A 57,671-nucleotide genomic window follows, 5' to 3' on the forward strand; every position below is an offset into this window, starting at 1 on the left:
CTCTTTACGACTAAATCCTTCAGGTCGCATTGCTTGTTCCCGCATTCTAGTTGTCAATGAACCAACTCGCTTTGGTCCTAATATTTTGGGGCTAATTCCTAATTTGTTTAGTGCTTCTATTGGTGATGCTCCTGTATTGAGTAAACCTGTAAATTCATTCTTAAAATCATCTGTAAATCGTACATTTGCTTCACTGATTTTCTTTACATACTTGCTTTTTCTTAATTCTTCTATTTGTTCTTTACTAAAATAATTTCTTCCCATATTTTCTTTCCTCTTCTAAAGTATACTGAAACCCCGTAAGGTAGTCACTTTTTATCTAGTGTCTTCCTTACGGGGTATAGTTTACAAATTAAATTTGAATATCTTTTTTCTATTTAACACGAACAAATTTGTTTTTTATAGCAGTAAAACTTGAATATAATCCAATAAGAATAATGAAGATTTCTAATCGTCCAAATAACATACCAAGCATTTCTACAATAAGTGTAGCATTGTTTGTTGTCATTGTTGTGATACCAATTGAAAGTCCTACTGTACCAAGTGCTGATGCAAATTCAAACATACCTTCGATTAAGGATGTATTTGCAGTCAATGTGACTAGAAGCGAGCCAACAACATAAATAACTGTATACCAAAAGAAGAAGGAAACTGTATCCATTATTGTTGTTTGATCAATTTGACTCTTTCCTTGAGGTTTGATATATGTTTCAACGTTAATTGTTCTCGATGGAACGATTTTTCTTTTTAGATTCATCCAACTAATTCTTATCATCAAATAAAACCGAGATATTTTTAGTCCTCCTGCAGTAGAGCCAATGCCACCTCCAATAAACATTAGAAGTATTAAAATTGTGATTGAGAATTGTGGCCAAGTTGCAAAGTTCATTGTGGCATAACCTGTTGTGGATAAGGCTGATACCGCATTAAATGCAGCATGTCTTAGTGCGTCTAGCCAACTTAGGTTCATTTGTAGGGCTAGTGAAATAGCAATTAATGGTATAGAAACTAAGAAAATAATGAACATAAATTTTACTTCGCTAATGCTTAAAAACTGTTTCCACTTTCTTTTTGTAAGTATCAGTAGGGCTGCAAAGTTAGTAGTACCTATTATCATAAGCAAAATTGTGATCCATTCAATAGAAAGACTATTGTATTCACCAATACTATTTAGTTTTGTTGAAAATCCACCAGTTGATAATGAGCACATAGAATGATTGATTGCATCAAAGAAACTCATTCCAGCAAACCAATAAAGAAGTGTACCTACAATCATAAATGACATATACATTGTAAATATGACACGAGCTGTTTTCTTGAGATTGGGATAAATTTTATCTGGATGTCCCTCAGCACTATATAGATTCATGGTTTGTTTACCATGAACAAGTAAAATCATCATCATCACAAATCCTAAGCCACCACAAAATTGCATAAAACTACGATGAAACAAATAAATTTGGGCAGTGTTTGTGACATCTAGAACAGATAAACCTGTCGTAGTCCAACCGCTTACAGCTTCAAATAGCGCTTGTGTAAAGCGAAGTTGTCCTGAGATGATAAAGGGTAGAGCACCCATAAGAACACCAAAAGCCCAAATGAAGATAATCGTGATACTACCATATTGTAAATTTGATTGTACATGAGTACAGTCTTCGTTTTTCTTATAGAATAAACAAACAATAAATCCACTAAAAATAGCGATAGTACCAGGAAGTAAAAAGTCAAATAAGTATTTCGCATCTTGAGGATAGAAAGGAATTACAATAATTGGAATTAAAATTAAGACACCAATTAATATCATTAGTTTTCCAACATAATTTCCTTCTTTAAAACGGAGTTTTAAATCTGTCATTTACCCGTCAACTCCTTAACTGCAAGTGCTTGTTGTTGATCAGATGCGATCATAACAAGAATATCTCCTTCATGAATTCTAACATCACCACGAGGGACGATGTTTGTATCTCCACGCAGAATACAACCGATGACTACTTCTTGTGGTAAGTTTAATTCCCATAATTTTTTATTTACTACAGGTGCAGTTTTAGGGATCGCAAGTTGAGTTATTTTTACTTTTCCTCCATTTAATTCGAAAATAGAAGACATTTGATCCATTAGTGCTTGTTGTTCAATTAAATTTGTTACCGTTGTAATGGAGCACACAACAGAATCGATACCCATCTTATAAAAGAAATCAACTTTTTCTGGATCATTTACTAATGCAACAGTTCGTTTTACGTTGAATTTCTTTTTACATAATTCACAAATTACAAGATTATCATCATCACGTCTTGTTAGTGCAATGGCTAAATCAAAATCATAAATACCTGCATCATCTAAAATGTAAGGGCGAGTACCATCACCATGTAAAATATGAATATCTTCTATTTGTGCAAATTCAATGCAGTGTTGGTAGTTAAGGTTAATGATCGTAATTTCATAACCTTTAGTTCTTAAGGATTTTGCAAGTGCATAGGTTTTTTGATAGCCACCAACTAAGACTACTTTCTTTTTCATAGAATACCTCTTTTCTTATCTAATCTTTTTGTGATTTCTGCGGTGGATAAGATTGCGGGAAGTATTGTTTCAAAGCCCATATCTTGATATGTACAAGCTCTTTCAGGATCGTAGAGACGTATAATAACATTTTCAACATGATACATGGATTTAGCGATTTGGGCTGTCATAATGTTAGTACTATCATTATCTGTTACACAAATAATCGTCGTTACTTTATCAATTTGTGCTTCCTTTAACACATTAAAATCAATTGCATTGCCTACAATAGTTAAACCAGTAAAAGAAGGTGATAACTTGCGAAAGGAATCTTTGCTATTATCGATAATTAATACATTTTCTTCTTTCTCAGAGAAGATATTTGCAAGGCTTGCTCCAAGTCTTCCACATCCAACAATAAGAGTAGACTCATCTATTTTTCCATTAAATATACTCATGTCTTTCACCTTAAATTAAACTGTATTTTTTTCTAATACGTTTATTTTCAATGCAGTCATTTTCATCAAATGCACGAGTATGACATTTTGAGAATGTACCATAGATTTCAAGATTTACTCTTGCAGGTAAATAAGAAGGATCAAGAGCCCATGCAGCTCTAAAATGTTTCATTGCGATTGGATGTTCACCACTATCTTCTAAAAGTAACCCTAATAAGTTATGAGGTTGTGGAGCATGTGGGTAAGATTGCATAGCATTGCGTATGATTGCTTCACATTCACTGTATTTTTTCTCATTTAGAAATTGTTTAACTTGTTGACATAATTGTCCAAGTGCTTCGTTTGTATTGATTGTTTCCATATTCTTTCTCCCTATCAAGCTTTTCTTGATAGTCTTATCTTAAGTTATATCGTGTGAGTGGGATGTGAGAAAGGGGAAGATCGTGTGAGAAACTTGTGAGAAAGAAAAAATGGAATGTTTTCCATTCCATTCATGATTCTATTCATCAATTAGGCGATAACCTACACCGATTTCGGTCAGTAAGTAAATAGGTTTAGCAGGATTTTGCTCAATTTTTCTTCTTAATCCAGCCATTAAAGCACGAAGTGCTTGTGTATCTTCACCATAGCCTACACCCCAAACTTCTTTAATTATATAACTTGTGGTTAATACTTTCCCCACATTTTTAAAGAAGAGCGAAAGTAAACTATATTCAAGAGGTGTTAGATGTATTTCTTTATCAGCTAAATAAACAAGTCTTTTCTCAAAGTTAATCTCTAAGTTTTTCACTTTTATTGTATTTTGTATCTTTTGATTGTTTTGGCGATAAAAGTGACGTAGTGCAACTCTTACCCGTGCAAGCAACTCTGTAACAGAGAATGGTTTTGTAAGATAATCATCAGCACCTGCATCAAGAGCCATTGCCTTTTCTTTATCTTGGTCACGAGCTGAAACGATGATAACAGGAATTTCAGACCATTCACGGATTTTTCTTAAAACTTCCATTCCATCAAAATCAGGTAATCCTAAATCAAGTAACATGATATCAATTTGCTCTGATACAAGGAGTGAAAGAGCGGTTTGACCATTTTTTGCTGCAAGAGTAATAAAACCTTCTTGTTGTAGTGCAAAACTAATGAAGTTACTAATTTTATTATCATCTTCTACAATAAGTATTCTTGTTTTAACTGTCATGATTCTTTCTCCTTCATTGGAAGTGTGAATATAAACTCAGCACCTTTTCCAGCAGTGCAGTTTCTTGCTTGAATTGTACCATGATGTGCTCTAATAATTTCATCACAAATTGCAAGACCGATACCGATGCCATGTTGTGCATCAACCCGTTGTTTACTGCCAATAAAAAACATTGTAAATAAGTGAGGTAAGTCATCTTCGTTAATCCCATTTCCATAATCACGGATAGTGAATTCAATTTCACTTGTTGTTTCTAATTTTTTAATGGTAATATCAATTGGCTTATGTGATTTGTTATGCTTTGCAGCATTATCTAATAGATTAGTAAGTACTTGTGCAATGAGTTTAGCATCCATTGGAATAAGTACCGCCTCATTTGGCATAGCTACATTGATTTCCATTTTTGGATAACGCCGATTTATATTTTGAATCGCAACACTCAATACTTCTTCAACAACCTCATATTCATGTTTAAGTTGAAATTTAGAATCTTGAAGTTTTGTTAGGCTAAGAATATTCTCGACAAGTCCATAAAGCCAGTCTGCTTCTTTGTTGATATCATTGGATATATCGTGAATAACATCTTTCTTTTTACTTAGTGAAACAAGAAGTTCAGAATTACCCATAATTGTTGCAAGGGGAGTTCTTAAGTCATGTGAAATTGCTCGAAGTAAGTTACTGCGATATCTTTCTTGAGAAGCTTCTTCTTTTAGTCGTAGATGCTCTTGAATTCCATAGAAACGATCCATTGCCAAAGCTACATTTTCGGTCATTGTATGAACAAGTTTTACTTGATAGTCAGTTAATTTTTTGGCATGGGATGTAGGAACTCGTATTAGCCCAAGAATATTTTCTCTTCCGTAAATTGGGAAGTCATAAAATTCTTCGTTGATATCAACAATTGCATGCAAGTTTTCTATTCGTTTTCGTATTTCTTCAATATTTTCTGTTGCTTTTATGATTTGTTGACTACCATCTTCTTGTTGAATGTAAGTTTCTTCAGGATTACCATGAAAATCAAAGCAAAGGCAAGCAACATTACATGCAAGAAAGCCACTAATAGCACTTGTTGCAACAGAGGCAATTTCTTTAATGTCAACGGCATCAGTTAAATAGTTTGTTAAGTGATATAACGTATTTGATTCTACTTCTTTCTCTTTTGCTTCTTTTTCACTTTGTAGTGTTTTTGATGTTAAGGTACCGGTAATAATCGCAGTAATTGTCATAATAACAAAAGTGATTAAATAGTTTGGGTCATAAACTGAAAGTGAGAAATAAGGAGCAGTAAAAAAGTAATTGTAGGTTAGTGTTGCAATAATGGATGAAAGTACACCCATAAGGTAACCTTGTGAGAATCTTGCGGTAATTAAAACTGCAAGAATATAAACGATAACAATGTTTGTCTCAGGTATTTTTATGCTTTCAAAGAAATAACCAATAAGTGTAGCAGTCGCAATTGAAAAAATCATAATGATTAATCCAACAACTATTTTCTTTTGAGTTCCAGGTATTCTATTCATATTGTTTTCCTTCATATATAGGAAAATTATAGCGATTATTACTAATAAGAGCAAATAGTAAAAAAATCTTCTCTCGTCTTTTAAAAAAGAGTATACTATCTAAGTAAGTGGCTTTCGGAGTGGTTATGTTTTGAGGAGACTGAAATGAATAAAATTAAAGATCGTATTTGGAAGAAAATATTTATCTTGTCCAAAGAAGAAAAACAGGAATTTATTAATTATTTTCCAAACAAAGTGTATTTAACTGAAAGAAATATTTCGGTTGTAGTTGCACTAACACAAGTCGCAATGATTATTCTGTTTTTATCCAATAAACATTTGGATTTGAGCAATTTCCGTACAATAGCTTACTTATCACTTTATATTTATTTATTGATTGTTACGATAGTGGCAGTATTTTTGTATAGCTATGCTTATCGTACAAAACAATATAAACTATTAAATTGGTTAAGAAGAGTGTGTTGCTTCCTTATTTGTATTTGGTTAATGGGGATTACCTTTCTAGGGCAAATGAAGGGGAATGATTTATCCGTATTTAGTTATTTACTACCTACAATGGCAGCGGTACTTCTTCTATCACCTCTTGAGAGTTTAATTATTTTCTCATCGACTTGGGTGATGTTGGTCACGATGATTTTAGTATTTGGTAGTCATGAGGGCTTATTTGGAGTAGTCATCAATAGTATTTTTGTTACTGTACTTTCAATTTATATTTCGTTTCGATATTATCGCAGTATCGCCATCGAGTTTTTAGATCGTAAAATCATTGAAAACCAATATGAGGAAATCAAACAAACAAATCAAAAACTTGAAGAAATGGCACATGTTGATCAATTGACAGGATTGTATAATCGCCACTATTTGCATCAAAAAGTATACCCAATGTTCAATGAATACATATGTGAAGAAAATTACTCGATGTGTCTTTTACTAGATATTGATTTCTTTAAACAATACAATGATACATATGGTCATCTTCAAGGTGATGAATGTATAAAAAGTATTACAAGAGTAATTAAAGATTTTTGTGATAAATATGACGCTAATGCAGTTCGTTATGGTGGTGAAGAATTCCTTATTGTGAAGGTAGGGAAAGAGAAATTTGATGCAAATCAAATTGCAAATGAGTTACTACAATCTATTCGCGATTTACAAATACCACGCAATGATAGTGATTTAGGTTATGTAACCGTTAGTATTGGTTTGTGGCATAATGGTTTATTTTGTGTTAGTAGTTTGGAAAATGCTATCTTGTATGCAGATAATGCAGTATATTATGCAAAAGACAATGGTAAGAATTGTATTTATGAAGCAAAGCAGAAGTGATGTGAAATCGAACATCACTTTTCTTTTTTGTATCTAATTTGATATTTAGTGAAAGAAGCGTAAAATAAAAGAGTTCAAGGGGGTTTATATGAGTCAGAAAAGTGTAAGTGAAATTTATTCAGATTTAAATAAACTAAAATGGAATGTGACATTTAAAGGAATAATTGTAGGATTATTTGCAGGGTTTATTGTTGCGCTCTATCGAATGGGAATAGAGTATGCAACAGAGAAATCCATTGATATTTATCGTTTTCTTAAAGTGAATCCAATTTACATTGTAGGTTGGATACTGATTATAGTTTGTATTGGTGTTTTTATTTCCTATTTAGTAAAAGTATCACCGGATTCGAAAGGTAGTGGAATTCCACAAGTTGAAAGTGTTTTATTATATGGCAGGAAAATGAAGAGTTTTCTCATTATTCCTGTACGTTTTTTAGCAGGTATACTGAGTGCATTCTTTGGAGTATCTTTAGGAAGAGAGGGACCCTCTATTCAGATAGGGGCTTGTGGAGGAGATATAATTGCAAGTAAACTGAGCAAGAATAAGTTGGAAGAAAACTATTTGATTACTGCGGGGGCATCTGCGGGATTATCAGCTGCTTTTAATGCACCACTATCAGGAATTATCTTTTCTTTAGAAGAGGTACATCGCTCATTCTCTCCAAATATCTTAATTGCAGCAACAACAGCGGCCTTAACGGCAGATGTTGTATCAAAAGTTATATTTGGTTTAAAACCTGTTTTAAGTTATGTGGATGTATCACAATTTCCTCTTACCCAGTATTTTTGGTTAATACCACTAGGAATAATTTCGGGGTTAGTTGGTGTCTTGGTTCAAAAACTATTGCTTGGATCAGGGAGAGTATATGCAAAATTACCACCAGTTTTTAGACCCATCATAGCATTGCTTATTGCATTACCATTTGGACTATTCTTACCACAAGTTTTGGGTGGAGGACAAAATTTAGTTCAATTATCAGAAACAGCACAAATGAGTATTGGGGTATTATGTTTGATGCTTGTTTGCAAGATGATATTTACAACAACAAGTTTTGGTAGTGGGATACCAGGTGGGATATTCATGCCGATTTTATCAATGGGTGCACTACTTGGCAGTCTAATAGCACAGCTGGGATTTCATTTCGGTGTATCGCCAGATATGGTATCGGTCTTCTGTATTTGTACTATGGCAGGGGTAATGGCAGCTTCGGTTAAAGCTCCGATAACAAGTATTCTTTTAATGGTTGAGATGACTGGATCACTTGTGCATTTATTACCTGTTGCATCAGTTGCATTTATTGCACTACTTACATCTGATTTACTTAAGACATCACCTATCTATGAGATGTTATTGGAACGATTAATTGATCCGATTTTATCCCATACTAAAAAGAAGGACAAAGTGATTCTTGAAATGGTGGTGGAATTAGGGAGTGAAGTTGCAGGTAATCAAATTAAGGATATTCAGTGGCCAGAGGGGTTACTCATTGTAGGCATACGACGTGGTGACAAGGAATTTGTACCCAATGGTGATTTTAAGATTCTTCAAGGTGATTATTTAATCATTTTATCTTCTGAACATGAGTATCAAATAATAAATACGCAAATTAATCAATTGTGTAAACCAACAATGTGATTTATATCTTTGATGATATTACTTTGATATAATGGGGAAAGAAGGAGTAATGAAAAAATGAAACTTAAAACGTATTTCATATATATAGGTTTGTTTATTTTGGAGTTCTTTGGTTTCCAATTTTTAATCGAAGATACTGGCTCAGCGATGTTCATTTTGTTGATTGCTACACCTCTATGTGTTTTAATAGAATCCATCATGTTTGGTTATGCTCATGGCAAATTCGATATATTTTTTCTACTTATTTTAGAAATTGTATTTATTCCAAGTGTCTTTGTTTTTATGAATGAAAGTGCACTTATCTATGCCTTTGTTTATGGTGTCTTGGGTGCAGTTGGTGAAGCTATCGGTATTTTTATAGGTAAGACAAAGAAAAATGAAGATTAAAGAGAGATTAAATCAACTTCGTAAGGATGTTGAACTTGTTTTTGTTATATTAAAAGATTCAAATACACCTTTGTATACTAAAGTATTGGCTTATGTCACAATAGGATATGCTTTATCACCCATTGATTTAGTGCCTGATTTTATTCCTTTTTTTGGATATCTTGATGATTTACTAGTTCTGCCCTTATTGGTGTATTTAACCATTAAAAGTGTACCAAAAACAGTATTGGAAGAGTGTAAGAAAAAAACATTAGTTGAGAGACCTAAAAAGGAATGGTATTATGCTCTACCTATTTTTGCAATATGGGTATTGATTCTTATTTGGATTTTAAAAGGTTTTAGAATGATATGAATTGCTTTCGTTATCTAAAATCGCTATGATGAATCTAGAAAGCAGAGGGCAAATGAATGGGTGTTATTGATGATTATATAAAAAGTTGTCCTAAATCACATCAAGAAAAATTGATTGAAATTTATGGCATTATAAAGAAGGCGGCTCCGATGGCAGATGAAAAAATAAGCTGGGCAATGCCTACCTTTTATTTAAATGGAAATCTAGTGCATTTTGCGATGGGAAAACATCATATTGGACTTTATCCAGGTGCAAGTGGAGTGGAGCACTTTTTAGACCGTTTAGATGATTATAAGCATTCTAAGGGAGCAATTCAATTTCCTTTGGATAAACCACTACCTAAAAAGTTAATCACTGATATAGTAAAATTTAGAGTTAAAGAGAATAAGTAGAATATCTACTTATTTTTATTGGAAATGGGCAATTATACTGCTTTATGCTATAATTAGACGGGAGATTTTAATATGAAGCAAAGAACGATAAAGACAACTGTATCACGTTTAAATCTGGTTGAAGAAAATGGTGCTTTAATAGAACTAAATTTTGTTGATGCAACCGTTTCTTATCATGATAATACTCCGCTCTTGTTACAAGCTGAAAAAGAAATATTAGAATACATGAATGGTTCAAGAAAAGAATTTACAATTCCATTACAAGTAGAAGGAACAAGCTTTCAAAAAGATGTTTGGAATGCAATGTTACAAATTCCCTATGGAGAGGTAAGAAGTTATGGTGAGATTGCCAAAATGATTCAGCGTCCCAAGTCATGTCGGGCTGTTGGTAATGCATGCAATAAAAATCCAATTGCAATTCTTATCCCATGTCATCGTGTTATTGCATCCAATCATAAATTAGGTGGTTTTGGATGTGGAGCAGATAATAAGATTCGCTTGCATGAAATTGAAAATATAAAGTTATGAGGTAAAGCATGTTTAAAAAATATTGTATTTTGATCATCGTATTCGTTTTAGGACTTCTTCCTATTCAAGTGAATGCACTTTCTACAAGTGATTTCGTTGTTTCGGAAGATTTTTCGATTGTTTCAATTGAAAAAGATGTTGTAAATATATTGCAAACAGCAAAAAATTACAAAAGTGCTTTAGCTATTTATAATCGAGAAGCATCCAACTACAACAATGTTGCAATTGTTCAAAATGGAAAGGTTCTCCAAGCAGAATATGGTCTTATCAGCATTAAGAGTACACCTGCGTGCGATTATAATGTTGAATTTAGAAATGTCATTGATAATGGTTCTAACTATGTTAATGGTTGCTATGGTGCAGATGCAGCATACTTAGGCACAAATGAATCTGGTACTAAAGTCATGATGATGATTTCTGGAGTTGCAGGATGGGTAAATATCGATGATGTAACAATTTATCCACTAGAAATGCTTCCTTCAAGAAGTTCAACTTATGTTGTTAAAGAAGGGTACTTATATCATCAAATAAAACAATCATTTTCTTCTGATTTTTATTCAGCTCTAATTAATAATGGACCTGCGCCAAGTTATTTAGAAAGTGATGTTGAATACTATAGCTATGATGGACATTATTTCTACAATAATGACTCCTTGTGGGTGATGTTGGATGATTTAAAAGCTTCATCACGTGCATCAAGTGTAAATCCAAATGAACCTTACTATAACTATTACCAGTTTGTTAGTCATCGTACTCTAACTAATGTTACCTATGAAGAGGTATTAGATTACTTTAGAAATACATTGCAAGTTTCTCATCAAATCACAAGTTATTTGGACATGGATAAAGATTCAGCAGATGATACATTAAATCGTTCACAATTCTATGATGAAGAAGATTCTTTCTTTCAATATCAATATCAATATGGTGCCAATGCATTAATGATGATTGGATTATCTATGAATGAAACAGCGATAGGTAGAAGTTCTTTAGCATTTACAAGAAATAATTTATTTGGACATGCTGCATATGATTCTGATGTAGAGAAAAATGCATCACGCTATTTTGGTGTGAATTCATCAATTTATAGCCATGCCAAATATTACATCTCTGGAAGTTATGCAAATCCATTTCGTTTTCAATTCCATGGTAGTTTCTTTGGTAATAAAGCAAATGGGATGAATGTCTCTTATGCCTCTGATCCATATTGGGGAGAAAAGGCGGCACAGTTTTATTTGAACATTGATGAAGCATTTGGATTTAAGGATTATAATTCTGTTGCTTTAGGTATAAAGACGAGTCAAGAGGATGTTAAGGTATATCAATATGATTCAACAACGTCTACAATTCTCTATTCAACAGGTAAAAATCCAGATTTTGCATTTGTGATTTTAGATGAAATAACAAATGCTGAAGGTACATGGTATAAAATACAATCTGAGGCAACATTAAATGAAGAATCAAAAGTAGATATGATGTATTACTATGATTATTTAAATAATATTGCTTATATTAAACAAAGTGATGTTCAACTTTTACTTAATATGGATAAACTTGGACAAAAGGAATTAGTGGGTGTAACATTTGATGCAAATGGTGGAGTATTTCAAGATGATTCTACAAGTATTCACTATGCTTTAGAAATGGGTAGAACACCTGTAATTGAAGTACCTACAAAAGAGAATGCTTACTTTGTTGGTTGGGATAAGGAAATAGCGCCAATTAGTGAAGAAACAACATATGTAGCACAATACAAGGATGTAGCTTCTATTGAGATGAAACAGTTACCAATACAAGACTTTGAATGGAATGATAGAATCAATATTGATAAAGGTATTGTTCAAATTAATTTTACTGATCAAACAACAGAAGAGGTAGAGCTCTCTACGTCAATGGTATCAAATTTTGATTTGAAAACTGAAGGAGATCAAGAAGTAATTGTCAGTGTTGCGGGTAAAACTATATCTTATCCAATAACAGTGAATAAAGAATTGGATACAATAAGACAAGAATTAAAAGAAGAAATCACCCTGGTTTTAGAGGAAATGAGTGAATTAGAAGAATTAAGTCCTGAGCAAGTTGAACGTGTCTTAGCGCTTAAACAACGTATGGATGAGTATATGGTACCTTATCTTACACAACCTCAACTAAGGGCACTTGATGGCATTATATACAAAGCAATTAATCATCGAATTCATTATGTCATTTATAAGAATGATTTGGATGCATCCATTTCAGGATTATCTCTTTCAATTGATTTAGGAGATTCTTTGGATAAAAAATATTTAAAAGATACAATCAAATTAATTGTGAAAAATTCCATCAACAAGGAACATGAAAAACTAATGGAAGCTGTTGCGGTTGGAAATGGGTATAAAGTAGTAGATTCATTTGCAATAAAAACACAAAAGAATTTGGATAACTTTGAACTAAATACACCAGTATTGATTTCGATAAAGAAGCCAGAGGGTGCTAAAGACAATGAGTTGTTTACAGTATTATTGTATGTTGATGGTGAAGTTGTGAAGTGCTATACAAAACAAACAAATAATTACATACAATTTATGACTCCTGCAATTGGTGAGTTTATGCTTGTATCGAGAACAACTACCAATGAATACATCATAGATGATGTTATAGAAACTGTTCGCGTTGATAATAGTGATGCAGATATTCCAGCGTTAATTGCTGCAGGATTATTTGGATTAGCAATCCTATTAGGAGCTATTGTTGGTGTGGATGCATTGCTTAGAAAAAGAAGAAGGAAGAAAATTCATGATCAACAAAAAGATACCGTTGAAGATGATTCAATACAATAAAGTAGAAATCACAGAAGATTTAATTGAAAGTATTGAAGAAAGAGGAATTATTATTCCAGTAAAAGTAGCGGCATTGGAGAATGGGGTTTATCGTTGCGTTGATGGACATAAACGCTGCAGTGCATGTGAAGAAATTGAAAGAAAATTAAATAAAGAGATTGAGGTGTTCTGTATGTTGACCAATGATTTTTCCAAATCAGGGTCAACATATTGGGGTGCACGAAATCATCATTAAGGAGTGTGTCATGGAAAGATTACAAAAAATTATAGCTGCAAGCGGAATTACATCAAGAAGAAAAGCAGAAGAATTAATTGTTCAAGGACGAGTAAAAGTTGATGGACAAGTTATTACACAATTGGGATATCAAGCGAGAAAAGGTGCAACAATTGAAGTTGATGGCAAACAAATAAATAAAGAAAATAAAGTATATTATGTAATGAATAAGCCAAAGAATACTTTATGTACGCTGCATGATGAGCATGGTAGACCAACTGTTTTGGACTATATTAGAGTAGAACAAAGAATATTTACTGTAGGCAGACTTGATTTTGATACGACAGGTGTTTTGGTATTAACCAATGATGGTGAATTTGCGAATGAAATTATTCATCCAAGAAGTCATTTGGAGAAAACGTATGAAGTATCATTTAATGGTATTCTTACAGGAGAACAACTTAAACAACTTGAAAGAGGAATTGAATTAGAAGATGGCATGACGTTACCTGCAAAAGTTGCGGTAATCAACAAGAACATAGAAAAAGGTTCCATGCTTCTAGAATTAACAATTCAAGAAGGTAGGAACCGCCAAGTAAAACGAATGATTGAATATTTTGGGTTTGAAGTAAAACGATTAAATCGTAAACGTCTAGGGAATTTAATGGTAAATGATTTAAAACCAGGACAAGTTCGTTTACTTAAACCATTTGAAGTTAAACAATTAAGACAACTGGCAAACGAAGGAAAATAATTATTTTTCTAAGTTCAAGATAAACTCTTCATTTGGATCAATGTAAATTGTCTTATAAGTTGATAATGAAGCCATACCAGGTTTAGCACCTGGTATTTTTTTTAGGTTTTTTACTTGGCAATAATTTACAGGAACACTACTAGACTCTCTGCCTTTTGAATAATAACTTGCAAGCATAGCTGCAGTACGCAAGGTATCTTCATCTAAATCAGTTGCATGAACAACGACATGGGCACCATGGAAATCTTTGGTGTGAAACCACATGTCATTTTTATTTGCGATTTTGAAAGTAAGGGCTTCATTTTGAAGATTATTTTTACCATAACTAATCTGGATACCATTTGCTAGAGTAATTTTTTTAATTTTTGGAAGTGTATCTTTTTTCTTTTGTTTACGTATTTTAGAATCCTTCTTCTTTAAATATCCAAGTTCGACAAGTTCTTGATTAATTTCTTTGGCATCTTCAAATGTACTCAAATCGAGTTGTTCTTGAATACCTTCAAAATAATCGATTTCTTTTTCACATAAATCAATTTGCTCTTGAATATAGATTTGACCTTTTTTTGCTTTTGTATATTTTTGGAAGCATTTTTTTGCATTGCCTTTGATATCTAATTTAGGATCAAGTGGTATTTCGATAAGAGAATTATCATCAAAAGAAGGTAATTGTATTTTGTTTTCTCCCTTTGTATTTAAGTGGAGATGTGCATAGAGTAAATCCCCATAGGTATGCCATTTTTCGCAATCTAAGGATTCTACAAGAGATGATTCGAGTTTTGGTAGTTTTTGTTTTAGATGTTTTAACTCTTTATTTACAAAGCGATAAATATCGCCAGATAAATCTTTTATACGATCGCGTTCTTCTTTGTGATAATAAACTGTATCTAAGCCTTCGAGTAAAGGGTAACTCTTAGATTTTTGTTCAAGATGTGTTAAAGGAATACAATGAAATACGGTTTCATTATTTACAGTTGCAAGATAGAGTGAGTTTGAATCTTCAATTTCTTTCATGATATTTGAAAATGATTCATCATGTCCAAGGCGATACTCAACTTCCTTACTTAAGAAGGGAGAGAATCCATGAAATTGTTTTGTGAGTGTTAATTCATGATCGTAGGTGGAAGAAGTAAATGGATCTTTCTTACCATCTTGTATTTCAGTTTCTTTAAACATTGCACCAGGTTGAATGGTTCTTCGGTTATTTTCAAAAGGAGGAATACGTTTTAAAGCATCCATAATCTTACCGCTAGCATCAACAAAGATTAAGTTTGCATACTTACCCATAAGCTCTACATAGAGATAAAGTGTTACTTTATCACCAATGTCATTGCGTGATGAACATTCAAGTTTTACATAACGATCCAATCCACCTTGAATGATGCTTTGAATTACAGCTCCTTCTAAATGTTTTCTTAAAAGCATAACAAAAGAAGATGGCTCCTCTGGTGTTGGATAATTTCTCTGGGTTAAGTTAAGTCGATTGTAGATTGTATGACATGAAATAATCAGGTTCTTACGACCTGATTGACACTTTAATTGAAACAATATTTCTGAGTTTGAAACTTGATAAATCTTATTAATCTTTGCTGGAAATTCTTCTTTTATTTCACTTACGATTTTATGTAATAATATTCCATCTAATGCCATATTTGAAACCCCACAATTCTAGATGACTTTCGCTTGCTTTAAGCGGTCAATCTTTGTACAATTAATTACATACAAACAAGGAGGGAAGTTAAAGTGAAAAGAGGTCTATTGGTAGTATTGAGTGGTCCAAGTGGGGTAGGAAAAGGTACAGTATTAAAAGAATTTATAGATGATCCTTCTTTGAAATTAGCGTATTCAGTTTCATTAACAACAAGAGAGAAAAGACCAAATGAAGTTGAAGGGGTTAATTATAACTTCGTAAGTCGTGATCAATTTGAATCAGCAATCAAAAATGGTGAATTATTAGAATATGCAGAATTTGTTGGAAATTATTATGGAACACCTTTATCAACAGTAAATAAATTACGTGATGAAGGGAAGAATGTATTATTAGAAATTGAAGTTCAAGGATGTATTCAAGTACGTGAAAAATGTCCTGATGCACTTACAATATTCCTCGTACCTCCTAGCATGGAAGAATTAGAAAAGAGAATTCGTGGGCGCAATACGGAACCAGAAGAAATTGTTCAACAACGTCTTGCGAAAGCAAATCGCGAGTTAGATATGGTAGGTCAATACAAATATGTAGTTTGTAATGAAGATCCAAAACTTGCGGCAGATATTATTTCTATTATCATTAAACGTCATATGGACTAAAGATGCCTTCGGGTGTCTTTTTTTTTTTTTTTTTTTTTTTAAGTTGATTTAAGTAAAAGAAAAACTCGCATATGCGAGTTTTAATGTTATCTGTTGTAATATTCAACTACTAGAAGTTCATTGATTTCAGTGTTTAATTCATTACGTTCAGGAAGGCGTACATAAGTACCAGCTTTCTTTTCTTTGTCAATTGTAACGAATGCAACTGGATTTAATGTTGCTTCTAAAGCTTCTGCGATGCTAGGCATATTTCTGCTAGCTTCTTTAACTTCAATTTTTGATCCAGGTTTAACGATGAAACTTGGAATATCAACTTTTTTACCATCTACTAAGATGTGCCCGTGGTTAACTAATTGTCTAGCTCCGCGACGAGTACGTGCGAAACATAAACGATATACCACGTTATCTAAACGAGATTCTAATAAGAATAAGAAGTTATGACCTGTAACACCAGACATTTTAGTTGCCTTTTTGAATGTGTTATAGAATTGACGTTCATTTACGCCGTACATATGTCTAATTCTTTGTTTTTCTCTTAACTGAGTACCGTATCCGCTTAATTTAATACGTTTAGTAGGACCGTGTTGTCCTGGAGCGTATGCTCTTTTCTTTAGTTCTTCACCAGTTTCTAGAATTGAAAAGCCTAAGCGACGAGACGTTTTCCAAACTGGTCCATTAATTCTTGCCATTTTTATTCCTCCTTGTGTTTTATGGCTAAAACAACAACAGGTACAAATCATCGATAAGTAGTGTGTTTGTATTAGATTCTTTCGCTAATTGCAGCTAGTTACTTGAATCACAGTTATTACTGATACAAACGCGGGTTACTTGACTTTGTAAGCTGCCATCATTTGACGCTTAATAACAATAGCAAATAACCCTATAAAAGTCAATAAAATAAGCATAAAGATGAAAATTTTCAGTAAGTTTTACTTAAATTGTTACATGAACTATGATAGAATGATAGAGGAAAGATTAAAGGGATAAAATAATGGAAGCAGTGTTAAATTTCTTATCAAATAAATTCGTCATTATTGCTTTAGTGGCTTTAATTATAATATTAGTGGTATGGTTTGTGATTAGAAAGATGCAATCAAGTAAACTAAAGAAGCGCTTAAGTGATTACGAAGTACGTTACAACTCGATTAAGAGTGTACCTTTACCTTATAAATTGAATAAAGCGGTTGCGATTGCACGCGTAAATCAAGATGTAATGCAAAGTGTTACCAATTGTAAGGATGATTTTGATTTAGTTCAATCAAACTTAAAACAAATTTCTCAATTGCTTGCGGATACTGAAGATTTCTTATTGATGAATAAGAACAAACAAGTAAAAGAGGGTTTATTAGATCTTGATAGCATGATGGTATTAGGGGAAAAGCAAGTAAGCGAGATGGATGCTTTCCTAGATACAATTCTTGAAAAAGAAACTGCACAAAGACAAGAAGTTACTGGATTCAAAGATAAATTTAGAGAATTAAAAGCTTTTGCTTTTGAAAATAGTTCATCTTTATCATTTAGCTGGAATAAAATTGAAGGTGTTATCCAAGAAACAGAAAAAATGTTTTCTGCTTTTGAAGAGTGGATGTATGCATCTGAATTTGAAAAGGCTAGTGCTAAATTAGAAGAAATTAAGGGCTCTATTATTAATTTAGAATTGTTAATTAATGATTTACCTGATTTATTACAAGAAGCAAGAGGTGTTCTTCCTAATCTTGTTGATGAAGTTGCTCGTAACAATGCTATCTTACAAAAGAAAGGTGTATCTTTAGCTCATCTTGAAATTGAAAAGAATTTAATTGTTATTACTGATGCATTGAAAAATGACTTAGATAGTTTACAAAATGGAGAATGCACAGGAGTTAGCGAACATTTATTAAATTATAAAACTCGTTTATTGCAATTAAATGATCAAATTAGTAAAGAGGGTGTTGCTTATGATGACCTTCAAAATGCAATTAGTGAAGTAGAGAATGTTACAATCCAAACTAAAGAAGCAATTCAATTTATTAATGAAACATTTGAAAAACTCGGTAGTCGATTTGGATGGGGTAATTTAAAAGAACAAATAGCAGAACAAGAAGTAAAGTTCAATAAACTTGTTGAAAAGAAAGAACGTGTTGTAGAAAGTGTTCAACAATCGGATTCATCTTCAGTAGAAAACTTATATTTGTTAAAAGAATTATTACAAGATATCAATGTTTGTCATACAGAAATCGCAAAAATTAAAGAAGTGATGGATAATGCACATAGTGATGAAGAAAGAGCGAAGAAACAATTGCTTAAACTTCAATTAATTATGAATGAAATGCAAGTTAAAATTCGTAAGAATCGATTACCTGCTATATCTGACACTTATAATTCAGATTTAGATAAAGCATTTGATTATATTCGTAGTATTGAAACATTAATTGATGATACACCATTAAATGTACAATTACTAAATGCAACTTTAAAAGATGCAATCGATTATATCTATAAATTATATAACAATGTAAACAATGTAGTTGGTATGGCAGTTATGGTTGAAAATACAATTGTATTTGGTAATAAGTATCGTTCAACTTATGCTGATATTGATTCAGAATTAACACGTGCAGAATTGTGCTTTAGAAATGGTGAATATACGCAAGCTCTAACAATTGCAATTGCAACAATTGAAAAAATTCATCCAGGTACATATGAAACACTAATCAAGGAGAATGCGAAGAGTGCAGCCTAAAATCTACTTCGATAATGCAAGTACAACAGCATTGCATCCAGAAGTTTATGAAACTTATTGTAATTTGCTGAAAACAAAGTTTTACAACAGTGATGCTTTATATGATGCATCGGTCGAAATACAACAAATGATAGAAAAAAGTCGTCTTGCTATTGCAGACACTTTTTGTGTTAGGGCGAATGAAGTACTATTTACAAGCGGAGCAAGTGAGTCGAACAACATGGCAATCAAAGGAATTGTCTTTTCTTCCCAAGATAAAAAACATATCATTACAACACAAATAGAACATTCAAGTGTATACAAAACATGCAAAGAATTAGAAGAAGTATTTGGTTATGATGTTACCTATCTACCAGTAGATAAAGATGGAAAAGTAAGTGCTTCTAGTGTAAGAGAAGCATTAAGAGAAGATACGGTCTTAGTTACGATTATGTATGTAAACAATGAAGTGGGATCGATTCAACCAATTGAAGCAATAAAAGAAATCGTGAAGAAAGAATCACATGCTTATTTTCATGTGGATGGAGTACAAGCTTTAGGAAAAATAGATATTGATACTAAGAATATTGATTGTATAAGTTTTAGTGCTCATAAAATAGAAGGATTAAAAGGAAGTGGAATTTTAATTAAAAAGAGACATGTGCCAATGATTCCGCTTATTTGTGGTGGTCAGCAAGAATTTGGTTTAAGAGGGGGTACAAGTAATGCCTTAGTCCATATCTTGTTTGCAAAGACATTACGACTTGCATTGGATAATCAAAAAAAATATCATGACTTGATTCAAAGTCATCATGACTATTTATTGAATGAATTAAATCAAATAGAAGGTATTTGTATTAATAGTCCCAAGGATAGTGTTATAAATATTATTAATTTCTCATATCCACAAATACCAAGTGAAGTTATGATGAATGCTTTAAATAGTCATGGGGTATGTGTATCTGCACAAAGCACATGTGCTAGTAAACAAGGGCAACCTTCAAAGGTATTACAAGCAATGGGATTTGAACGTGAGCGTGCAAATAGTTGTATTCGTATTAGTATTTCTTATCATACTACGTTAGATGAATGCAAAGAATTTATAAAAATATTGAAAGAGAGTTGTGATAAATATGGTCGTGTATGATACTATTCTAATTCGTTATGGCGAATTATCTACTAAAGGAAAAAATAAAAAGGATTTCATCAATCGTTTATCAAAAAATATTCAAAGAGTGCTAGAAGATTGTCCAGAGTTACAATTTAAAAATACATATGATCGTATTTATATAAAACTAAATGGTGTAGATCCATTTCCATTAACTGAAAGAATTAGCAAGGTTTTTGGTATTAGTTCTTTTTCGTTGACGCAAAAAGTTGAAACAAACATTGAAGCAATTCAAAAGGCATGTCTTGAAATAGCACAAGATACACAGGTAGGTACATTTAAAGTTGTGGCACATCGTAGTGATAAAACATTTGAAATGAAAAGTGATGATATCAATCGTTCAGTTGCAACTGTAATTTTGAAAAATACGGAACATAAAGTAAATGTTAAGACACCTGATTTTAAGTTACATGTTGAAGTAAGAGCTGATTCAACTTACATTACAAGCAAGATTTATCCTGCTGCTGGAGGTTATCCAGTAGGTGTCAATGGTAAAGCGATGCTTTTATTATCAGGGGGAATTGATTCACCAGTAGCAGCATATTATGTCATGAAAAGAGGAGTAGAAATAGAAGCAATTCATTTCTCATCACCTCCTTACACATCAAATAGTGCAAAAGAAAAGGTACTTGAGCTTGCACGTTTAGTTTCAGGTTATCAAGGACGGATAAAAGTTCATGTAGTGCCTTTTACTGACCTACAATTAGCGATATACAAACATTGCAGTGAATCTTATGCAATTACAATCATGCGTCGTATGATGGTTAGAATCGCTGAGAGAGTAGCGCTTAGAAATCATTGCTTAGCATTAGCAACAGGAGAGAGTCTAGGTCAAGTAGCATCGCAAACACTAGAAAGTATGGGATGCATTAATGATGTAATTAAACTACCGGTAATACGACCAGTTGTTACATTTGATAAATTGGAAATTATTGCAAAGTCAAAAGAGATAGGAACTTATGAAACCTCAATTCTTCCTTTTGAGGATTGTTGTACAATTTTCACACCAAAAAGTCCTGTTACAAAACCTCTAATAAGAAGAGCAGAGGAGTATGAAGCACTATTCAACTTTGAAACTTTGATAGAAGAGTGTATACTTAATACAGAGTGTATCGTTGTTAAACCTATCAAAGAAAAGGAGAGTTATTTATAATATGGCAAAAAATATTGATCTTCCTGAGTATGTTGAACTCAAATCAGTAATTGAAAATCGTGATGATTTAAGATTTAGTATCGCAACAAGTGAATTTTTTGAAGTGATACAAAATTCAAATCTTAGACCAGAAAAGAAACTGGATATCTATGATTTAATTTCAAAGTTAAGTAATTGTCATCAACAAGAAAGACTTAAATATTTAAAGAAAATAGGTAAATACATTAAGTAAAATGGGGAAACCCATTTTTTTATTTGACAAAATTAAGATATTAGTGATACAGTTGATACAGATGATACAAATGATACAGAAGGAGAATGTGTATGTTTTTAATTACATTGCAAGGAAATGAACCTATATTTGAACAAATTATAACCCAAATTATTCGGTTTATTGATTTAGGTGTTTTAAATCCCAATGATAAATTACCCTCTGTTCGGATGTTAGCACAAGAATTAGGTATTACACCGAATACGGTTGTTAAAGCATATCAAATTCTAGAAGAAAGAGGTTATGTTTATACATACCAAAAGAAGGGCGTCTTTGTGTGTGGAGATATGAAAGAGATAGATTCTCAACACTTGGAAGCTGAGTTTCTTCAAATTGCAACCATCTGTATGACAAGTGGATTAAGTAAAGAGGAATTAAAGAAACTCATCGATGAAATGGAGGAGAAATAAGATGTTAGAAGTTAAGCATTTATCAAAATCATTTGAGGATCAATTGGTTTTAAATGATTGTAACTTTGTAGTTAAAGATTCGACCATTGTTGGTTTAGTTGGATCAAATGGTGCAGGCAAATCAACACTTCTTAAATGTATTCAAGGCATTTATGATTTTGATGGAGAAATTGCATTTGATGGAGAACTGGTAAAGGAAAATAATAAAGCAAAAGCGAAGATATTTATGATTTCTGATACACAATGGTTTCCTATGAACGCAACAATAGAATCAATGAAGAATTTTTACAAATCGATTTACATATTCGATAACGAATTATTTGAACATTATGTAAAGACGTTTAAGTTAGATACGACTAAGAAGATAAATGAGTTATCAAAAGGTACAATACGATTGGTATCAATAGCTTATGCACTTGCTATACAACCCAAACTATTATTAATCGATGAAGTCTTTGATGGATTAGATCCAAAGATTAGGAAAATATTCAAAGACTGCTTAATTAAGGAAATGGATGAATTGGAAATGTCGGTCATTGTCTCCTCACATGCACTACGTGAATTAGAAGATATTTGCGATGAATTTATTTTTCTAGATAAAACAATTTATACACAAGGTAGTGTACAAGATTTAAAACAAAATTATTGTAAATTACAAGTCATATCTGATGATATGGATAACATAAAATTAATTCTTAAAGAAGAAAACATTTTGAGTTTCAAAAGTTTTGGGAAAGTCAGTGTAATTGTAAGCAAGTACAATAAGAATCAAGTGATTGAAATGATGGAGGAACTTAAACCATTGTTTTATGAATGCTTATCTATAAGTTTCGAAGAGTATTACATGCTAATTGAAAAGGAGGAAGACAATGATAAATAAAAGATATTTTAAGCATCTAGCACTGGAAAATAGAAAAGTATTCTTTATTATTTCCTTATTAATTGCTTTAACATTTTTCATCACTAATACTTTTCTATCCATTGGATATGTTACCATAGGACTTTCTATGATTTCATCTTTATATTTCCTGACTTATATTCATAGTAAAGGAGAATCTGAATTAATGAATTCATTGCCCTTAACTAAAAAAACAATATGGAAAACTAGATTATTCTTTTCTATCGCAATTGTTTCGGCACTAATTCTTTCTTATGCAGTGTGGTTGCTTATATTGGGATGGTTAATCGATGGTTCGGTTATTGTTAAAGGATTAGTTATTGTTATTCCTCTATTGTTAGTAATGAATTTTGTTAACCAAATCATATTTGCTTGGATTATTGAAAAATGTAGAAATAGTGTTGATTCTATATTGGCAATAATTATATTTTCTTTCTTACCTTATCTAATAATGAATACTGCTGGTTATTTTATAAGTATGAATACTTATGTTTTAGAACTAAGTGAATTTATTCCTGATCGAACTTTATCATCAATGGGTTCATTTATGTATGCTATTGAAAAACTTACAGATTATCCACAAAATTTTAATTACATGACGCAAATAAAAATCCAATTTGTATCAATTACTTGTTGGTTAATTGTTGCAGTATTATCATATGGAAATACGATTAGAAATATTGAACGACGTGGTAGTGAGGAAGCAAATAAAAAAACAACAAACATCTTCATATTTCCATTAAGTATACTTGTTGTTACTACATTGTGTTTGTTTACAACGGTTGTTTCTAGAGAATATTTACTTGTAGGTTTGTTGATGAATATGTTTGTGTTTATTGCCTATATGATCGCATTTTGTTTTTATACTAGAAAATTTAGTATCAATAAAAAATTAATAGTGATCTTTTTAGGACTATTATTAAGTGTAAATATATTTCGTTATGTATTTATTCAAACTCAAGGTTTTGGTATTGAAGAATATTTATTAACACGTTGGAATTTTGTTGATGTTATGATTGAAAAAAAGAATCCAAATACAGGTTATACAACAGAATATTGGACAGGAACTGTAACTGATCCTGAAATTATTCGTGAAGTACGTTTGGAGATAAAATCCGTATTAAACGATTTTTATGGAGAAGATGGTGAATTTGGTATCAACCAAGATACATTAAGTGAATTACCAGTGCTTACTTATGGTTTTTCTAAGAAAAGTGACACTCATATTATTACAAATTTAAATATTGAAAGATTTGATGAATTAGTAGCTTTAATGGAAAGTAAAGGATATAAAAAAAATCTGTTGGATTATCGCTATAAGTAGTGAAATAATAAAAAAGATGAGTAGTTTGCTCATCTTTATTTTATCTATTCAGTTGTTGGAGTAGGCGTTGGCTCGATAGTTTTCTTTAATCGATAGACAACTACCTCAGCATCAGATAAGAATCGAATGTCCATTTTTGTTGTTCCAATACCATTCATAACATCAAGAACAAATTGATCGTTAATCTTATACTTGCCTTTGTTGTAGATTTCAGCATAAGGAGCAGTGTAGAAAGCACCGATGATTGGAAAATAAACTTGCCCCCCGTGGCTATGTCCAGATACTTGCAGATCAACCAAGTCAGGTGTTAAAGAATCAGCTATATCTGGTGTATGTGACACAACAATGTTGAAACTATTTGGAGATACGGTTGCAAATGCTGTATTCAAATCAGGTATACCTAGTAATTGACTATCTAGTCCAATAAGATTAATAGCTTCTGAACCTTTGTTTCGAATCATGATTGAACGATTTGTTATGATTTCAAAATCGGCACGATGCAGGACTGAGGATATCATTTCTTTTGTTGTTTCTGATTCTAAATCATGATTACCTAAGACTGCAAATTTACCTAAAGGTGCTGATATCGATTTAAGTTGTTCTGTAATTTTTTGTAGTACTTCCTCACTTGGAATATTGTTTGATGGATGATCAAACAAATCACCCACAAACACAACGATGTCTGCAGAAGTATCATTGATTAGTTGAATGACTTCATTAAAGCGTATTTCATCCATAAAATTATTATAATGAACATCTGAAAAGAAAAGAATGTTTACGTCGTTTAGTTGAGTAGGGATTTTAGTGGAACTTATAGTTTCATAGCGCACTTTAAAACGACTAGGAGCCACATAGAATGTATCATAATATAGTCCACCAATTAAAAATACCAATAGTGTGAATATAAGTAATATTTTTTGCCAAACTTTCATTGTTACCTCAATTCTTAAACTGTCCTTTTAAAAAGACTGTCTCTATTATATACTATTTGTGGATATGTGAGGATGGTAATATGGATAAAAAATGTTATTTTATTGATTTAGATGGGACAATGTATTGGGGAACAAAGGTAATTGATGGAGCAATTAAATGGATTAATTATCTCTTGGATAATCACATTGATTTCTATTTTCTAACAAATAATTCGTCAAGAACACAAGAACAAGCTTGTCAACATATGCAAAAAATGGGATTTACAGGAATTAAGCCTCATCATTTTTATACATCGGCTATGGCTGCAGCGGAAAAGATTGCACGTGATTATCCAAGTAAAAAAGATGCATATTATATTGGGGAAGAAGGACTAAAACAAGCTTTAATTTCTAATGGATTTACGATAAATCCAGAGAAAGCGGATTTCTTATTTATTGGCTTGGATCGTCAAGCTACCTATCAAGATTATTCGTATGCAGTAAGACTTGTAAAAGATGGTTGTAAGCTTGTAGGTACAAATAATGATCGCCTTTTGTTATCTGAAAAAGGGGTAAATATTGGCAATGGTAGTGTCGTGGCAATGTTTGAGTATGCTACAAGTAGTGAAGCGATAAAAATAGGAAAACCACACAATGCAATCATTGAAGGAGCATTGCGCTACGCAAAAGTTGCTAAAGAAAATGCTGTAATTGTAGGCGATAATCTTGAAACTGATATTTTATGTGGTAACCAAGCAGGTATAGAAACAATCTTTGTAACAACAGGGGTTCACAATATGGAAGATTGTTATAAGTTGGATATTAAACCAACCTATATTGTGGCAAACCTAAAGGGTTTAATTGATTAATTCACATAATTTACCATATTCTTAACAAATTACAACGATAGAATTAAGGTATAGTATAGTCATCAAGAGGAACACTCTTGAGGTGCAATATTCAAATATCCCCTAAATGATTATTGTACATACATTCTATCCCCTTATATAAAAAGAAATAGAGCCGTTAGGCTCTTTTTCTTTTTGTACATTCATAAAGTATAGGTGCATTCTCATAATTATTTTGATAGGAAATTACTTCAAACGATTTGGATAAAACCCAATTCTTAACTGCTTCATGCTCTTCGCGACCACCTGGATGACCAACATAACAAGCAAGCATCATTTTACCATTCTCTTTTAATAGGCTATAAGATGATTCAAGTGCTCTTATTGAAGATTCAGGTTTAGTTACAATAAGAGAATCACTTTTAGGTAAATATCCAAAATTAAAGATAATGACATCGACTTCAATATTTAAGTTTTGTATTTCTTCATGACTTGCATGATACAATGTTAAATTAGAAAGAGTGCTGCATCTTTTTTTAGTGTTTTCAATGGCATCCAGTTGAATATCATACGCATAAACATGACCGCAATGAACACAAAGAAAGAGAGTATCATTACCATTTCCTGCAGTTGCATCAATCGCAATCATTTCTTTTGTTAAATATTCTTTGAGTAAACGATGACATGTGGTGTTTATATTTTCCATGATGAGTTCATTCCTTGTGTCAAATGTTCACGAGCCATTTTTTTATCAATTTCATTTAATACAATTGTTTTCTTCAAAGTCCACGTGGGAGTAATTAATTCTTCTTTAATGGCATCGCCCGTAAGACGTTGAATAATAATGGATGGATTTAATACTTGCAGTTGCTCACAAACGATATCCACGTATTCATCTAATGTTAAAACGTGAAATGGAAAAGCTTCAAATGATCTGGCTAACTGGGTATTTTTTGTGATATGAAGCATATGAATTTTTACTGCATCAACATTTAAATCATTACATACTTTAGCAGTTTCAATCATCATTTCTTTTGTTTCGTCTGGTAAACCATTGATGATGTGTACACAAACTTTACAATTTGTTTTCTTGATACGCTTGATACAGTCTTCAAACTCATCAAAATTATGCCCGCGATTAATTTTTTTTGCGGTTAAATCATAACGACTTTGTAGTCCTACTTCTATCCAAATTTCTTTCTTGTTTGCACATTCATTTAGAAAATCTAATTTCTCTTGTTCAAGGCAATCTGCACGAGTACCTATAGCTATCGCAACCACTTCATCTAGTTCTAAAAAAGGTTGAAAGCATTCTTTGATTCTTGCTAAAGAACCATAGGTATTTGTATAGGATTGAAAGTAGGGGATTGTTTTACTATTTGGCCACTTTTTCTCCATTACTTGTTTACCTTGCTCGTATTGATGAAGTAAATCCATGCTTGATGGTTGAGTGAAATTTCCACTACCTACATCATTACAAAAAGTACAACCACCAATACCTTTAGAACCATCGCGATTTGGACAAGTAAATCCAGCGTTGAGGGCAACTTTATAAACTTTTGAATTGAATTGATGACGTAAATAATAGTTCCAAGTATGGTATCGTTTGTTATCATCAGAAAAGATAAATGAATTCATAATTTCTCCTTACTTTAGATCATCATACGCTAGATTAAGTTGACCTAAATTTGTTAATAGTGTATCTAAAATTACTTGAGCATCTTCATATTGGCTTGAACATTCGGTAATTACTTTATCTTTGCTATTAAATTTACAAGTAATTGTTTTGTCATCTTCGATGATGGTTAGTAAATCTTTATTAAAATTTATTTCGAAAGTTGCACCACTATAAGCAAGTGTGTCACATTGGGCAATAGTCGTTGACCAAATTGTATCGTGATTAAAATCAAAGGAATCATAGACACCTGTCATCCATTGATCCAATGAGCATATGTTATCTTTACATTGATAATCAAGTTCTTTTAGCTTATTTACGATGGCTTCTTTGGAATTACTACAAGCAGTTAGAAAAAGAATTGAAACAAGAATACATATTTTCTTTATCATAAATTCACCTCCAATAAAGTATAACAAAAAAAGAATAGGGTTACTATTCTTCGATTGCTTGAATTGCGATACAATAGGGTCCACCTTGTGTAATAAATGCACAAGATAATTCTAGAATTTCAACGATACTTGAAGGAAACTTTGTTTGAATTAACTTCATGATTTTATGAGCTTGCTCTTCAGCGAAAGCATGAGAGATATAAAATCGAGGTGTATTCAATTTAGCTTCAGCTAAAGCTTCAATAACTTTCTTTACTGCTAAATCAAAGGATCTTGCAGTAACAAATTTATCAAGACGACGTCCATCAGGTGTTTGTCGTACAACAGGTTGTAATTTTAGTAGACCACCAATTTTTGCAGTTAGTGGGGTACAACGTCCACCGCGTTTAAGATAATCAAAGTCTTGAGGCATTAAGAAGGATTGTGATGAATCAATTTTTGGTTGTATCGTTGCACAAATTTCATCAAGTGATTTTCCATCATTAATTAATTTTAAAATCAAATCAACTAAATAGCGATGTGGTCCACACAATGTTTTTGAATTAATGACACGAATGTTTTCAGCGTGATCTAATTCTTGAACAGCTGCACAGGCAGTTTGATATGTCCCAGATAAACCATCAGCCATACATAATAAAAGAATTTCATCACCACGGTGAGCATCAATTGAATTAAGAATTTCACCAATGGTTGGTTGTGAAGATGTAGGAAAGTCACCTTTTTGAATTAATTTTAAGAACTCAGATGAATTTATTTCTACAAATTCGTGATAAGAATGGCCTGCGATAGTAACGATAAGGGGATTAACTGTAAAGCCTAGTTCTTGGGCTATAGTTGGTGTATAAAGACAGGATGAGTCAGTAATTAAATGGATCATAAGTGACCTTTCTATGCAATAAAGAATGCAATAGCCAAGAAATGAAAGAATGTTCCAAGCAGAATGAAGATATGAAACAATTCATGAAAACCCCATAAGGTATTCAAATTTGGCTTTTTAATAATATAAATAATAGCACCTATAGTATAGGAAAGTCCACCAATAGCAATCAAAATTAGACAATTTGTAGGCATTGCTGAAAATCCTTGCCAATAGAAGACGACAGCCCAGCCCATAATTAAATAAAGTAACGTATAAAGAAGGCGAGGTGCATTTAGCCATATGATTTTTGTAATGATACCAAACAAAGCGATACCCCAAATAACTGAAGTAAAGATAAGTCCTGCAGGAGGAGCTAAATAACCAATTGCAATGGGTGTATAAGTTCCTGCAATAAGAACATAAATCATGGAATGATCTAGTTTTCTAAACAGTGTTTTTCTTTTTGAATCATTGGGAATGTAATGATAATAACTTGAAGCGCTATATAAAGCTATCACGGATAAACAAAATATAAGTGATATAACATGTATTGTGATGTCTTTTTGATTAGAATATGATATAATTTGTAATATTACTAAGTAAATGACACCCAAAACAGCCCCAATAAAGTGGGTATAACTGCTCATCGGATCTTGAGCGTTTCTAAAAAATTTCAACATAGAACGAACCTCCATCATCTAGTTATAATAACTAGATGATTTTATTTTATCATGTTTTAAGTAAATTTCAAGTGAAGTGAGAAAACTTTACATTCATTTTTCTTACTGTACAATGAAGATAAGTAAAGGAGTATTTCATGAAAAAAATAGGATTTTGTATATTAATAGTCATGTTATTGACTGGATGTGCGAATGCGCCAAAAGAAGTAGGAAAAACAATGACTTGTAAACAAGATGGGGAAGTAGTAAATATAATTGTAATTTTCACTACAAATAAAGATGATGAAATAATTTCTTCATCAGTGAATACGACAATTAAATTGAATACACCAGAGGATGCTATTGTATTACAGGCATCACTACTTCAACAAAAATTAGATTTTGAAGGTATTGAAGGAATTAAGTTTGATTACGATATTAAAGATAATCAAGCAACTATTATTGGTGAATATGATATTACAAAAATAAGTGCTGATGTTCTACCTCGCATTGGATTCACTGATGATTTAAAAACAAATGGTAAATTTAAAACTGACAAGTTTAGTGAACTATATGAAGAAGTTGGTGTTGCTTGCATCGTAGAATAGACTTTGATTGAAATCAATCAAAGTTTTCTTTTGCGAAAATTTAGGATTTTGTAAGAAATAAGTAAGAATTAATTTTTCCTAAATTGATAAAATCAAGTTGGCTAGTAAAGCCGGAGGAAGAAAATGAAAAAAATTTTATGTATGAGCTTAGCTCTTTTATTAGTTGCAGGTTGTTCAACTAAACCAAAACCTGAAGCAACTCCTGAAGTAACACCAGATACAACTAACCCAGCAACACCAAATGAAACTAAAGCTACTGCAATGGTATGTGGAGTCAATTCTAGTAATGAAACAATTACATCAACCTTTAAACTTGAAAATGGGAAAATTACTTCACTTGAACAATCAATTACGTATGCAATTGATGCGGATACAGATGTAGAATCTCTTAAGAAATCACTTGAAGACGATAAAGCTACAATGAGTTCGGAAAAAGGAATTACCTATAATATTGAAGAAACTGAAAAAGAAATCATGACAACAATTACATATGATTTAAATGAAGTTAGTGAAACTATTTTAACAACACTTGGATTAACGGAAGATATGAAAGTAGATGGTAGTTTTGATGCTTCTAAAGTTAGAGAATTTATGATTAGTAATAACGCAATGTGTCAAGAATTCTAAATTCTTTAGGAAGTCTTAAGTTTTAGAAATGATAAATCGTTGTATAATTCATCTTGCGTTAAGCAAAAGGAGAATTTCAAAATGAAGAAAATATTTTTAGGACTAATGGCATTGGCATTAATTGCAGGATGTTCAACAAAACCTACGGAACCTACACCTACAGCTACACCAAATGCTACTGTTACACCAGAAACAACACCGAATGCAAATCAACCAGCTACAGGTGATGTGCTACTTGCGTGTGAAACAGTTTCTGACAATGATACAATCGTTGTAACATTAAATGGTACAGATGGAATGGTTACAGAAATTACACAAGAAGTTAGATATGGTCTTACTGCAGATCGTGATGCAGAAACAATCAAAAAATCACTTGAAGCTGACAAAGAAGCGAACAAAAATATTGAAGGTGTAACATTTGTTGTTGAAGAAACAGATGCTGCAATTATTCAAAAAGTAACGTATCAACTAGATAAATTAGATGCTGATATGATTGCTAATGCTGGACTTGAAGGTCTTGCTAATGCTGATGGTAAATATGCTTTAGCAGATGTTCAAAAAGTATTTGAAACAAGTGGAGCTACTTGTAAATAGTTTACGTAAAAAGAATTGACACTCTACATCAAATTCGATATGATTATTACGCTATGAAACGGAGTAGTAGTTAGATATCGATTGATAGAGAGTCAAGGGTTGGTGAAACTTGATAGTCGTGACTAGTGAACTCACCGTAGAGCTGAATCTGATTAAAAGGATTCCGTAAGATCTGCGTTAAAGAAAAATTGAGTGCATGATTTATCATGAACTAAGGTGGTACCGCGTAATTAAACGTCCTTAGAATTTAAGGGCGTTTTTATATTTCAAGGAGGAAGTTATGGAATTCAATCATGTAGAATCAGAGAAAAAGTGGCAAGAATATTGGGAAAAGAATAAAACATTTGAAACCGATGTTTGGGATTTTAGTAAGCCGAAGTTTTATGCTTTGGATATGTTTCCATATCCTTCAGGTCATGGCTTACATGTAGGTCATCCAGAGGGATATACAGCAAGTGATATTGTTTGTCGTATGAAAAGAATGCAAGGCTATAATGTGTTACATCCAATGGGATTTGACTCTTTTGGTTTACCAGCTGAGCAATATGCAATTCAAACGGGAAATCATCCAGAGGGATTTACACTTGAAAATATCAAAACATTTACAACACAATTGAAAATGTTGGGTTTTTCATTTGATTGGGATAAAGAAGTATCTACTTGTGATCCTAAGTTCTATCAATGGACACAATGGATTTTTAAACAATTATATGAAGATGGATTAGCGAAATATGTAGATTTTCCTGTTAACTGGTGCGAAGAACTTGGAACAGTACTTGCGAATGATGAAATCATTGATGGTAAATCAGAGCGTGGAGGATATCCTGTTGTACGTAAAATGATGAAACAATGGGTTATTGATATCGTTAAATATGCAGATCGTTTATTAGATGGACTGAATGAAGTTGATTGGCCTGAGTCAACAAAGGAAATTCAACGTAACTGGATTGGTAAATCGCGTGGTGCTCATGTGAATTTTAAAGTTGATGGACATGATGAATCATTTACTGTTTTTACCACACGTTGTGATACGTTGTTTGGTGCTACTTATTGTGTACTTGCTCCTGAGCATGCATTAGTTGATCTTATTACAACACCTGAAGAAAAAGAAAAGGTTGCTGCATACAAACAAGAATGTGCTTCTAAGTCAGATATGGAGCGTACTGAGCTTAATAAAGATAAAACAGGGGTCTTTACTGGTGCTTATGCAATTAACCCTGTAAATCAAAAGAAAGTGCCTATATGGATAAGTGATTATGTACTTGCATCATATGGTACAGGTGCAATTATGGCAGTTCCTGCTCATGATGAAAGAGATTATGAATTTGCGAAGAAGTTTGGTCTTGAAATTATTCAAGTTTTAGATGGAGAATCAGTTGAAGAGAAAGCAATGGTTGATGATGGTGTTCATATCAACTCAGATTTCCTAGATGGTTTAAATAAAGAAGATGCGATTAATGTTATGATTGCATGGCTTGAGACAAACAAAGTAGGACAATCAAAGATTAACTATCGCCTACGCGAATGGATATTTGCTAGACAACGTTATTGGGGTGAACCAATTCCAGTTGTTCACTTTGATGATGGCACAATGGAAGCACTTGAAGATAGTGAATTACCATTGGTTCTACCAGAATTAAATGACTACAAAGGACAAGCAGGGAAATCACCATTAGATCGAGCAACAGCTTGGGTTGAGGGTGAAAAACATGGAAAACATTATCGTAGAGAAACAAGTACAATGCCAGGTTCAGCTGGAAGTAGTTGGTACTTCTTGCGCTACATTGATCCACATAATGAGAAAGAAATTGCGGATAAAAAATTATTAGAACATTGGATGCCAGTCGATCTTTATATTGGCGGTCCAGAACATGCGGTAGGACATTTATTGTATTCACGTATGTGGAATAACTACTTGTATGATAAAGGAATTGTTCCATGCAAAGAACCATTTAAAAAATTGTTCCATCAAGGAATGATATTAGGTGAAAATGGTGAAAAAATGAGTAAGTCTCGTGGTAATGTTATCAATCCAGATGATATTGTTAAAGCATATGGTGCAGATACATTACGATTATATGAAATGTTTATGGGACCGCTTGAAGCAAGCAAACCATGGAATGATAAAAATGTAGAAGCATCTAGAAAATGGTTAGATCGTGTATGGCGCTTGTTTATTGACTCAAATAGACTCGTGGATACAAATGATGGTTCATTGGATTTTAGTTACAATGCAACCGTTAAGAAAGTAACAAGTGATATCGAAACATTAAACATGAATACAGCGATTTCTCAAATGATGATATTCATTAATGATTGTTATAAGCAAGAAAAAATATATCGTGAATATGCATTGAATTTCATAAAAATGTTATCTTGCTTTGCACCACATATTTGTGAAGAAATGTATCAAATTTTAACAGGCAAACAAACCCTTACATATGAACCATGGCCAACTGTTGATGAATCAAAGCTTATCTTAAATGAGGTAGAGATGGCAGTACAAGTTAATGGTAAAATGCGAGGAAAATTCATGATTGCAAAAGATGAAGATACAAAGATTGTAGAGGAAACAGCTTTAAATCTTGAATCAGTTAAAACGCATACAGAGGGTAAAGAAATTAGAAAAGTTATCGTAATTCCAAATAAAATTGTGAATATTGTTGCAAATTAAAACGCTAGGTATCTAGCGTTTTATTCATTTAGAAACTCAATGAGTAGATGTAAGTCAAGATTAGGTTTTCTTGTGTTTTTATCCAGATACATTTTCTTATCGGCTTCGATTTGTGCATCTAATATATCGAATGAGCGATGATAAGATTCAATACCATAAGCAAAATCTAAATTGTTTTTGTTAAGGAAGTTTCGAATTTCTTCGATTTCATTTGTAACAGATTCAATAGTTTGCTTTTTTGCAATAACCATAAATTCATCACCACCGATTCGATAAAATGTTGAATTCTTCGTTAACATTGTTGTAAAGATAGTAGTAAAATAAACAAGACATTTATCACCAATATCATGACCATAAGTATCATTGATTTGTTTAAAATTATTGATATCAACTAAAACAAGAATACAGTTATCATGATGATTCATATCATTGAGGGTACTATCATACAACCTCCGATTAGCACATCCAGTTAACTGATCAGTAATATTGACTTGGATATTCAGCAATAAGTAATACAGGATTAAAGACATTCCAGAAAAATTCCAATTCATGAATTTCATCTTAAATGCTACTTCTAAAAAAGCACTAAACAAGATTAATGTAAGAACAAAGAAGACAAAGATACGTTCAATGTGCTTGTTATTGAGACGATGATTAACAGGTTTTACAATAAGCATAATCATGTAGAAACAAGAAATAAGCATGGGTAGAAGAAATAAAACACCACGATCATATTTATTATTAACTGAGATATGGAAGACAATATTTTCGAAAAAAATACTGCTAAAGCATACGAAAATGTTGATAATGATAGGGATATAAGCATAGGTATGCATTTTCTTATCATCAAATATTCTACACAAAACCAAAGGAATAATTGGGCCACATGCAAAGTTTAAAAACGATGTAATACGCCGTAGTATATAGAATTGTGGACCTGCTACCTCTAAATATGCATCCAAACTTGTAACAAGAATCATCAAGATATTTAATACGAAAACAAAGAGGAAGAGCCTGTTTTTAGTTTTATTGAATAGAGGATTTAGACTTAAAAAGGTGATAGCTAAAAAAAGTGCAGTAAAACAAACAACATTTGCCTGTACAATACTTACTATTTTTTCCATCACTTCACCCCATTAATATATAAATTATAGCATGAAGTCATGAAAAAACTCGTGAAATTGTGGATTTCTATGAATTATTAAGTTTATAAAACTATTTTAGTTTAGACTAGTGAGATTGATGAAATTTTGGTATAATTTTCTAGCGAGGTGGCAACATGACATTTACAGTAGCAATTGATCAATTTGAAGGTCCATTAGATTTAATGCTCCATTTAATCAAAGAGCAAGAATTAGACCTTTTTGACTTAGATATCAGCGTATTAACAGATCAATACTTGACTTATTTGAATCACATGGAAGACTTACATCTTGAAGTAGCAAGTGAATACTTACTAGAACTTGCAACATTAATTGAATATAAAAGTAAAAAAATATTACCTAAGGATCAATCATTACTAGAAGATGAGTTTGAAGAGGATCCAAAAGATCGCTTAGTTAGACGTTTATTGGAGTATCAACAATTTAAAGAAGTAAGTGAACAATTAAGTGATTTGTATCATCAAAGAGCAATGCAAATGTCAAAGCCGATATCTATTGAAGTTGATGAATGGACTAAACCAAAAACAGAGGATGCACCAATTGATGGATCACCTTATGATTTAGTCAAAGCTATGAATAAATGTCTTAGAAGGTTACAATTATCAAAACCAATTGAGACAAAGTTTACTGCTAAAGAATTATCAATGGAAGATAGATCGTTACAAATAAAGGCAAGATTAAGAGATTTACCAGATACATTCTCATTTGAAACATTAATTGAAGATTGTAATGATATGCAAATGGTAATTGTTACTTTCTTATCGATTCTTGATTTAGCAAGACAACATACACTCGTATTTACGATTGATGAAAACGAAACAATTTGGTTTAAGAGGGGGTAGTGAGTATGATTGAAAACCTTGAAAATAATAAAGAGGAAGTAATAGAAGAAAAAGAAGTGATGCTTCATGAAGAATTAACAAGTGAACAAGAAGAAAAAATTGAAGAAGCAATTCAAGAAACAAACAAAGTAGAAGAAGGTAATCGTGCAGGAACAATTCTAGAGGGATTATTATTCATTGTAGGTGAAGAAGGAATTACACTGGCACAAGCAAGTGAAGTCTTGGGAATTAGCCAAGAGAGAGCGGAAGAAGAGTTTAGTTTACTTCAAGCAGCATATGCGGAGGATAGTAGGGGTTTTGAAATTGCGAACTATGGAGGAACATATAAGTTCTTATCTAAAGCAATTGTCCATCCTTATGCAGAAAAGTTATTCCAAACAACGAAGACTGCTGGGATATCGCAAGCTGCATTAGAAACGTTAGCGATTATTGCCTATAAACAACCCATTACACGTGTTGAAATTGAAGAAATTCGTGGAGTAGGGTGCGATATGATGCTTAGAAAATTAGAAGCACGCAATTTAATTCGTGAGAATGGTCGAAGTGATGCACCAGGAAGACCTATTCTATACGAGGTAACTGATGAATTTATGGATAGTTTTAAATTGTATAGTTTAGACGAATTACCTAAATTACCTGAATTCAATACTGATGAAAACAGTGAAAACTTATTTGATTAAGAAGTGAGGAAACTCACTTTTTATATTGTTGACAAGTCTATTCTATCAGAGTAGAATGAATGTATATTCTATCACAGTAGAATGGAGGAAGAAAATGGTTGATAAAGTATTTGACTCAGAAAGAAATATTTTAGAGCTTTTATGGGAAAAAGATAATCAAAGTGCAAAAGAAATTGCTGAGCAATGTGAAAAAAATGTAGGTTGGAGCAAAACAACAACCTATACAGTGATAAAAAAATGTGTTAGCAAAGGATTAATTCAACGTATTGATCCAGGTTTTATTTGCCATGCATGCATTGGAAAAGAAATCGTTTGTGCTCAAGAAACAGATGATTTGATTCAACGAAACTATTCGGGTAATCCCGATTTACTAGTTGCCTCATTGTTGGAACAAAAGAAAGTATCCTTTGAAGAAATTCAAAAATTAAAAGAGTTAATTAAGAAATATGAATAATTTGCTCTCTTTTGTAGAAATAAATATTTTTGGAAGTATTCTAATTTTAGTTGTTTTATTCATTCGGTTGTTATTTACAAATCAACTTCCAAAAAAATTATTAATGGGTTTATGGGGACTAGTAGGTTTAAGATTTCTTTTTCCATTTAGAATTGAATTTAATTTTAGTTTTTATCAAGTTGCAGATCCAATTCTTAATCCAATTACAAAACAAGTTTTACCTGGAATTCTAAATCAAAACACAATTGTCAGCAGTAGTTTTGAGGATAATCTTTCTCTAGTGCTATTGATTGTTTGGGCAATTGGTTGTTTATTTGTGGCATCTAGTTTAATCTATTTCCACTTAAAAACTCGTTTTACCTATAAAGTATCTTTGCCAGTAAAAAATCATTTTGTCCAAGAGTGGTTAGAGAATAATCGTTTAAGAAGACCCATCCAAGTACGTTATTCAGATCGTATTGGTTCTCCTTTTACTACAGGTATTTTGTGGCCAATTATTCTTCTTCCAAAATCAATTGATTGGGAGGATACACAATGTTTGACCTATGTATTGTCACACGAGCGTGCCCATATTCGACGATTTGATGTACTCATCAAATGGTTACTAGCACTCATCGTTTGTCTTTATTGGTACAACCCACTTGTATGGCTTTTTTACCGATTAGCAAATCAAGATTTGGAATTTAGTTGTGATGAAGAAGTAGTTTTAAAAAATGGTTTATCCTCACGTAGTACATATGCTGAGGCTCTTGTGAAGATGGAAGAGCGAAGAGTAATACTTGCACCACTTACTTCAAACTTTTCAAAGTCTGGATTGAAAAACAGAATAGTATCTATCCTTCAAACAAAAAATATCACACTTACTAAAGTTATGATTTCACTTGTAATTCTGTTTGGGGTAGGGTTGCTTTTCTTTACTAATTCACCACTTCATCAAAATGAAATCATAGGAGAAACAAAGCATTTTGGAGAAGAGGATCCCACAATTTATGACTATGGTTATACCAAAGAAGAATTAGAAAAATTTCTAGAACTTACCCACTATCGTGATTATGAAACCATGTCAATTTCAAAATTTAATTCATTAATTCATAATTTATTTCAGAACGATATATCGGATGAGGGTATGATTTTGTTTGAAAAGGTGATGTGGAATACCAGTGAAACTAGTGAATACTATAGTTTTCTTGTAAATACAATTCAATGCTCAATGAATGAATACAATGCACGACTAGAAGAAGTATATTCAAACGAAGTAAATAATCCAACATATTGGATTAATCTAGAAAGTACACAAAATACCGAAGTGTTAGGTGTTAAGGGTAAGATGGATATTCAAATGAGTTTAGTCTTTAGTTATCGCATTCTTGATGAAGTAAATTTAACAGTAAAACAACGAGATGAATTTATTCAACGTATAAATCAAGTAGCCCAAGATACCTTTGAACATCAAATACAAATGAATGGAGCTAAAGAAGATTTCATTGTAGAGTTTGAAGAGAATGCAGCGAGATTATCTACAGAAAAAATTGAATTTGTAGAGTGTATAGAAAGTGAAACAGAAATTTATAATTAAGTAGAGGAAGAAAAATGAAAATAAATCGATCTATTAAAGTAGGTATAGTACTTTTGGTAGTAGTTTTAAGTGTGTCTTGTAGTACAAAAATAAATAAAGAAGAATCGCATAATTCAGTAACAAATCAAAGAAATAACAGATACTATTGGAATGATGAAGAAAAGTATACAAAAGAGGATTACAATTTTTTGAAAGAATTAGCACAGCATGATTTAGAGAAAATAACCGTTTATGACTTCAATAAAATAGTTTTGAATCAGGACAATGAAGAAGAATATCATAAAAATGAAAAGATAATTCAAAGATTGTATCAAAGTTTGGAAGAAACAGATGAGCTATATCCATTTTTGGAAAGTACTCTTTATACAAGCTGGGTGGAATCAGAAAAGAGTCATTACAACAAATGTGAAGAAAATAAATATCCATTCTTTGTTAAGTCACAGGATGTAAGTTTGTATGAAGATGTGTATGGTAATTCGGAACTTACACAACAAATTTCATTTTCGATTGATTTCAATTATCAAATTAAGGATCAAAAAATGTGTACTGTTGCAAAGCGTGATGCGATATTGGATGGAGTTTCATTATCACTCAAATCATATATCGAGGAGCAAGGATTTGAAAAGTTATATCATGATCCTCAACTCACGAAAGTGTTGCTAGAACAATTAAATAAAATATTAGGTACATTGAATGATGAGATACAATGGATGAATGTATCTGATTTACATTGTTGGGTATATAGCAGTGAAGATGTGATGGAAGAAGTTGAAGTCAATAATACTGAAAGAGAATTTGATTACACTAAAAAATACTCAAAAGAGCAATACAATAAATTGGTGGATGCATTAGTTATAGAGAACTACAAAGAAATGAGTATTGAAGATTTTGATAGAATAATTTACAATACATTCAATGAGGATTCAGAAAATTACTATGATAGTATTTCATTCTTATATGACTTTGTTTTAAATCAATTGGAAGAAACAGATCCACACTATGATTATTTATTGAACATCATTCCATTTGCTTTGAAAGAATACAATGCCAAAAGAGACGAAGTACTAAGTAAAAAAGATCATCCAATTGAATTTTATAATAATCTTTCAATTCAAATTAAAGGTAAAGTTTATGAAGATGAAATCATAAAAGGAGAATTGTATTTGTACTATACTTTTACTTATCGTATTTTGGATGCTAAGCAATGTACGGTTGCTGATAAAATCAATTTTATTGAAAATGTAAATAAGGAACTCAAAGAATACATTCAAAATAATTTATCAAATAATATCTCTGAAGAAGCACTACAAAAAGAATTTAAATCAATAGGAAATAGTTTAAGTAATGATAAAATTCAATTCGTTGATGCGAAAATTGAGTCATTCGAAGCAGCATACTAGATGGAAGCACCTGAATAGGTGCTTTTCTAATGAATTCCTAATAAAAAAACTTGTAATGAGGGTGGTCCTTGTGTATACTATATTCGTGATTAAACAATCACATTTGCTTGTATAGGTGTCAAGAATTGGCTGACATGTTTCTACCCACTGGCCTATAGTGGACTACAAGTAAACCTTTTCCCCGTATCTGTGAAATGGGTTTACTTTGTAATGGAGGAAAAGGAATGCTACATAACTTAAAACAGAACACAAGTAAATTATAACTACATATTGGTTTCAATATGTATTTTTTATTTTCCTGGAGGGTGCATGATGGATGAATTTAGAGAATTAATGGGTAATAAACTAAACGAAGAATGCGGATGTTTTGGAATCTACAATGTAAAAGATGCTGCAAGTCTTTCTTATTTTGGATTACATGCATTACAACATCGTGGACAAGAAGCTTGTGGTATTGCAGCAAGTGATAACAAAAACATTACTTGTTATAAAGGTAAGGGTTTAATTAGTGAAGTTTTCACAAATAAAATAATTGAGGAATTACCAGGTAAACATGCGGTTGGGCATGTTCGTTATTCAACAGCTCAACAAAACCAAATTGAGAATGTTCAACCAATTATGGTGCGTGCTCATCAAGGGTCGTTTGCACTTGTAAACAATGGACAAATTGTAAATGCTGAAGAAATTAAAGTGGAATTAGAAAATCAGGGAAGTATTTTTCAAGGAACAAGTGATAGTGAAATCTTCTTGCATTTAATTCAAAGAGAAGAAGGAACCATGGTTTATAAAATCATGAATGCATGTGCAAAACTTGAAGGTGCTTTTGCAGTTATTATTATGACAAAAGATTGCATGTATGCTGTACGAGATAAAAATGGATTAAGACCACTTTCAATTGCAAAATTAGAAGATGGTTATTGTGTATCAAGTGAGAGCTGTGCATATGATATTGTGAATGCAAAATTTGTTCGTGATGTTGAACCTGGGGAAGTGATTCGTATTGCAAGTGATGGAATACAATCTTTTAAATATACAGAGAAGACACAAAAGAAAATGTGTTCAATGGAGTACATTTACTTTGCACGTCCTGATAGTGTAATAGAGGGTGTCAATGTGCATAATGCTCGTAAATTATCAGGCAAATTATTAGCTAGAAAAGATAAAGTCAAAGCGGATATTGTAATTGGTGTACCTGATTCATCACTAAGTGCTGCAATTGGTTATGCAGAGGAAAGTCGATTACCTTATGAAATAGGATTAATTAAAAACCGTTATGTAGGGAGAACTTTTATCCAACCAACTCAAAAACAAAGAGAACGTGGAGTTCGTATGAAGTTGAGTGCTATTTCAGCTATTGTTAAAGGTAAACGTATTGTGATGATTGATGATTCAATTGTACGTGGGACTACAATGAAACGCATTGTTCAATTACTAAAAGATGCGGGTGCTAAAGCAGTTCATGTACGTATTGCTTCACCTGAATTCAAATCACCTTGTTTCTATGGTGTTGATACATCAACTTATGATGAGTTAATTAGCTCAAGACTCAATGTTAAAGAATTAAAAGAATATATTGGTGCAGATAGTTTGAAGTTCTTAACGATTGATGAAGTGAAAGAAGCAAATGGACCAGATTTATGTGTTGCATGTTTCAGTGGTAAATATCCAACAAATCTATTTTCACTAGGCAATATAATTAAGAAGTAGTAAAATGAAACAGGATGAAAGTCCTGTTTTTTTAGGGGGTCATATGGGAAGTATTGTAAATGCACTAAGTATTATCGTAGGTGGAATTCTAGGTATAATGCTTAAAAAAGGGATTAAAGAAAATATCCAAGAGGGTATCTATAAAGCGATTGGTGTATGTGTATTGGTCATAGGAATTAATGGTGTGCTTTCCAATATGGCAGTTGTATCAAAGGAATTTGTTTCTACAAGTGGAGAATTAATTTTGGTTATATCGATTGTTATTGGTACATTTATTGGCGAAGCAATGGATCTTGATAAAAAATTGAATGGGTTATCTTATAAGATAGAAAAGAAGTTTAATTTAGCTGGTTTTGCAAGTAGTTTTGTGGCTGCATCCATTATCTTCTGTGTGGGAGCAATGGCGATCATTGGTGGAATTAATGATGGTTTATTGCATGATCCCAATGTGTTGTATGTAAAAAGTATTCTAGATGGTATCACAAGTATTATCTTAGGTGCAACTTTAGGAATGGGTGTTATCTTTTCAAGTATTCCGGTTCTAATTTATCAAGGTGCAATTACTCTTCTTGCAGGTAGTTTATCATCGGTTTTAGTAGGTGAGTTTCTTCGACAAATTTGTATGGTAGGTTATGTACTTGTCATTTGTATCGGAATTAACTTTCTTGCTCCCAATAAATTAAAAGTAGCGAATATGCTACCATCGCTATTGGTTGTCATTGTTTATAATGTCATTTTGATGTTCTTTTAAATCATTTGTGCTAAAATAATTCATGTTGAAAGGTGGTAAATAAAATGAGTAATTGTAATCATAATTGTGGTTCTTGTAGTCAAAATTGTTCAGAACGTACTAACCCTGAAAGCTTTTTAATACAACCACATAAAGATAGCCATATTAAGAAAATTATAGGTGTTGTTAGTGGCAAGGGCGGTGTTGGTAAAAGTTTAGTAACAAGCTTACTTGCAACTGCAATGGCAAGAAAAGGATTTAATGTGGGAGTACTTGATGCAGATATCACAGGACCAAGTATGACAAAAGTATTTGGAATCACTGGAAAAGCTGAGGGAACACAAGACGCAATATATCCATGTGTTAGTGAGGGTGGCATTCAAGTAATGTCAATCAACATGATGCTTGAAACTGATGAAACTCCAGTGATATGGAGAGGACCAGTTATTGCGGGTATTGTTAAACAATTTTATACAGATGTTGTTTGGAAAGATGTCGATTATTTATTTGTGGATATGCCTCCTGGAACTGGGGATGTGCCTCTAACTGTATTTCAATCCTTACCATTAGATGGCATTGTGATTGTAACATCACCACAAGAGCTTGTAAGTATGGTGGTAGCAAAAGCAATCAACATGGCTAAAATGATGAATATTAATGTCCTAGGAATCATTGAAAATATGAGTTATGTACAATGTGATGAATGTGATCACAAGATTTATGTCTTTGGTGAAAGTAATATTGAACAAATCGCAAGAGAGGCAGAACTTGATGTCTTAGCACAAATTCCACTAGATCCTATGATTGCGAGTTTGTGTGATGCTGGTAATATTGAAGTGGCTGATGTTCGTGTATTGGATAAAGCAATAGAAAAAATTGAGGGGCTTAAATAGCCTCTTTTATTAACTTCACCCAAAATTCACATTTTCAATATATAATAAAGTTGGTGATAAAAATGAAAATATTAGTCGTTGATGATGAAAGCAAAATTAGAGAAATGATTCGCAAGTATGCCCAATATGAAGGCTACGATGTAAGTGAAGCAAAGGATGGAATGGAAGCTGTTGAGAAGTGCGCAAGTAGTAATTATGACTTAATTGTCATGGATGTTATGATGCCTAATCTTGATGGATTTTCAGCATGCAAAGAAATTAAGAAAATGAAAGATATTCCTGTTATTATGCTTACAGCACTTGGTGAAGAGTATGATAAGATTCATGGATTTGATTTAGGAATAGATGATTATGTCGTTAAACCATTTTCACCCAAAGAACTAATGATGCGTATTCAAGCAATTTTAAAACGAACTAAATCACAGAGTGAAATGGCGGAAGTCTTTACTCAAGAGGGTTTAAAAGTAGATTTTACAGCGCATATTGTTGAAATAGATGGTGAAAAAGTTTCTTTGTCGCCCAAAGAATTTGATTTATTAGAGTACATGATTCGTAACCAAGGCATTGCACTTACAAGAGAGAAACTTCTACAAAAAGTTTGGGGTTATGACTTTTTTGGTGATGATCGTACCCTTGATACACATATTAAACTATTACGCAAAAACATTGGACCCTATGCTAAGTTCATTGTTACGCTAAGAGGGGTGGGTTATCGTTTTGAAAAAGCCGATTAAACTCCAATGGAAATTACTCATTTATCTAGTTACCTTCATGTTTGGTATTCTTGCGCTTCTTTGGGTATTTCAAATTGGGTTACTGCAACCATTATATGAATACAACAAAGTAAGTGTAGCAAAAGAAACAGCTGCGAATATTGAAAAAGTAATCAACAATGAAGATATCAGTGATTACATTGCTTCATTATCAGAACAAAATGATTTGTGTGCACTTGTTATTACAGATTCCCAAATGATTAACACCAATGTAACAGGCTGTATGATTAATCGTTTACCTTATGATAAATTAGTTGAATACTATTCACTTGCGAAAGAGAATGGGGGAAGTTATCTTTCAAAATCCGAATTAGTTGAGATGTCATTTAATCCGAATGCTCCTGATGAAAGCTTTGTTTCAAAGTATAAAGGAGATAAAAATATTGTCTATACGAAAGTAGTGGAAGATGAAAGTGGATTGGTAAGTATCATCTTAGTAAATACAAGGGTGACCAGAGTTAATGCTGCAACCCAAACACTATCTGATCAACTATTTATGATAGGATGTATTATTTTTATCGCAACAGTTATTCTTGTATTATTTTTAACAAAGAAGATTGTTAAACCAATAGTAAAAATTAAGGAAGCTACAAATAATCTTGCTGGTGGTAAATATGAAAATGTCTCAAAAAAGGATGATTATTTGGAAATATATGAATTAAATAAAACGCTTGAGTATGCAGCCACACAAATACAAAAAGCAGATAAAGCGAAAAGAGATTTAATTGCGAATGTATCGCATGATTTAAGAACACCACTAACAATGATTACCGGTTATGGTGAAATGATGTTGGATTTGCCTGATGAAAAAACAGATGAAAACATAAAAGTCATTGTTGCTGAATCAAAACGATTGAATCTTATCGTAAATGATTTACTTGATTTATCACGACTAAATGAAAATAAGATTGAACTACACAAAGAAAACTTCAATCTAACTGAATGCATACAAGATGTCTTAAAAACCTATGAATCTTATTCGAGACAAGAAGAGTTTCACATTCAATTTGATTTTAATAGACCGATTATGATTTATGCGGATAAAAAAAGAATAGCTCAAGTACTACATAATTTTATTGACAATGCTATTAATTATTCAAATCAAAATAAGCGAATCGAAATAAGACAAATATTAAAAGACAACTTAATTCGCATTGAAATACAAGATTTTGGACAAGGTATTGAAACAAATCAAATTGAATTAATTTGGGATCGCTACTATAAAGTAGATAAAGAACATAATCGTGTTTCTCAAGGTTCTGGTATTGGTCTTGCGATTGTAAAAGAAGTATTGGAATTACATCAATTTAACTATGGAGTGAAGTCTAAAATCAATGAAGGATCAATATTCTATTTTGAAATGCCAGTTTTAGAAAGTGAGTAATCACTTTCTTTTTCTATTTAATCGTAGTAGAATTTTTGTATTGCAAGTTAGGGAGAACAGATAATGAATAAAACTAAAACTATTTTTGGTTCTTTGTTTATGATTAATTTAGTAATTAGTATTCAACCTTATTTTGGAACACTTTTATCACAAAATGTACCAACAAGTCTTTGGGGAAGTTATCTTGTAGAGAATTTTATCTTTCCAATTATTTTACTTATGGGAGTACTTGGCTTATTTATTAAAAATGAGAGGCATTTCATCATTGATTACTTAATTATGAACAGTTTATTTTTATCACTTCAATTATTTTATAGTGTTGTATGGATTAATCGAGGTTTTGCTGGATGGTGGATAAGTATCGGAGAAACACTTAGTTTATTAGTACCAGGTTGTCTTTTTGTCATGTGTATCACAGGGATTTCAATATTTAATTTAGTTAAGAAATATAAGGAAGTTCACTCAATATGAAAATTGCAATCATTGGTTATAGTGGTTCGGGTAAGTCGACTCTTGCTAAGAAGCTTGGAGAAATCATTCATGCTCCTGTTTATCATTATGACTGCATTCATTTTACTGATGGATGGAAAGAGCGAGATCGAGATGAAGTAACTAAGTTAGTGGATAATTCACTAAGCCAGTCATCATGGGTGATTGATGGTAATTATTCGGCATTTGAATTTGATCGAAGAATGAGTGATGCAGACTTAATTGTTTTCATGAATTTTCCTCGTAGAATAGCATTTCCAAGAGTGATCAAACGATACATACAAAATAGAGGAAAATCTCGTGATTCTATTGCTGAAGGATGTGTTGAAAAGGTAGATTTAGAATTTATTTATTGGTGCTTGATTAAAGGGCGAACAAGTAAATACACAGGTAGATATAAAAAACAAGGTGTACTCTATAAAGAGAAGTTTGTTGAATGTAAAAGTGATAAAGATGTAGTGCGATTAATAGAAAACATTGTAAAGTAGTAGAAATACTACTTTTTCTATTTAGAAAAATATCTAAATAGGTATTGTATTTTGTGAAAGTTGTATCTATAATGTATTTAGATAAATTTCTAAATAGGTGGTGATGAAGTGGGAATAAACGATACATTAAAAGCGATATCAGATCCAATACGAAGAGATATATTGGAATTATTGAAAGATGGGAAAATGTCAGCAGGGGATATTGCTGAACGATTTGATTTAACAGGTGCAACGGTTTCCTATCATCTATCAATTTTAAAAAAAGCAAAACTAATCATCGAAGAAAAACAAAAGAATTTTATCTATTATGAATTAAACTTATCGGTATTTGAAGATATCTTAGTTTGGATTCAACAATTGGGAGGGAATCAAAAGTGAAAAATGTAGATTGGAAAATAATTGTGATTACTGTGTTAATCACATGGTCTCCAATGATTGTTGGAGCAATCATCTATCAAGATATGCCTGAAATGATAGCAGCACATTTTAATATTTATGGTCAACCGGATGCGTATATGAACAAGGAAATTATCTTATTTGTATTGCCATTGGCGATGGGGTTTCTGCAAATCTTTACATGCTATGCCAGTGATACCAATAATGTCAATGCGGTACAAAAACCAAAGGTAGAATATATCGCTAAATTTATTATTCCGGTATTAAGTTTTGTTGTTTACTTCTTATCTATTGGGTATTCGATAGGGATTCAATTTGATATGCGTTTAATTATGATGATCGTTATTGGATGTCTCTTCTTGTTAATTGGAAATTATTTACCAAAGACAAGTGGAACCTATAAGACAAAGGTAGCTTTGTTTAAGAAATTCAAAAATTCAAAATTATATAACTATGATCCAGCATTAAGACAAAAAATGTATCGAATACAAGGAATCACCTTTGTGATATTTGGATTTCTTAGTATTTTATCAGTGTTATTACCAGTAGAGTATTCCTTTGCGGTAATTATGCTGTTGATCTTTGTTGTGATTGTAGAAACAATTGTATTTTTAAAAGAAATTTATAGAAGGGGTTAAGAAAATGAAACCAATGTTAGAAATTAAAAATTTCCATAAATCTTATGGACAAAAAGAAATTGTAAAAGGAATTAACTTAGAAGTAAATCAAGGGGAAATATTTGGATTTATTGGCCATAATGGAGCAGGCAAAACGACAACGATTCGAAGTGTAGTGGGTATTTTGGATTTTGAAAGTGGTGAAGTATTAATTGATGGAAAAAACATCAAAACTGATCCAATTGCTTGTAAGCAAGTGATGGCGTATATACCAGATAATCCAGATTTATATGAGCATTTAACTGGAATTAAATACATTAATTTTATTTGTGATTTATATGGTGTACCGAATGAAGTGCGTCTTCCAAGAATTCAAGAACTTGCTAAGGAATTGGAACTGGATACAAATTTAGGAGATTCAATTAGTTCATATTCTCATGGTATGAAACAAAAACTTGCTTTAATTAGTGCCTTTGTTCATGCACCAAAACTATTAATATTAGATGAACCATTTGTTGGGTTAGATCCTAAAGCAGCATTTACTTTAAAGAAACGAATGAGAAAAATTTGTGATGAGGGTTGTTCTATTTTCTTCTCATCTCATGTATTGGAAGTTGTTGAAAAACTATGTGATAAAGTAGCAATATTAAAAGAAGGTCAAATTGTATTACAAGGAGAAACGGATGAAATTATTCGAAATGAATCACTTGAAGAAATCTTCCTAGGACTTGAATAATGAAAAAGTTTTTTGAGATAGCTAAAATTCAAATCATCAACATGGTTAGAAGTACAACTCGTTCAGGTTCAAAAAATTCAAAAGGAATCTTCTTATTGGTTGTCATATTAGGTGGTCTAATTTTTGCATCAGCGACATACAGTATGGGAATTTACTCAGGGATACCTGCGGGTTATAAAGATTTTGTGTTATATACAATGGCTACAGCATCTGTTTTGATTGTTTTCATTTTTTCAATCACTACGGCTCAAGGGCAATTATTCCAATTTAAAGATTTTGATTTACTTATGACTTTACCTATTTCAAGAACAATGGTTTTTCTTGCTAAGGTTTTATCATTTGTAGTCATCATGTTAGTGTATTGTTTCTTATTCATGTTACCTGCCCTAGTTATTTATGGTGTAAATGAATCAATGGGAATTCTCTATTATGTATATGGAATTGTAGGTTTATTCTTCTTACCTCTTATTCCAATTGTAATTTCAAGTTTATTTGCGTTTATTATTCGTAAACTTGCAGGTCATGGTAAATATAAAAATTTACTTGTTAATTTAGGATCAATTATTTTATTTGCTGCTATTATGCTTGGATCTATGTCACTTTCATCTTTGGAGGGAACAACAATTCCAGAGGAAGTGTTTGTAACAGGACTAATGTTGATTAAAACATATTTGTATCCAATTTATATTTACATCCATAGTTGTATTAGTGGAAATATTATAGAATTAGTTTTGTCGATTTTAATTAATGGTGGTGTCTTTGCTTTGTTTGTTTACTTATTTAGCAAGACATTTGTTTCTATCAATAGTACTGTTCAAACGGGTTATAAAGCAAAAAACTTTAAACTAAAAAAAGAAGAGGGTAAATCACCATTACAAGCTTTGTGTGAGAAAGAGTTTAAGAAGTTTACTTCAAATATGATGTATTTTATGAATATGGGAATGGGTCAAGTTATGCTTGTGCTTGGAGGAGCTTATCTAGTCTTCAACAAACAAATGGTATTTGAAATGCTAACACAATTTGAAAGCTTGGGATTTCAAATCAAACCTACACTCTTTGGATTAATTTGTGGTGCAATATGTTTATTTGCATTAATGACACCAACTGCATCTGTGAGTATATCATTAGAGGGTAAACAATTTTGGATAACAAAAACAATACCTGTTAAAACAGAAACAATATTTTTATCCAAAGCCATTGTAAATGCAGTTATTATCTGGATACCTTCTATGATTGGCTTTATACTTATTAGTGTTGGATTTGGATTCACAATGTTTGAATTGATTGTAGGACTACTATTAATCTTTGTTTTAGGTATCTTTGTTGGAATACTGGGATTGTGTATCAATATTAATTTCCCTAAATTAGATTTTGATCGAGAAATAATCGTTATTAAACAAAGTATGAGTTCGTTCATTGCAATTTTTGGAGGCATGGTAGTTGGTGCTTTACTTATTTTCCTTTATGTAAATGTATCTGAGTTTGTAGGACCATTCAATTTCGTTATGATTATTGTGTCGATTTTATCCGCCTTAGATATTCTGTTGTGGATGTATTTAAGAACAGTAGGTGTGAGAAAATTTTGTGAGTTGTATTAAACTCAAATATACAAGACTGGATGAGCAGATAAAAATAGCTCGTTCAGTTTTTTTATATAGAAAAACACCAAGTTCATTTTAACTCAGTGTTTTAATAGGAGTAAATTTTATTCAAATGTAAAAGGCATATGGATAAATGAAGTATAGTTATCAAAGTAATTAAAGAATTCCTCTATATAATGAGGTGTGGTAACAATAACTCTATCTTGTTTAATTGCATCATGGATTGTAATATCTTTAGCCATGATTTCTGCAAAGGTTTCCTTTGAAGCAATGATTGTTTCATCACAAGTAAAATCAGAGTTGTGATGAATTTCAAGAACACCTTTTCTAATTTCTAGGATAAGAGTTTCTCTAGTTTCATCGATAATGCATTTTAATGAGGCATGTACATTTTCACTTTCTGGACCATTGAGTTTTGTTTTGTATGATTCAAACATGTATTCTGTTGGTAATTCAATAATCGTTTTAGAGAATGATGGGAATCCACCATTAGGTCCTGCTTGTTTAGCGATTGCATCAAAAGCTCCTTCTAATTGAAGAGCACAAGTTAAATACCAATTTCGCCATGTTGCATTTTCTGCTTGATAACCTAAGTAACGAACTGCTTTCGCTTTGATTAATCGCATTTCCATATCGTCTCTTTTAATGCGTATAGGATAGGTTGCAAGTTGTGCGCACCATTGATATTCTTTCTTATCTAACGCTTCTTGACATGCTTTTAATACAGCCTCACGACCACCCATCATGGCAACCATTTTAATTGCTTCTTCTTTTGGCGAAAGTTTGTTCAGGTTAGCGGGATTACCATCAAACCATCCAATATAAGTATCATAGATACCACGGATAGCTTGACTAAAAGTACCATAGAATTCACCAAGACGATCTTTGTGGTATAAGTGAGGTGGAAGTTGTTTTAAAGCATCAACAATCATATCTGGAGTTAATCCATGATTAATAAGTCGAACAGTTTGATCGTGAGTATATTGAATGATGTCGCGATAGTCAGTAAGTAATTGCATACACTCTTGCTTACCAGATACAGGTCGCATATGAGCACCAGTTAAATAGTGGGGTGCATAAGATCTAGCTTTATCAAGTCCTCGATACCAAACAACAGCATCACGGTTTTGACCACGGATTGTATAAAGATTTGGATAAGCTTCTGCTTGGATAGCGTCTGCAACATGGAGCAGTTTACTATCTTTTAGGAACACAAGCAAATGATCATCTGTTTCTGTTGGACAATTGAAAATTTCCATGTTTATTCCAGCAATCGTTAGTTCAAGTGAACCACCAGATTTGATGGTTGTGTTTGGAGTTACCATTTGAATTGTACCTTTTTGTAATAATGGACCAGCACCTTCGTTAACAACACCTTGTTCTCCATTTGGTAGGATAGAACCATACATCCAAATGGCTCTACCCATTCGGATATCGGCAAGTTGCCCATTAGAAGAGGAAACATTTTTCATAAAGCTTTCATGTGCAATCACGAGAACTTCTTTTGAATCAGATTGTTCTTGGGTGATGTAAGCTTTGGTCCCACCCCAATGATCTGGATGGAAATGGGTTATGATGACAGCTTTAACTGGTTTGTTTGTAATTTTTCTAAATTCATTATGTATATGAATTGATGATTCAAGTGATTCACCTGGATCTACAATAATTAATCCATCATCGCCTTCGATCATTAGAGGATTTTGTAATCCAAAACCTACAGCTGAGTAAACATTTCCGGCAACTTGATAGATTTTTTGTTCCATCACGCTGGAGTGATTAAGTAACCTTTGATTAATAAAGGGGGAAGCTTCTTTGGTAAATGCTAGATTGTTGTTCATTTTATTTCTCCTCAAGATGTTAATCTCTAAATTTATCTAAACATAAAAGAAATAAATTGTCTAAAGATGTGATTTTTAAATTTTTGCTATTTTATTAAGCAAAGTATGTTTTAATTAGTTTGCAAGATAGTAGGTAGAGTTAATAAATAATATATAATTAAATGTTATTTTGTAATCATATCGCTTGCCTTTTTGATACAAAATATCAATAATATTAGTGGAGGGGTTTTTATGAATATTGATCAACTTATTTCAATGGGGCCGGTAGCGTTGGCACTTTGTGCTTCATTGTTTACTTGGTTTATGACTGCTTTGGGAGCAGCACTCGTTTTTTTCTTCAAAGACATTAACCAAAAAATATTGAATGGAATGTTGGGATTTGCCTCGGGGGTAATGATTGCGGCAAGTTTCTTTTCATTACTTGCGCCTGCGATTGACTTGTCTGTTTCCTTAAATATGACACCTTGGTTTGTTGTTGCTGTTGGATTTTTAGCAGGAGCTGTCTTTTTGTGGGTTTCAGATCATCTAATTCCACATATGCATTTTCAAGATAGTTCAAATCATGTTGAAGGTGTACCTACAAAATTAAAAAGAAGTATTTTATTAGTTTTCTCAATTACTTTGCATAATATACCTGAAGGTTTAGCGGTAGGTGTTGCGTTTGGTTTGTTGGCCCAAGAAGCTACCGTCGTCGAATTGATGGCTGCATTTACCGTAGCACTTGGTATTGGGATTCAAAACTTTCCTGAAGGAGCTGCAGTATCGATTCCTTTAAGAAAAGAAGGATTATCACGCATGAAGGCGTTTCTATATGGACAAGCTAGTGGACTGGTTGAACCAGTTTCAGCAGTGCTTGGAGCATTGTTGGTTACGGTTGTAAGACCGATATTACCTTATGCACTTGCATTTGCTGCAGGAGCTATGATTTATGTTGTAACTGAAGAACTTATTCCAGAGAGCCAATCAGGAGGTCATGAAGCAACACACTTTTCAACGATGGGATGTATTGTTGGATTTGTGATTATGATGATTCTCGATGTAGCTTTAGGCTAAATCGATGAGTTACCTGAAAGAATTTGCGTTATAATAGATATATAAAAGGAGAAACTACACATGAAAGACTTAAAAGGAACAAAAACTGAAAAGAATTTAATGGATGCTTTTGCGGGAGAAAGCCAAGCTCGTAACAAGTATACTTACTATGCTAGTAAAGCAAAAAAAGAAGGTTATGAACAAATCGCTGCCTTATTTTTACAAACAGCTGAAAATGAAAAAGAACACGCAAAACTATGGTTTAAATTATTCCATGGAGTTGGTGACACGATGGAAAACTTAAAAGATGCAGCAGAGGGTGAAAACTATGAGTGGACAGATATGTATGCTCGCATGGCTGATGAAGCTGAGCAAGAAGGATTCCCTGAAATCGCAACAACAATGCGTGGTGTAGCTGCAATTGAAAAAACACATGAAGAACGTTATAAAACATTACTTGCAAATATTGAAAATGGTGAAGTATTTGTTAAGAAAGATGATACAGTTTGGGAATGTAGAAACTGTGGACACTTGTATGTAGGTAAAGAAGCACCTGAGATTTGCCCTGTGTGTACTCATCCTAAATCATACTTCATGGTTCATCCAACAAATTATTAGGCATAAAAAAAGTCAATAGCGATTGCTATTGGCTTTTCTTATTAGTCTTCTTTTCTACTTCTTTCGCGTCTAGGTTTTGATTCTTTTTTATCTGATTTAAATTCAGATTTCTTTGAATCGGATCTAGGTTTACGATCACTTCTTGAATCAGTTCTTGGTTTTCTATCATATCCACGAGAATCAGATCTAGGTTTTCTATCACTGCTTCTTGTATCACTTCTATCTTTTGATTTTGAAGATACTTGATTAACTTCGATAGCATAGCCTTTAATTGTAGCATTCTTAAGATCTTTTAAGATTTCTTTAATTACTTCTTTTGGTACATCTACAGTAGAAGTGCGGTCTGAAATATTGATTTTTCCAATATCTTTACCACTTAATCCAGTAGCTTCTGCAATAGCACTTAATAAGTGTGCAGGGCTTACTTTATGACGATGTCCAACATTGATTTCAATGGTTGCTTTGTCTTTTGATTGTACTCTTAGTGAGTTAGGTTCTTTTTCAGGTAATTTGATTTCTTGTAATAGGCTAGATGCAAACATATTGTTCGCAAGTGCCAATGCAAGTTCTTTATCACTAAATCCTTGCGTACTAAATTCATTAATTAAATCTTCTATTTCTTTTGAAACAGATTCATTTAACATGTTTTTAATATCTTCTTTTACTTGATTTGAACGGATTTCTCTAATCATTTTTTGATTAGGAAGAGGTTTTGATTCAATTTTAGCTTTTGTAGTACGTTCTAAGTCACGAACTAAGCCTCTTTGACGTGGTGTTAATAATGTAACTGCAAGTCCTTCTTTACCAGCACGACCAGTTCTACCGATACGGTGAACATAGTATTCTGCTTCTTGAGGGAAATCAAAGTTATAAACAACATCCATGCTGTCAACATCAATACCACGAGCAGCAACATCTGTAGCTACAAGGATATTAATCTTTTTACTTTTGAAACGTTCCATAACGTTAGCACGTGCTTCTTGCTTCATGTCACCATGAATTGCTGCTGCAGGATATCCTTTAGCAACTAAGTCACTTGTTAAGTCATCAACCATCTTCTTTGTATTACAGAATACCATAGCTAGGGTAGGGCGTTGAAGTTCGATTAATTGAATCAATACCTCACGTTTATCACTTTGCTTGCATTCATAGACTACTTGTTCGATTTTCGCAACAGTTAATTCAGTAGAAGGTGTTTTGATGTGAACAGGGTTTGTTTGATATTGTTTTGTAATATCAAGGATTGCTTTAGGCATTGTTGCTGAGAAAAGAATCGTTTGTCTTTCATCAGGTAACTCCTTAATAATTGCTTCAATGTCTTCTCTAAATCCCATGTTTAGCATTTCATCTGCTTCATCCAACACAAGTTTATTACAGTTTTCCATCTTTAATGTATGGCGTCTTAAATGGTCTAGAACACGTCCTGGACATCCAACTACAATATCGCAACCTTTTTTCATGTCTTGAATTTGTTTTTGAATTGGACTTCCACCATATAAGCATACTGTACGTAATCCTTCTTTGTACTTTGCAAATTTTCTGATTTCTTCTACTACTTGTAAAGCAAGTTCACGAGTAGGAGTAAGAATTAGTGCCTGAGGTCTTTTGTGCTTAGATACTTCCGATAATTCAATTAAAGGAATACCAAAAGCAGCTGTTTTACCAGTACCTGTTTGTGATTGACCCAAAATATCCCCACCAGTTAATAGTACTGGTATACAGGCACTTTGGATATAAGTAGCTTCGTTATAACCACAATCTTGTATCGCGCGAAGCATTTCTTTTGATAATTGTAATTCGTTAAATTTCATAGTTTATTTCTCCAAAGGAACACTATAACATAAAGTAACAAGAAAGTATACTTATTAATTTGTTGTGAAAGAAATAACTAATAGACGTAGTTATTGCTTTTTATTTATAAAGGAGTAAACTAAATATTGCTATAGATAAAGGGGATATTATGAATAAGGCAAATATGTCTATACGACAAATACTATTTAAAAAGGTTGGCGCTATGCCGCTATTGGCTCTAAGTTTTGCGCTAGTAATCTTTGTTGGTACTTTGTTTCTATGTTTACCTATAACAAATATTGGAACACCACAAAGTTTTCTTAATAACTTGTTTGTGGCAACAAGTGCAACTTGTGTAACAGGATTAGTTCCTTATGCAGTTGTTGATCAATACAATATGCTAGGACAAGTAGTTCTTATCTGTTTAATGCAAGTTGGGGGACTTGGGTTAATGACATTATTATCTTTAATGATGTCACTAATGAAACACAAACTATTTATTGGAGAGAAGAAATTAATACAAGATTCATTAGGGAAATCTGATTTACAAGATATTCCAAGATTTATCCGCTGTATTGTTATTTATACACTTGTATTTGAAACAATTGGTGCTATTTTATTCGCATTAAAATTTGTACCTGAATATGGTTGGTTTCATGGTATATTTAATTCTATTTTCTTATCGGTATCTGCATTTTGTAATGCAGGATTAGATAATATCTTACCAAACAGCTTAATTAGCTTCGTTAATGATCCATTAATTAACTTTACTGTTGCTGGATTAATTATAACTGGTGGTTTAGGGTTTGTTGTTTGGTTGGATTTGAGAAAGCATTTATCTGATTTATTTGGGAAAAATGGTAGTTTTAAAAAGTTATTAAATAAGTTGTCAGTTCATACTAAAGTTGTACTTATTATGACAGGCTTCTTATTGTTATCTGGAACTTTACTTATTTATGCATTGGAATATAACAACCCAAATACTTTGGGTCCATTATCTGAAGGAAGTAAATGGATGGCATCTTTCTTCCAATCAACGACGCTTCGTACTGCAGGATTTGCAACATTGCCTATTGCAGCATTAAAGCCAGCTACTCAATTTATTATGTGTCTCTATATGTTTATTGGAGGATCTCCAGGAGGAACTGCTGGGGGTATTAAAACAACAACATTTGCGATGTTATTTATCTTCGTGTTGTTTGTATTAAGAAATGATAGTCATATTAATGTAATGAAAAGAGATATACCACGTATTAACTTTATGAAGGCATACGTTGTTACTATTATTTATTTAACATCACTTGTTATTGCAATTATTATTTTATCTATTACAGAGAATGTATCTTTCTTAGCGATTATTTTTGAGTGTTTCTCTGCTATTGCTACAGTGGGATTATCTATGGATGTTACTCCACTCTTGAGTAGTATAGGAAAAATTGTTATTATCTTGTTGATGTTTATTGGTCGAGTTGGACCAATTACTATTGTTGTATTAATCTTTAGGGTGAATTCGAAAGTTAAACCTAAAGACATATCATATTCACACGGGGACATTTTAATAGGTTAGGAGATCTTTATGTCAAGTAAAAGTAAAACATATGCTATTTTAGGCTTAGGAATATTTGGTTCAACGATTGCGAAGGCTTTATCAGATTATAACTATGAAATTATTGCGATTGATCGTGATATTACATGTGTGGATCGTATTGCTGAGTTCGCGACCAATGCAGTACAAGCAGATATTACAGATATTGATCAATTGCGTTCTATTGGTATTCAAGATGTTGATGTTGCTGTTGTTGCAACTGGATCACACTTAGAAGACAGTATTATGGCAATTATGAATTTAAGAGAATTGGGTGTTCCTTATATTTTAGCAAAAGCTAAAAATAAGAAATACATGCAAATCTTTGAAAAAATTGGTGCTGATCGTGTTATTCGTCCTGAAAAGGAAATGGGTGAGCGTGTAGCAAAACAATTAATTTCTAGAAATATTGTTGATCTAATTGATATTGACCAAGAGTATAGTGTAGTAGAAATTATTGCACCTGAGAGTTGGACAAACAAATCATTGAAGAATTTAAATTTGCGTGCTAACTATGGAATCAACATTTTAGGTATTCGTAAAAAACCAGGAGAGCATTTATCGATATCTCCAGATGCAGAATATATTATTGAACCCAATGATCGTTTGCTAGTTATTGCAGACAATGCTGTTTTTAAAAAATTCGATAAAAACTTTAATAGATAAAAAAAATATGCTATTATATTAATGTTGTGAAGGAGGTGACATCATGTCAGTGAAGAAAT

60 protein-coding genes, 1 pseudogene, 1 riboswitch and 1 other annotated feature (1 of these 63 running past the window's edge) are annotated in these 57,671 nt (G+C 32.3%); of the genes and pseudogenes, 43 read left to right on the forward strand and 18 right to left on the reverse strand.

The window, feature by feature from the left end; all coding sequences use genetic code 11:
• The 7 genes from B5D14_RS11310 to B5D14_RS11340 form a co-directional block, all read right to left on the reverse strand.
• On the reverse strand, positions 1–264 hold a 264-nt coding region (locus B5D14_RS11310; RefSeq protein ID WP_078712745.1), incomplete at its 3' end, for an HTH domain-containing protein.
• 109 nt (positions 265–373) lie between these two features.
• Positions 374–1,855: a TrkH family potassium uptake protein gene (locus tag B5D14_RS11315; RefSeq protein ID WP_078712746.1), complete on the reverse strand. Its 1,482-nt coding sequence runs from the start codon at positions 1,853–1,855 to the stop codon at positions 374–376.
• Positions 1,852–2,517, reverse strand: coding sequence for a potassium channel family protein (locus tag B5D14_RS11320; RefSeq protein WP_078712747.1), 666 nt, complete (start codon positions 2,515–2,517; stop codon positions 1,852–1,854). The genes B5D14_RS11315 and B5D14_RS11320 overlap by 4 nt, the downstream gene beginning before the upstream one ends.
• Positions 2,514–2,954, reverse strand: a complete 441-nt coding sequence (locus tag B5D14_RS11325; protein ID WP_078712748.1) for a potassium channel family protein — start codon at positions 2,952–2,954, stop codon at positions 2,514–2,516. Before B5D14_RS11325 ends, B5D14_RS11320 begins: the two co-directional genes overlap by 4 nt.
• A 10-nt stretch (positions 2,955–2,964) precedes the next feature.
• On the reverse strand, positions 2,965–3,315 hold the full coding sequence (locus B5D14_RS11330) for a hypothetical protein (RefSeq protein WP_078712749.1): 351 nt from the start codon (positions 3,313–3,315) through the stop codon (positions 2,965–2,967).
• 138 nt (positions 3,316–3,453) lie between these two features.
• On the reverse strand, positions 3,454–4,149 hold the full coding sequence (locus B5D14_RS11335) for a response regulator (protein ID WP_078712750.1): 696 nt from the start codon (positions 4,147–4,149) through the stop codon (positions 3,454–3,456).
• Positions 4,146–5,669 carry a DUF4118 domain-containing protein gene (locus tag B5D14_RS11340; protein WP_078712751.1) on the reverse strand — a complete coding sequence of 508 codons (1,524 nt, stop codon included), beginning with the start codon at positions 5,667–5,669 and terminating at the stop codon, positions 4,146–4,148. Before B5D14_RS11340 ends, B5D14_RS11335 begins: the two co-directional genes overlap by 4 nt.
• 144 nt (positions 5,670–5,813) lie before the next feature.
• Here B5D14_RS11340 and B5D14_RS11345 point away from each other — a divergent pair, with 144 nt between their 5' ends.
• The 9 genes and pseudogenes from B5D14_RS11345 to B5D14_RS11385 all read left to right on the forward strand — a co-directional run bounded on the left by B5D14_RS11345 (position 5,814) and on the right by B5D14_RS11385 (position 14,077).
• Positions 5,814–6,995, forward strand: a complete 1,182-nt coding sequence (locus tag B5D14_RS11345) for a GGDEF domain-containing protein (RefSeq protein WP_143254443.1) — start codon at positions 5,814–5,816, stop codon at positions 6,993–6,995.
• An 88-nt stretch (positions 6,996–7,083) separates the two neighbouring features.
• A complete protein-coding gene (locus tag B5D14_RS11350; RefSeq protein WP_078712752.1) occupies positions 7,084–8,631 on the forward strand; it encodes a ClC family H(+)/Cl(-) exchange transporter in 1,548 nt (515 codons plus the stop codon).
• A 57-nt stretch (positions 8,632–8,688) separates the two neighbouring features.
• A complete protein-coding gene (locus B5D14_RS11355) occupies positions 8,689–9,018 on the forward strand; it encodes a hypothetical protein (protein ID WP_078712753.1) in 330 nt (109 codons plus the stop codon).
• 55 nt (positions 9,019–9,073) lie between these two features.
• Positions 9,074–9,197, forward strand: a pseudogene (locus B5D14_RS12460) (YkvA family protein); the annotation flags it as partial.
• Between the two features lie 229 nt (positions 9,198–9,426).
• Complete coding sequence (locus B5D14_RS11365) at positions 9,427–9,762, forward strand: iron chaperone (protein ID WP_078712755.1); 336 nt, start codon at positions 9,427–9,429, stop codon at positions 9,760–9,762.
• A gap of 72 nt (positions 9,763–9,834) precedes the next feature.
• On the forward strand, positions 9,835–10,290 hold the full coding sequence (locus tag B5D14_RS11370) for a methylated-DNA--[protein]-cysteine S-methyltransferase (protein WP_078712756.1): 456 nt from the start codon (positions 9,835–9,837) through the stop codon (positions 10,288–10,290).
• Positions 10,291–10,298: 8 nt separating this feature from the next.
• Positions 10,299–13,109 carry a glucosaminidase domain-containing protein gene (locus B5D14_RS11375; protein ID WP_078712757.1) on the forward strand — a complete coding sequence of 937 codons (2,811 nt, stop codon included), beginning with the start codon at positions 10,299–10,301 and terminating at the stop codon, positions 13,107–13,109.
• Positions 13,066–13,344, forward strand: a complete 279-nt coding sequence (locus B5D14_RS11380) for a ParB N-terminal domain-containing protein (RefSeq protein ID WP_159443800.1) — start codon at positions 13,066–13,068, stop codon at positions 13,342–13,344. The genes B5D14_RS11375 and B5D14_RS11380 overlap by 44 nt, the downstream gene beginning before the upstream one ends.
• A gap of 10 nt (positions 13,345–13,354) precedes the next feature.
• Positions 13,355–14,077, forward strand: a complete 723-nt coding sequence (locus B5D14_RS11385; protein ID WP_078712759.1) for a pseudouridine synthase — start codon at positions 13,355–13,357, stop codon at positions 14,075–14,077.
• Here B5D14_RS11385 and B5D14_RS11390 read toward each other — a convergent pair whose 3' ends face one another.
• Positions 14,078–15,724, reverse strand: a complete 1,647-nt coding sequence (locus tag B5D14_RS11390) for an Rqc2 family fibronectin-binding protein (RefSeq protein ID WP_078712760.1) — start codon at positions 15,722–15,724, stop codon at positions 14,078–14,080. It lies immediately after the preceding gene.
• A gap of 93 nt (positions 15,725–15,817) precedes the next feature.
• Here B5D14_RS11390 and gmk point away from each other — a divergent pair, with 93 nt between their 5' ends.
• Entirely contained in the window at positions 15,818–16,381 is a 564-nt protein-coding gene (gmk, locus tag B5D14_RS11395; protein WP_078712761.1) for a guanylate kinase, read from the forward strand.
• A gap of 86 nt (positions 16,382–16,467) precedes the next feature.
• On the opposite strand, the gene rpsD is transcribed toward gmk, so the two are convergent.
• Positions 16,468–17,070, reverse strand: coding sequence for a 30S ribosomal protein S4 (rpsD, locus tag B5D14_RS11400; protein ID WP_078712762.1), 603 nt, complete (start codon positions 17,068–17,070; stop codon positions 16,468–16,470).
• A gap of 302 nt (positions 17,071–17,372) precedes the next feature.
• Between rpsD and B5D14_RS11405 the strand changes: the two genes are divergently transcribed.
• The 7 genes from B5D14_RS11405 to B5D14_RS11435 all read left to right on the forward strand — a co-directional run bounded on the left by B5D14_RS11405 (position 17,373) and on the right by B5D14_RS11435 (position 24,306).
• Positions 17,373–19,103, forward strand: coding sequence for a septation ring formation regulator EzrA (locus B5D14_RS11405; RefSeq protein WP_078712763.1), 1,731 nt, complete (start codon positions 17,373–17,375; stop codon positions 19,101–19,103).
• Complete coding sequence (locus tag B5D14_RS11410) at positions 19,084–20,229, forward strand: cysteine desulfurase family protein (RefSeq protein WP_078712764.1); 1,146 nt, start codon at positions 19,084–19,086, stop codon at positions 20,227–20,229. The genes B5D14_RS11405 and B5D14_RS11410 overlap by 20 nt, the downstream gene beginning before the upstream one ends.
• The gene (thiI, locus tag B5D14_RS11415; RefSeq protein WP_078712765.1) at positions 20,216–21,403 is read left to right on the forward strand and encodes a tRNA uracil 4-sulfurtransferase ThiI; all 1,188 of its coding nucleotides are present in this window, start codon (positions 20,216–20,218) and stop codon (positions 21,401–21,403) included. The genes B5D14_RS11410 and thiI overlap by 14 nt, the downstream gene beginning before the upstream one ends.
• A 1-nt stretch (position 21,404) precedes the next feature.
• Positions 21,405–21,635 (forward strand): hypothetical protein, encoded by a 231-nt coding sequence (locus tag B5D14_RS11420; protein WP_078712766.1) that lies wholly within the window; start codon positions 21,405–21,407, stop codon positions 21,633–21,635.
• A gap of 92 nt (positions 21,636–21,727) precedes the next feature.
• Positions 21,728–22,084: a GntR family transcriptional regulator gene (locus tag B5D14_RS11425; protein WP_159443801.1), complete on the forward strand. Its 357-nt coding sequence runs from the start codon at positions 21,728–21,730 to the stop codon at positions 22,082–22,084.
• A 1-nt stretch (position 22,085) separates the two neighbouring features.
• Positions 22,086–22,964: an ATP-binding cassette domain-containing protein gene (locus B5D14_RS11430; RefSeq protein ID WP_159443802.1), complete on the forward strand. Its 879-nt coding sequence runs from the start codon at positions 22,086–22,088 to the stop codon at positions 22,962–22,964.
• Complete coding sequence (locus B5D14_RS11435; protein WP_078712769.1) at positions 22,954–24,306, forward strand: hypothetical protein; 1,353 nt, start codon at positions 22,954–22,956, stop codon at positions 24,304–24,306. Before B5D14_RS11430 ends, B5D14_RS11435 begins: the two co-directional genes overlap by 11 nt.
• A 44-nt stretch (positions 24,307–24,350) precedes the next feature.
• On the opposite strand, the gene B5D14_RS11440 is transcribed toward B5D14_RS11435, so the two are convergent.
• The gene (locus B5D14_RS11440) at positions 24,351–25,238 is read right to left on the reverse strand and encodes a metallophosphoesterase (protein WP_078712770.1); all 888 of its coding nucleotides are present in this window, start codon (positions 25,236–25,238) and stop codon (positions 24,351–24,353) included.
• An 80-nt stretch (positions 25,239–25,318) separates the two neighbouring features.
• Between B5D14_RS11440 and B5D14_RS11445 the strand changes: the two genes are divergently transcribed.
• Positions 25,319–26,086, forward strand: a complete 768-nt coding sequence (locus B5D14_RS11445) for an HAD-IIA family hydrolase (protein WP_078712771.1) — start codon at positions 25,319–25,321, stop codon at positions 26,084–26,086.
• Between the two features lie 157 nt (positions 26,087–26,243).
• Here the strand turns inward: B5D14_RS11445 and mnmM are convergent, their stop codons facing one another.
• From mnmM to trhA, 5 genes are read right to left on the reverse strand one after another with little or no spacing between them, the layout of a single operon-like run.
• On the reverse strand, positions 26,244–26,771 hold the full coding sequence (gene mnmM, locus B5D14_RS11450; protein ID WP_078712772.1) for a tRNA 5-(aminomethyl)-2-thiouridylate-methyltransferase MnmM: 528 nt from the start codon (positions 26,769–26,771) through the stop codon (positions 26,244–26,246).
• Positions 26,759–27,703 carry a tRNA modification radical SAM protein MnmL/YtqA gene (mnmL, locus tag B5D14_RS11455; RefSeq protein WP_078712773.1) on the reverse strand — a complete coding sequence of 315 codons (945 nt, stop codon included), beginning with the start codon at positions 27,701–27,703 and terminating at the stop codon, positions 26,759–26,761. The genes mnmM and mnmL overlap by 13 nt, the downstream gene beginning before the upstream one ends.
• Before the next feature lie 9 nt (positions 27,704–27,712).
• Positions 27,713–28,132, reverse strand: coding sequence for a hypothetical protein (locus B5D14_RS11460; RefSeq protein ID WP_078712774.1), 420 nt, complete (start codon positions 28,130–28,132; stop codon positions 27,713–27,715).
• Between the two features lie 43 nt (positions 28,133–28,175).
• The gene (locus B5D14_RS11465) at positions 28,176–29,009 is read right to left on the reverse strand and encodes a DegV family protein (RefSeq protein WP_078712775.1); all 834 of its coding nucleotides are present in this window, start codon (positions 29,007–29,009) and stop codon (positions 28,176–28,178) included.
• Positions 29,010–29,020: 11 nt separating this feature from the next.
• Positions 29,021–29,671, reverse strand: coding sequence for a PAQR family membrane homeostasis protein TrhA (trhA, locus tag B5D14_RS11470; RefSeq protein ID WP_078712776.1), 651 nt, complete (start codon positions 29,669–29,671; stop codon positions 29,021–29,023).
• A gap of 137 nt (positions 29,672–29,808) precedes the next feature.
• Here trhA and B5D14_RS11475 point away from each other — a divergent pair, with 137 nt between their 5' ends.
• The 4 genes from B5D14_RS11475 (at position 29,809) to leuS (ending at position 34,153) form a co-directional block, all read left to right on the forward strand.
• Positions 29,809–30,258 (forward strand): DUF1307 domain-containing protein, encoded by a 450-nt coding sequence (locus tag B5D14_RS11475; RefSeq protein ID WP_078712777.1) that lies wholly within the window; start codon positions 29,809–29,811, stop codon positions 30,256–30,258.
• A gap of 123 nt (positions 30,259–30,381) precedes the next feature.
• On the forward strand, positions 30,382–30,885 hold the full coding sequence (locus tag B5D14_RS11480) for a hypothetical protein (RefSeq protein WP_078712778.1): 504 nt from the start codon (positions 30,382–30,384) through the stop codon (positions 30,883–30,885).
• Between the two features lie 81 nt (positions 30,886–30,966).
• Positions 30,967–31,479 (forward strand): DUF1307 domain-containing protein, encoded by a 513-nt coding sequence (locus tag B5D14_RS11485; RefSeq protein ID WP_078712779.1) that lies wholly within the window; start codon positions 30,967–30,969, stop codon positions 31,477–31,479.
• 44 nt (positions 31,480–31,523) lie between these two features.
• Positions 31,524–31,724, forward strand: a binding site (T-box leader).
• Positions 31,725–31,759: 35 nt separating this feature from the next.
• On the forward strand, positions 31,760–34,153 hold the full coding sequence (gene leuS, locus B5D14_RS11490; RefSeq protein WP_078712780.1) for a leucine--tRNA ligase: 2,394 nt from the start codon (positions 31,760–31,762) through the stop codon (positions 34,151–34,153).
• Positions 34,154–34,173: 20 nt separating this feature from the next.
• Here the strand turns inward: leuS and B5D14_RS11495 are convergent, their stop codons facing one another.
• Positions 34,174–35,277: a GGDEF domain-containing protein gene (locus tag B5D14_RS11495; protein ID WP_078712781.1), complete on the reverse strand. Its 1,104-nt coding sequence runs from the start codon at positions 35,275–35,277 to the stop codon at positions 34,174–34,176.
• A gap of 155 nt (positions 35,278–35,432) precedes the next feature.
• Between B5D14_RS11495 and B5D14_RS11500 the strand changes: the two genes are divergently transcribed.
• The 16 genes from B5D14_RS11500 (at position 35,433) to B5D14_RS11575 (ending at position 50,079) form a co-directional block, all read left to right on the forward strand.
• Complete coding sequence (locus B5D14_RS11500) at positions 35,433–36,158, forward strand: segregation and condensation protein A (RefSeq protein WP_078712782.1); 726 nt, start codon at positions 35,433–35,435, stop codon at positions 36,156–36,158.
• A 5-nt stretch (positions 36,159–36,163) separates the two neighbouring features.
• A complete protein-coding gene (gene scpB, locus B5D14_RS11505; RefSeq protein WP_200804821.1) occupies positions 36,164–36,838 on the forward strand; it encodes an SMC-Scp complex subunit ScpB in 675 nt (224 codons plus the stop codon).
• Between the two features lie 94 nt (positions 36,839–36,932).
• Positions 36,933–37,292, forward strand: a complete 360-nt coding sequence (locus B5D14_RS11510; RefSeq protein ID WP_078712783.1) for a BlaI/MecI/CopY family transcriptional regulator — start codon at positions 36,933–36,935, stop codon at positions 37,290–37,292.
• The gene (locus tag B5D14_RS11515) at positions 37,285–38,868 is read left to right on the forward strand and encodes a M56 family metallopeptidase (RefSeq protein ID WP_078712784.1); all 1,584 of its coding nucleotides are present in this window, start codon (positions 37,285–37,287) and stop codon (positions 38,866–38,868) included. Before B5D14_RS11510 ends, B5D14_RS11515 begins: the two co-directional genes overlap by 8 nt.
• 14 nt (positions 38,869–38,882) lie before the next feature.
• Entirely contained in the window at positions 38,883–40,268 is a 1,386-nt protein-coding gene (locus B5D14_RS11520) for a hypothetical protein (RefSeq protein ID WP_078712785.1), read from the forward strand.
• An 87-nt stretch (positions 40,269–40,355) separates the two neighbouring features.
• A riboswitch (purine riboswitch) is annotated at positions 40,356–40,453 on the forward strand.
• Between the two features lie 127 nt (positions 40,454–40,580).
• A complete protein-coding gene (gene purF / locus B5D14_RS11525; RefSeq protein WP_210188174.1) occupies positions 40,581–41,975 on the forward strand; it encodes an amidophosphoribosyltransferase in 1,395 nt (464 codons plus the stop codon).
• Between the two features lie 43 nt (positions 41,976–42,018).
• Entirely contained in the window at positions 42,019–42,726 is a 708-nt protein-coding gene (locus B5D14_RS11530) for a DUF554 domain-containing protein (RefSeq protein ID WP_078712817.1), read from the forward strand.
• 44 nt (positions 42,727–42,770) lie between these two features.
• A complete protein-coding gene (locus tag B5D14_RS11535) occupies positions 42,771–43,598 on the forward strand; it encodes an Mrp/NBP35 family ATP-binding protein (protein ID WP_078712787.1) in 828 nt (275 codons plus the stop codon).
• A 62-nt stretch (positions 43,599–43,660) separates the two neighbouring features.
• Positions 43,661–44,332 carry a response regulator transcription factor gene (locus B5D14_RS11540; RefSeq protein WP_078712788.1) on the forward strand — a complete coding sequence of 224 codons (672 nt, stop codon included), beginning with the start codon at positions 43,661–43,663 and terminating at the stop codon, positions 44,330–44,332.
• Positions 44,316–45,755, forward strand: coding sequence for a sensor histidine kinase (locus B5D14_RS11545; RefSeq protein WP_078712789.1), 1,440 nt, complete (start codon positions 44,316–44,318; stop codon positions 45,753–45,755). Before B5D14_RS11540 ends, B5D14_RS11545 begins: the two co-directional genes overlap by 17 nt.
• Before the next feature lie 63 nt (positions 45,756–45,818).
• Positions 45,819–46,226 carry a hypothetical protein gene (locus B5D14_RS11550; RefSeq protein WP_078712790.1) on the forward strand — a complete coding sequence of 136 codons (408 nt, stop codon included), beginning with the start codon at positions 45,819–45,821 and terminating at the stop codon, positions 46,224–46,226.
• On the forward strand, positions 46,223–46,732 hold the full coding sequence (locus B5D14_RS11555) for a P-loop NTPase family protein (protein ID WP_078712791.1): 510 nt from the start codon (positions 46,223–46,225) through the stop codon (positions 46,730–46,732). Before B5D14_RS11550 ends, B5D14_RS11555 begins: the two co-directional genes overlap by 4 nt.
• A gap of 108 nt (positions 46,733–46,840) precedes the next feature.
• Positions 46,841–47,110: an autorepressor SdpR family transcription factor gene (locus tag B5D14_RS11560; RefSeq protein WP_078712792.1), complete on the forward strand. Its 270-nt coding sequence runs from the start codon at positions 46,841–46,843 to the stop codon at positions 47,108–47,110.
• Positions 47,107–47,766, forward strand: coding sequence for a DUF1648 domain-containing protein (locus tag B5D14_RS11565; protein WP_078712793.1), 660 nt, complete (start codon positions 47,107–47,109; stop codon positions 47,764–47,766). Before B5D14_RS11560 ends, B5D14_RS11565 begins: the two co-directional genes overlap by 4 nt.
• 4 nt (positions 47,767–47,770) lie before the next feature.
• Positions 47,771–48,481 (forward strand): ABC transporter ATP-binding protein, encoded by a 711-nt coding sequence (locus B5D14_RS11570; protein ID WP_200804822.1) that lies wholly within the window; start codon positions 47,771–47,773, stop codon positions 48,479–48,481.
• Complete coding sequence (locus B5D14_RS11575) at positions 48,481–50,079, forward strand: putative ABC transporter permease subunit (protein ID WP_078712794.1); 1,599 nt, start codon at positions 48,481–48,483, stop codon at positions 50,077–50,079. The genes B5D14_RS11570 and B5D14_RS11575 overlap by 1 nt, the downstream gene beginning before the upstream one ends.
• A gap of 107 nt (positions 50,080–50,186) precedes the next feature.
• Here the strand turns inward: B5D14_RS11575 and B5D14_RS11580 are convergent, their stop codons facing one another.
• The gene (locus B5D14_RS11580; RefSeq protein WP_078712795.1) at positions 50,187–51,920 is read right to left on the reverse strand and encodes an alkyl sulfatase dimerization domain-containing protein; all 1,734 of its coding nucleotides are present in this window, start codon (positions 51,918–51,920) and stop codon (positions 50,187–50,189) included.
• 231 nt (positions 51,921–52,151) lie between these two features.
• Here B5D14_RS11580 and B5D14_RS11585 point away from each other — a divergent pair, with 231 nt between their 5' ends.
• Both B5D14_RS11585 and rbr read left to right on the forward strand, forming a co-directional pair.
• Complete coding sequence (locus tag B5D14_RS11585; protein WP_200804823.1) at positions 52,152–52,973, forward strand: ZIP family metal transporter; 822 nt, start codon at positions 52,152–52,154, stop codon at positions 52,971–52,973.
• Between the two features lie 60 nt (positions 52,974–53,033).
• Positions 53,034–53,570 (forward strand): rubrerythrin, encoded by a 537-nt coding sequence (gene rbr, locus B5D14_RS11590; protein ID WP_078712796.1) that lies wholly within the window; start codon positions 53,034–53,036, stop codon positions 53,568–53,570.
• Positions 53,571–53,611: 41 nt separating this feature from the next.
• Here the strand turns inward: rbr and B5D14_RS11595 are convergent, their stop codons facing one another.
• Complete coding sequence (locus B5D14_RS11595) at positions 53,612–55,381, reverse strand: DEAD/DEAH box helicase (protein ID WP_078712797.1); 1,770 nt, start codon at positions 55,379–55,381, stop codon at positions 53,612–53,614.
• Between the two features lie 149 nt (positions 55,382–55,530).
• Between B5D14_RS11595 and B5D14_RS11600 the strand changes: the two genes are divergently transcribed.
• The 3 genes in view from B5D14_RS11600 to B5D14_RS11610 are tightly spaced (at most 43 nt apart) and all read left to right on the forward strand, a layout consistent with a single transcriptional unit that may run on beyond the window.
• Positions 55,531–56,928 (forward strand): TrkH family potassium uptake protein, encoded by a 1,398-nt coding sequence (locus tag B5D14_RS11600; protein WP_078712798.1) that lies wholly within the window; start codon positions 55,531–55,533, stop codon positions 56,926–56,928.
• Positions 56,929–56,937: 9 nt separating this feature from the next.
• Positions 56,938–57,612 carry a potassium channel family protein gene (locus B5D14_RS11605; RefSeq protein WP_078712799.1) on the forward strand — a complete coding sequence of 225 codons (675 nt, stop codon included), beginning with the start codon at positions 56,938–56,940 and terminating at the stop codon, positions 57,610–57,612.
• A gap of 43 nt (positions 57,613–57,655) precedes the next feature.
• On the forward strand, positions 57,656–57,671 hold the start of the coding sequence (locus B5D14_RS11610; RefSeq protein ID WP_078712800.1) for a TIGR03905 family TSCPD domain-containing protein. Its footprint extends 239 nt past the window's final position; the window shows 16 of its 255 coding nt (coding positions 1–16); its start codon is at positions 57,656–57,658; its stop codon lies off the right edge, out of view.

The organism is Anaerorhabdus furcosa (assembly GCF_900167375.1).
Lineage (GTDB): Bacteria > Bacillota_I > Bacilli_A > Erysipelotrichales > Erysipelotrichaceae > Anaerorhabdus > Anaerorhabdus furcosa.

What these genes read in the sequence shown, in the direction of transcription:
- B5D14_RS11530 (WP_078712817.1), top strand. Translation starts at nt 42,019, where the DNA reads ATGGGAAGTATTGTAAATGCACTAAGTATTATCGTAGGTGGAATTCTA.
- B5D14_RS11320 (WP_078712747.1), bottom strand. Translation starts at nt 2,517, where the DNA reads ATGAAAAAGAAAGTAGTCTTAGTTGGTGGCTATCAAAAAACCTATGCA.
- B5D14_RS11445 (WP_078712771.1), top strand. Translation starts at nt 25,319, where the DNA reads ATGGATAAAAAATGTTATTTTATTGATTTAGATGGGACAATGTATTGG.
- B5D14_RS11575 (WP_078712794.1), top strand. Translation starts at nt 48,481, where the DNA reads ATGAAAAAGTTTTTTGAGATAGCTAAAATTCAAATCATCAACATGGTT.
- B5D14_RS11380 (WP_159443800.1), top strand. Translation starts at nt 13,066, where the DNA reads ATGATCAACAAAAAGATACCGTTGAAGATGATTCAATACAATAAAGTA.
- B5D14_RS11330 (WP_078712749.1), bottom strand. Translation starts at nt 3,315, where the DNA reads ATGGAAACAATCAATACAAACGAAGCACTTGGACAATTATGTCAACAA.
- B5D14_RS11580 (WP_078712795.1), bottom strand. Translation starts at nt 51,920, where the DNA reads ATGAACAACAATCTAGCATTTACCAAAGAAGCTTCCCCCTTTATTAAT.
- trhA (WP_078712776.1), bottom strand. Translation starts at nt 29,671, where the DNA reads ATGTTGAAATTTTTTAGAAACGCTCAAGATCCGATGAGCAGTTATACC.
- B5D14_RS11425 (WP_159443801.1), top strand. Translation starts at nt 21,728, where the DNA reads ATGTTTTTAATTACATTGCAAGGAAATGAACCTATATTTGAACAAATT.
- mnmM (WP_078712772.1), bottom strand. Translation starts at nt 26,771, where the DNA reads ATGGAAAATATAAACACCACATGTCATCGTTTACTCAAAGAATATTTA.
- B5D14_RS11410 (WP_078712764.1), top strand. Translation starts at nt 19,084, where the DNA reads ATGCGAAGAGTGCAGCCTAAAATCTACTTCGATAATGCAAGTACAACA.
- B5D14_RS11375 (WP_078712757.1), top strand. Translation starts at nt 10,299, where the DNA reads ATGTTTAAAAAATATTGTATTTTGATCATCGTATTCGTTTTAGGACTT.
- B5D14_RS11585 (WP_200804823.1), top strand. Translation starts at nt 52,152, where the DNA reads ATGAATATTGATCAACTTATTTCAATGGGGCCGGTAGCGTTGGCACTT.
- B5D14_RS11340 (WP_078712751.1), bottom strand. Translation starts at nt 5,669, where the DNA reads ATGAATAGAATACCTGGAACTCAAAAGAAAATAGTTGTTGGATTAATC.
- B5D14_RS11495 (WP_078712781.1), bottom strand. Translation starts at nt 35,277, where the DNA reads ATGGAAAAAATAGTAAGTATTGTACAGGCAAATGTTGTTTGTTTTACT.
- rbr (WP_078712796.1), top strand. Translation starts at nt 53,034, where the DNA reads ATGAAAGACTTAAAAGGAACAAAAACTGAAAAGAATTTAATGGATGCT.
- B5D14_RS11365 (WP_078712755.1), top strand. Translation starts at nt 9,427, where the DNA reads ATGGGTGTTATTGATGATTATATAAAAAGTTGTCCTAAATCACATCAA.
- B5D14_RS11540 (WP_078712788.1), top strand. Translation starts at nt 43,661, where the DNA reads ATGAAAATATTAGTCGTTGATGATGAAAGCAAAATTAGAGAAATGATT.
- B5D14_RS11570 (WP_200804822.1), top strand. Translation starts at nt 47,771, where the DNA reads ATGAAACCAATGTTAGAAATTAAAAATTTCCATAAATCTTATGGACAA.
- B5D14_RS11435 (WP_078712769.1), top strand. Translation starts at nt 22,954, where the DNA reads ATGATAAATAAAAGATATTTTAAGCATCTAGCACTGGAAAATAGAAAA.
- B5D14_RS11430 (WP_159443802.1), top strand. Translation starts at nt 22,086, where the DNA reads ATGTTAGAAGTTAAGCATTTATCAAAATCATTTGAGGATCAATTGGTT.
- B5D14_RS11510 (WP_078712783.1), top strand. Translation starts at nt 36,933, where the DNA reads ATGGTTGATAAAGTATTTGACTCAGAAAGAAATATTTTAGAGCTTTTA.
- B5D14_RS11315 (WP_078712746.1), bottom strand. Translation starts at nt 1,855, where the DNA reads ATGACAGATTTAAAACTCCGTTTTAAAGAAGGAAATTATGTTGGAAAA.
- B5D14_RS11355 (WP_078712753.1), top strand. Translation starts at nt 8,689, where the DNA reads ATGAAACTTAAAACGTATTTCATATATATAGGTTTGTTTATTTTGGAG.
- B5D14_RS11600 (WP_078712798.1), top strand. Translation starts at nt 55,531, where the DNA reads ATGAATAAGGCAAATATGTCTATACGACAAATACTATTTAAAAAGGTT.
- B5D14_RS11475 (WP_078712777.1), top strand. Translation starts at nt 29,809, where the DNA reads ATGAAAAAAATAGGATTTTGTATATTAATAGTCATGTTATTGACTGGA.
- rpsD (WP_078712762.1), bottom strand. Translation starts at nt 17,070, where the DNA reads ATGGCAAGAATTAATGGACCAGTTTGGAAAACGTCTCGTCGCTTAGGC.
- leuS (WP_078712780.1), top strand. Translation starts at nt 31,760, where the DNA reads ATGGAATTCAATCATGTAGAATCAGAGAAAAAGTGGCAAGAATATTGG.
- B5D14_RS11385 (WP_078712759.1), top strand. Translation starts at nt 13,355, where the DNA reads ATGGAAAGATTACAAAAAATTATAGCTGCAAGCGGAATTACATCAAGA.
- B5D14_RS11515 (WP_078712784.1), top strand. Translation starts at nt 37,285, where the DNA reads ATGAATAATTTGCTCTCTTTTGTAGAAATAAATATTTTTGGAAGTATT.
- B5D14_RS11500 (WP_078712782.1), top strand. Translation starts at nt 35,433, where the DNA reads ATGACATTTACAGTAGCAATTGATCAATTTGAAGGTCCATTAGATTTA.
- B5D14_RS11390 (WP_078712760.1), bottom strand. Translation starts at nt 15,724, where the DNA reads ATGGCATTAGATGGAATATTATTACATAAAATCGTAAGTGAAATAAAA.
- mnmL (WP_078712773.1), bottom strand. Translation starts at nt 27,703, where the DNA reads ATGAATTCATTTATCTTTTCTGATGATAACAAACGATACCATACTTGG.
- B5D14_RS11595 (WP_078712797.1), bottom strand. Translation starts at nt 55,381, where the DNA reads ATGAAATTTAACGAATTACAATTATCAAAAGAAATGCTTCGCGCGATA.
- B5D14_RS11335 (WP_078712750.1), bottom strand. Translation starts at nt 4,149, where the DNA reads ATGACAGTTAAAACAAGAATACTTATTGTAGAAGATGATAATAAAATT.
- B5D14_RS11460 (WP_078712774.1), bottom strand. Translation starts at nt 28,132, where the DNA reads ATGATAAAGAAAATATGTATTCTTGTTTCAATTCTTTTTCTAACTGCT.
- B5D14_RS11420 (WP_078712766.1), top strand. Translation starts at nt 21,405, where the DNA reads ATGGCAAAAAATATTGATCTTCCTGAGTATGTTGAACTCAAATCAGTA.
- B5D14_RS11485 (WP_078712779.1), top strand. Translation starts at nt 30,967, where the DNA reads ATGAAGAAAATATTTTTAGGACTAATGGCATTGGCATTAATTGCAGGA.
- B5D14_RS11325 (WP_078712748.1), bottom strand. Translation starts at nt 2,954, where the DNA reads ATGAGTATATTTAATGGAAAAATAGATGAGTCTACTCTTATTGTTGGA.
- B5D14_RS11465 (WP_078712775.1), bottom strand. Translation starts at nt 29,009, where the DNA reads ATGATCCATTTAATTACTGACTCATCCTGTCTTTATACACCAACTATA.
- B5D14_RS11350 (WP_078712752.1), top strand. Translation starts at nt 7,084, where the DNA reads ATGAGTCAGAAAAGTGTAAGTGAAATTTATTCAGATTTAAATAAACTA.
- B5D14_RS11480 (WP_078712778.1), top strand. Translation starts at nt 30,382, where the DNA reads ATGAAAAAAATTTTATGTATGAGCTTAGCTCTTTTATTAGTTGCAGGT.
- B5D14_RS11440 (WP_078712770.1), bottom strand. Translation starts at nt 25,238, where the DNA reads ATGAAAGTTTGGCAAAAAATATTACTTATATTCACACTATTGGTATTT.
- B5D14_RS11555 (WP_078712791.1), top strand. Translation starts at nt 46,223, where the DNA reads ATGAAAATTGCAATCATTGGTTATAGTGGTTCGGGTAAGTCGACTCTT.
- B5D14_RS11605 (WP_078712799.1), top strand. Translation starts at nt 56,938, where the DNA reads ATGTCAAGTAAAAGTAAAACATATGCTATTTTAGGCTTAGGAATATTT.
- purF (WP_210188174.1), top strand. Translation starts at nt 40,581, where the DNA reads ATGGATGAATTTAGAGAATTAATGGGTAATAAACTAAACGAAGAATGC.
- B5D14_RS11370 (WP_078712756.1), top strand. Translation starts at nt 9,835, where the DNA reads ATGAAGCAAAGAACGATAAAGACAACTGTATCACGTTTAAATCTGGTT.
- B5D14_RS11345 (WP_143254443.1), top strand. Translation starts at nt 5,814, where the DNA reads ATGAATAAAATTAAAGATCGTATTTGGAAGAAAATATTTATCTTGTCC.
- B5D14_RS11550 (WP_078712790.1), top strand. Translation starts at nt 45,819, where the DNA reads ATGAATAAAACTAAAACTATTTTTGGTTCTTTGTTTATGATTAATTTA.
- B5D14_RS11535 (WP_078712787.1), top strand. Translation starts at nt 42,771, where the DNA reads ATGAGTAATTGTAATCATAATTGTGGTTCTTGTAGTCAAAATTGTTCA.
- thiI (WP_078712765.1), top strand. Translation starts at nt 20,216, where the DNA reads ATGGTCGTGTATGATACTATTCTAATTCGTTATGGCGAATTATCTACT.
- scpB (WP_200804821.1), top strand. Translation starts at nt 36,164, where the DNA reads ATGATTGAAAACCTTGAAAATAATAAAGAGGAAGTAATAGAAGAAAAA.
- B5D14_RS11520 (WP_078712785.1), top strand. Translation starts at nt 38,883, where the DNA reads ATGAAAATAAATCGATCTATTAAAGTAGGTATAGTACTTTTGGTAGTA.
- B5D14_RS11405 (WP_078712763.1), top strand. Translation starts at nt 17,373, where the DNA reads ATGGAAGCAGTGTTAAATTTCTTATCAAATAAATTCGTCATTATTGCT.